Source organism: Shewanella sp. 492 (genome assembly GCF_059338445.1).
This window is the reverse complement of sequence record NZ_CM181702.1, coordinates 1268775-1326445: the sequence shown is the minus strand read 5'-3', so window position 1 is coordinate 1326445 and position 57671 is coordinate 1268775. Positions and strand designations below refer to the sequence as shown.

51 protein-coding genes and 6 pseudogenes (2 of these 57 cut by a window edge) are annotated in these 57671 nt (G+C 40.5%); 15 read left to right on the top strand and 42 right to left on the bottom strand.

Annotated features, from left to right (window positions below):
* The 3 genes in view from rfbD to rfbB (AC5YBX_RS05935) are tightly spaced (at most 8 nt apart) and all read right to left on the bottom strand, a layout consistent with a single transcriptional unit that may run on beyond the window.
* A protein-coding gene (rfbD, locus tag AC5YBX_RS05945) for a dTDP-4-dehydrorhamnose reductase (RefSeq protein ID WP_494524569.1) crosses the window boundary here: on the bottom strand, positions 1–170 show its start. 715 nt of this gene lie to the left of the window's left edge; 170 of the gene's 885 nt are visible here — the first part of the coding sequence; it begins with the start codon at positions 168–170; its stop codon lies beyond the left edge, outside the window.
* Between the two features lie 8 nt (positions 171–178).
* Entirely contained in the window at positions 179–1054 is an 876-nt protein-coding gene (gene rfbA / locus AC5YBX_RS05940) for a glucose-1-phosphate thymidylyltransferase RfbA (RefSeq protein ID WP_494524568.1), read from the bottom strand.
* A complete protein-coding gene (gene rfbB, locus AC5YBX_RS05935; protein ID WP_494524567.1) occupies positions 1051–2127 on the bottom strand; it encodes a dTDP-glucose 4,6-dehydratase in 1077 nt (358 codons plus the stop codon). Before rfbB (AC5YBX_RS05935) ends, rfbA (AC5YBX_RS05940) begins: the two co-directional genes overlap by 4 nt.
* Positions 2128–3067: 940 nt before the next feature.
* Between rfbB (AC5YBX_RS05935) and AC5YBX_RS05930 the strand changes: the two genes are divergently transcribed.
* Both AC5YBX_RS05930 and AC5YBX_RS05925 read left to right on the top strand, forming a co-directional pair.
* Positions 3068–3379 (top strand): helix-turn-helix domain-containing protein, encoded by a 312-nt coding sequence (locus AC5YBX_RS05930; protein WP_494524566.1) that lies wholly within the window; start codon positions 3068–3070, stop codon positions 3377–3379.
* On the top strand, positions 3372–4586 hold the full coding sequence (locus AC5YBX_RS05925) for a type II toxin-antitoxin system HipA family toxin (RefSeq protein ID WP_494524565.1): 1215 nt from the start codon (positions 3372–3374) through the stop codon (positions 4584–4586). The genes AC5YBX_RS05930 and AC5YBX_RS05925 overlap by 8 nt, the downstream gene beginning before the upstream one ends.
* A gap of 154 nt (positions 4587–4740) precedes the next feature.
* Here AC5YBX_RS05925 and AC5YBX_RS05920 read toward each other — a convergent pair.
* Positions 4741–4815, bottom strand: a pseudogene (locus AC5YBX_RS05920) (hypothetical protein); the annotation flags it as partial.
* Positions 4816–5134: 319 nt separating this feature from the next.
* On the opposite strand from AC5YBX_RS05920, the gene AC5YBX_RS05915 reads away from it, so the two are divergent.
* The 4 genes from AC5YBX_RS05915 (at position 5135) to AC5YBX_RS05900 (ending at position 7462) form a co-directional block, all read left to right on the top strand.
* A complete protein-coding gene (locus tag AC5YBX_RS05915) occupies positions 5135–5329 on the top strand; it encodes a transposase (protein WP_494524564.1) in 195 nt (64 codons plus the stop codon).
* Between the two features lie 135 nt (positions 5330–5464).
* Positions 5465–5848 (top strand): IS3 family transposase, encoded by a 384-nt coding sequence (locus AC5YBX_RS05910; RefSeq protein ID WP_494524563.1) that lies wholly within the window; start codon positions 5465–5467, stop codon positions 5846–5848.
* A 167-nt stretch (positions 5849–6015) separates the two neighbouring features.
* Positions 6016–6552 carry a type IV toxin-antitoxin system AbiEi family antitoxin gene (gene abiEi, locus AC5YBX_RS05905; RefSeq protein ID WP_494524562.1) on the top strand — a complete coding sequence of 179 codons (537 nt, stop codon included), beginning with the start codon at positions 6016–6018 and terminating at the stop codon, positions 6550–6552.
* Positions 6542–7462 carry a nucleotidyl transferase AbiEii/AbiGii toxin family protein gene (locus AC5YBX_RS05900; RefSeq protein WP_494524561.1) on the top strand — a complete coding sequence of 307 codons (921 nt, stop codon included), beginning with the start codon at positions 6542–6544 and terminating at the stop codon, positions 7460–7462. Before abiEi ends, AC5YBX_RS05900 begins: the two co-directional genes overlap by 11 nt.
* A 71-nt stretch (positions 7463–7533) precedes the next feature.
* Here AC5YBX_RS05900 and AC5YBX_RS05895 read toward each other — a convergent pair.
* From AC5YBX_RS05895 to AC5YBX_RS05885, 3 genes and pseudogenes are all read right to left on the bottom strand, one after another.
* Positions 7534–7773: pseudogene (locus AC5YBX_RS05895) on the bottom strand (transposase); the annotation flags it as partial.
* Between the two features lie 116 nt (positions 7774–7889).
* Positions 7890–8192: a type II toxin-antitoxin system RelE/ParE family toxin gene (locus tag AC5YBX_RS05890; RefSeq protein ID WP_494524560.1), complete on the bottom strand. Its 303-nt coding sequence runs from the start codon at positions 8190–8192 to the stop codon at positions 7890–7892.
* Positions 8180–8437, bottom strand: coding sequence for a type II toxin-antitoxin system Phd/YefM family antitoxin (locus AC5YBX_RS05885; RefSeq protein WP_494524559.1), 258 nt, complete (start codon positions 8435–8437; stop codon positions 8180–8182). Before AC5YBX_RS05885 ends, AC5YBX_RS05890 begins: the two co-directional genes overlap by 13 nt.
* 780 nt (positions 8438–9217) lie before the next feature.
* Between AC5YBX_RS05885 and AC5YBX_RS05880 the strand changes: the two genes are divergently transcribed.
* From AC5YBX_RS05880 to AC5YBX_RS05865, 4 genes are all read left to right on the top strand, one after another.
* Positions 9218–10828: a hypothetical protein gene (locus AC5YBX_RS05880; RefSeq protein WP_494524558.1), complete on the top strand. Its 1611-nt coding sequence runs from the start codon at positions 9218–9220 to the stop codon at positions 10826–10828.
* The gene (locus AC5YBX_RS05875) at positions 10821–13772 is read left to right on the top strand and encodes a hypothetical protein (RefSeq protein ID WP_494524557.1); all 2952 of its coding nucleotides are present in this window, start codon (positions 10821–10823) and stop codon (positions 13770–13772) included. The genes AC5YBX_RS05880 and AC5YBX_RS05875 overlap by 8 nt, the downstream gene beginning before the upstream one ends.
* A gap of 10 nt (positions 13773–13782) precedes the next feature.
* Entirely contained in the window at positions 13783–15267 is a 1485-nt protein-coding gene (locus AC5YBX_RS05870) for a hypothetical protein (protein ID WP_494524556.1), read from the top strand.
* An 833-nt stretch (positions 15268–16100) separates the two neighbouring features.
* Positions 16101–17267 (top strand): Arm DNA-binding domain-containing protein, encoded by a 1167-nt coding sequence (locus AC5YBX_RS05865; RefSeq protein ID WP_494524555.1) that lies wholly within the window; start codon positions 16101–16103, stop codon positions 17265–17267.
* Between the two features lie 684 nt (positions 17268–17951).
* On the opposite strand, the gene AC5YBX_RS05860 is transcribed toward AC5YBX_RS05865, so the two are convergent.
* From AC5YBX_RS05860 to AC5YBX_RS05845, 4 genes are all read right to left on the bottom strand, one after another.
* Positions 17952–18386: a type II toxin-antitoxin system VapC family toxin gene (locus AC5YBX_RS05860; protein ID WP_494524554.1), complete on the bottom strand. Its 435-nt coding sequence runs from the start codon at positions 18384–18386 to the stop codon at positions 17952–17954.
* On the bottom strand, positions 18383–18604 hold the full coding sequence (locus AC5YBX_RS05855) for an AbrB/MazE/SpoVT family DNA-binding domain-containing protein (protein WP_494524553.1): 222 nt from the start codon (positions 18602–18604) through the stop codon (positions 18383–18385). The genes AC5YBX_RS05860 and AC5YBX_RS05855 overlap by 4 nt, the downstream gene beginning before the upstream one ends.
* A 69-nt stretch (positions 18605–18673) precedes the next feature.
* Entirely contained in the window at positions 18674–19333 is a 660-nt protein-coding gene (locus tag AC5YBX_RS05850; protein WP_494524552.1) for a type II toxin-antitoxin system HipA family toxin, read from the bottom strand.
* A complete protein-coding gene (locus AC5YBX_RS05845; protein ID WP_494524551.1) occupies positions 19326–19601 on the bottom strand; it encodes a transcriptional regulator in 276 nt (91 codons plus the stop codon). The genes AC5YBX_RS05850 and AC5YBX_RS05845 overlap by 8 nt, the downstream gene beginning before the upstream one ends.
* A gap of 196 nt (positions 19602–19797) precedes the next feature.
* Between AC5YBX_RS05845 and AC5YBX_RS05840 the strand changes: the two are divergent.
* Positions 19798–19965, top strand: a pseudogene (locus tag AC5YBX_RS05840) (IS5/IS1182 family transposase); the annotation flags it as partial.
* A 129-nt stretch (positions 19966–20094) separates the two neighbouring features.
* Here the strand turns inward: AC5YBX_RS05840 and AC5YBX_RS05835 are convergent.
* The 5 genes from AC5YBX_RS05835 to tnpA form a co-directional block, all read right to left on the bottom strand.
* Positions 20095–21272, bottom strand: a protein-coding gene (locus AC5YBX_RS05835; protein WP_494524550.1) for an IS3 family transposase whose coding sequence is annotated in 2 segments (ribosomal slippage) — positions 20095–21014 and positions 21014–21272 — 1179 coding nt in all. Because the reading frame shifts where the segments join, the coding sequence is not laid out codon by codon here.
* A gap of 186 nt (positions 21273–21458) precedes the next feature.
* The gene (locus AC5YBX_RS05830) at positions 21459–21767 is read right to left on the bottom strand and encodes a hypothetical protein (RefSeq protein WP_494524549.1); all 309 of its coding nucleotides are present in this window, start codon (positions 21765–21767) and stop codon (positions 21459–21461) included.
* An 82-nt stretch (positions 21768–21849) separates the two neighbouring features.
* On the bottom strand, positions 21850–22383 hold the full coding sequence (locus AC5YBX_RS05825) for a GNAT family N-acetyltransferase (protein WP_494524548.1): 534 nt from the start codon (positions 22381–22383) through the stop codon (positions 21850–21852).
* On the bottom strand, positions 22380–22649 hold the full coding sequence (locus AC5YBX_RS05820) for a type II toxin-antitoxin system TacA family antitoxin (RefSeq protein ID WP_494524547.1): 270 nt from the start codon (positions 22647–22649) through the stop codon (positions 22380–22382). Before AC5YBX_RS05820 ends, AC5YBX_RS05825 begins: the two co-directional genes overlap by 4 nt.
* Before the next feature lie 804 nt (positions 22650–23453).
* On the bottom strand, positions 23454–23711 hold the full coding sequence (tnpA, locus tag AC5YBX_RS05815) for an IS66 family insertion sequence element accessory protein TnpA (RefSeq protein ID WP_494524802.1): 258 nt from the start codon (positions 23709–23711) through the stop codon (positions 23454–23456).
* A 446-nt stretch (positions 23712–24157) separates the two neighbouring features.
* Between tnpA and AC5YBX_RS05810 the strand changes: the two genes are divergently transcribed.
* Together AC5YBX_RS05810 and AC5YBX_RS05805 are read left to right on the top strand one after the other, a co-directional pair.
* Complete coding sequence (locus AC5YBX_RS05810; protein WP_494524546.1) at positions 24158–24646, top strand: mobile mystery protein A; 489 nt, start codon at positions 24158–24160, stop codon at positions 24644–24646.
* Complete coding sequence (locus tag AC5YBX_RS05805; RefSeq protein ID WP_494524545.1) at positions 24643–25266, top strand: mobile mystery protein B; 624 nt, start codon at positions 24643–24645, stop codon at positions 25264–25266. The genes AC5YBX_RS05810 and AC5YBX_RS05805 overlap by 4 nt, the downstream gene beginning before the upstream one ends.
* Here the strand turns inward: AC5YBX_RS05805 and AC5YBX_RS05800 are convergent.
* The 24 genes and pseudogenes from AC5YBX_RS05800 to rfaH all read right to left on the bottom strand — a co-directional run.
* Positions 25244–25330 (bottom strand): annotated as a pseudogene (locus AC5YBX_RS05800) (sugar phosphate nucleotidyltransferase); the annotation flags it as partial. The gene AC5YBX_RS05805 and the pseudogene AC5YBX_RS05800 sit on opposite strands and share 23 nt — an antisense overlap.
* 1 nt (position 25331) lies before the next feature.
* On the bottom strand, positions 25332–25943 hold the full coding sequence (locus AC5YBX_RS05795; protein WP_494524801.1) for a plasmid pRiA4b ORF-3 family protein: 612 nt from the start codon (positions 25941–25943) through the stop codon (positions 25332–25334).
* A gap of 123 nt (positions 25944–26066) precedes the next feature.
* Positions 26067–26423: pseudogene (locus AC5YBX_RS05790) on the bottom strand (transposase); the annotation flags it as partial.
* A 62-nt stretch (positions 26424–26485) separates the two neighbouring features.
* Positions 26486–27365: pseudogene (gene galU, locus AC5YBX_RS05785) on the bottom strand (UTP--glucose-1-phosphate uridylyltransferase GalU).
* A 63-nt stretch (positions 27366–27428) separates the two neighbouring features.
* Entirely contained in the window at positions 27429–29375 is a 1947-nt protein-coding gene (locus AC5YBX_RS05780; RefSeq protein ID WP_494524800.1) for a polysaccharide biosynthesis protein, read from the bottom strand.
* 310 nt (positions 29376–29685) lie between these two features.
* Positions 29686–30234 (bottom strand): sugar transferase, encoded by a 549-nt coding sequence (locus AC5YBX_RS05775; protein WP_494524544.1) that lies wholly within the window; start codon positions 30232–30234, stop codon positions 29686–29688.
* Between the two features lie 9 nt (positions 30235–30243).
* On the bottom strand, positions 30244–31200 hold the full coding sequence (locus AC5YBX_RS05770; RefSeq protein ID WP_494524543.1) for a UDP-glucose 4-epimerase family protein: 957 nt from the start codon (positions 31198–31200) through the stop codon (positions 30244–30246).
* A 3-nt stretch (positions 31201–31203) separates the two neighbouring features.
* Positions 31204–32322, bottom strand: a complete 1119-nt coding sequence (locus AC5YBX_RS05765; protein ID WP_494524542.1) for a glycosyltransferase family 4 protein — start codon at positions 32320–32322, stop codon at positions 31204–31206.
* Positions 32319–34232, bottom strand: coding sequence for an asparagine synthase (glutamine-hydrolyzing) (gene asnB / locus AC5YBX_RS05760; RefSeq protein ID WP_494524541.1), 1914 nt, complete (start codon positions 34230–34232; stop codon positions 32319–32321). Before asnB ends, AC5YBX_RS05765 begins: the two co-directional genes overlap by 4 nt.
* A 2-nt stretch (positions 34233–34234) precedes the next feature.
* Positions 34235–35368, bottom strand: coding sequence for a glycosyltransferase (locus AC5YBX_RS05755; protein ID WP_494524540.1), 1134 nt, complete (start codon positions 35366–35368; stop codon positions 34235–34237).
* Positions 35369–35545: 177 nt separating this feature from the next.
* Positions 35546–36832, bottom strand: a complete 1287-nt coding sequence (gene wzy, locus AC5YBX_RS05750; protein WP_494524539.1) for an oligosaccharide repeat unit polymerase — start codon at positions 36830–36832, stop codon at positions 35546–35548.
* Positions 36813–37748, bottom strand: coding sequence for a glycosyltransferase family 2 protein (locus AC5YBX_RS05745; RefSeq protein ID WP_494524538.1), 936 nt, complete (start codon positions 37746–37748; stop codon positions 36813–36815). The genes wzy and AC5YBX_RS05745 overlap by 20 nt, the downstream gene beginning before the upstream one ends.
* A 17-nt stretch (positions 37749–37765) precedes the next feature.
* The gene (locus tag AC5YBX_RS05740) at positions 37766–38299 is read right to left on the bottom strand and encodes a serine O-acetyltransferase (protein ID WP_494524537.1); all 534 of its coding nucleotides are present in this window, start codon (positions 38297–38299) and stop codon (positions 37766–37768) included.
* Positions 38300–38309: 10 nt separating this feature from the next.
* Complete coding sequence (locus AC5YBX_RS05735) at positions 38310–39200, bottom strand: glycosyltransferase family 2 protein (RefSeq protein WP_494524536.1); 891 nt, start codon at positions 39198–39200, stop codon at positions 38310–38312.
* Positions 39200–40708, bottom strand: coding sequence for an oligosaccharide flippase family protein (locus tag AC5YBX_RS05730; RefSeq protein WP_494524535.1), 1509 nt, complete (start codon positions 40706–40708; stop codon positions 39200–39202). The genes AC5YBX_RS05735 and AC5YBX_RS05730 overlap by 1 nt, the downstream gene beginning before the upstream one ends.
* Entirely contained in the window at positions 40701–41273 is a 573-nt protein-coding gene (locus tag AC5YBX_RS05725) for an acyltransferase (protein WP_494524534.1), read from the bottom strand. The genes AC5YBX_RS05730 and AC5YBX_RS05725 overlap by 8 nt, the downstream gene beginning before the upstream one ends.
* Entirely contained in the window at positions 41257–42354 is a 1098-nt protein-coding gene (locus AC5YBX_RS05720) for a DegT/DnrJ/EryC1/StrS family aminotransferase (RefSeq protein WP_494524533.1), read from the bottom strand. The genes AC5YBX_RS05725 and AC5YBX_RS05720 overlap by 17 nt, the downstream gene beginning before the upstream one ends.
* Positions 42351–43220, bottom strand: a complete 870-nt coding sequence (gene rfbA, locus AC5YBX_RS05715) for a glucose-1-phosphate thymidylyltransferase RfbA (RefSeq protein WP_494524532.1) — start codon at positions 43218–43220, stop codon at positions 42351–42353. The genes AC5YBX_RS05720 and rfbA (AC5YBX_RS05715) overlap by 4 nt, the downstream gene beginning before the upstream one ends.
* Before the next feature lie 77 nt (positions 43221–43297).
* Entirely contained in the window at positions 43298–44368 is a 1071-nt protein-coding gene (gene rfbB / locus AC5YBX_RS05710; protein WP_494524531.1) for a dTDP-glucose 4,6-dehydratase, read from the bottom strand.
* A gap of 2 nt (positions 44369–44370) precedes the next feature.
* The gene (locus tag AC5YBX_RS05705; protein WP_494524530.1) at positions 44371–45393 is read right to left on the bottom strand and encodes an NAD-dependent epimerase/dehydratase family protein; all 1023 of its coding nucleotides are present in this window, start codon (positions 45391–45393) and stop codon (positions 44371–44373) included.
* Positions 45394–45500: 107 nt separating this feature from the next.
* Positions 45501–46781, bottom strand: a complete 1281-nt coding sequence (gene tviB, locus AC5YBX_RS05700; RefSeq protein WP_494524529.1) for a Vi polysaccharide biosynthesis UDP-N-acetylglucosamine C-6 dehydrogenase TviB — start codon at positions 46779–46781, stop codon at positions 45501–45503.
* Between the two features lie 282 nt (positions 46782–47063).
* Entirely contained in the window at positions 47064–48026 is a 963-nt protein-coding gene (locus tag AC5YBX_RS05695) for a Wzz/FepE/Etk N-terminal domain-containing protein (protein ID WP_494524528.1), read from the bottom strand.
* 115 nt (positions 48027–48141) lie between these two features.
* A complete protein-coding gene (locus AC5YBX_RS05690) occupies positions 48142–50883 on the bottom strand; it encodes an SLBB domain-containing protein (RefSeq protein WP_494524527.1) in 2742 nt (913 codons plus the stop codon).
* Between the two features lie 928 nt (positions 50884–51811).
* Entirely contained in the window at positions 51812–52330 is a 519-nt protein-coding gene (gene rfaH / locus AC5YBX_RS05685) for a transcription/translation regulatory transformer protein RfaH (RefSeq protein WP_494524526.1), read from the bottom strand.
* A 554-nt stretch (positions 52331–52884) separates the two neighbouring features.
* Between rfaH and AC5YBX_RS05680 the strand changes: the two genes are divergently transcribed.
* Positions 52885–54396 (top strand): peptide MFS transporter, encoded by a 1512-nt coding sequence (locus AC5YBX_RS05680; protein WP_494524525.1) that lies wholly within the window; start codon positions 52885–52887, stop codon positions 54394–54396.
* Positions 54397–54497: 101 nt separating this feature from the next.
* On the opposite strand, the gene AC5YBX_RS05675 is transcribed toward AC5YBX_RS05680, so the two are convergent.
* Together AC5YBX_RS05675 and AC5YBX_RS05670 are read right to left on the bottom strand one after the other, a co-directional pair.
* Positions 54498–55598 (bottom strand): response regulator, encoded by a 1101-nt coding sequence (locus AC5YBX_RS05675; RefSeq protein WP_494524524.1) that lies wholly within the window; start codon positions 55596–55598, stop codon positions 54498–54500.
* 115 nt (positions 55599–55713) lie between these two features.
* Positions 55714–56496: an MlaA family lipoprotein gene (locus AC5YBX_RS05670; protein WP_494524523.1), complete on the bottom strand. Its 783-nt coding sequence runs from the start codon at positions 56494–56496 to the stop codon at positions 55714–55716.
* 226 nt (positions 56497–56722) lie between these two features.
* Between AC5YBX_RS05670 and AC5YBX_RS05665 the strand changes: the two genes are divergently transcribed.
* Positions 56723–57671, top strand: partial view of a hypothetical protein gene (locus AC5YBX_RS05665; protein ID WP_494524522.1) — the 5' portion only. 833 nt of this gene lie beyond the right edge of the window; only the first 949 of its 1782 coding nucleotides appear in the window; the start codon lies at positions 56723–56725; its stop codon lies beyond the right edge, outside the window.

Below are 57671 nucleotides of genomic sequence, written 5' to 3'. Positions count from 1 at the left end.
ATAATAATATCGGGGACATTAGCCAATACAAACGCCTCTACCGCGCTGTTATCAGTAATATTTAAGGTATCTCTGTCGGCGGCAATCACCACCACATCGTCACGTTGAGCAAGCAACCTTGTTAAACTGCGACCGACTTGGCCATTACAGCCTGTAACCAGTATTTTCATCTATAAAACTACCTGTTTTTCTCTGTAACAAGACGAGTAAGATATTGGCCATATTCGTTTTTCATCATAGGCTTAGCAATGTTTAACACCTGCTCACTCGTCAACCAGCCATTACGCCAAGCTATCTCTTCTAAACACGCCACTTTAAGCCCTTGCACATTCTCAATGGTTTGCACAAAGGAAGAGGCTTCATGCAGGCTTTCGTGAGTCCCGGTATCAAGCCAAGCAAATCCACGCCCGAGTAACTCAACATTGAGTGAGCCATCGTTAAGGTACATCTCATTGATAGCGGTAATTTCAAGTTCTCCGCGCTTAGAGGGGATAAGCTGTTTTGCCATATCGATCACGCGATTATCAAAGAAATACAGGCCTGTCACCACATAGTTAGATTTGGGGTTAAGGGGCTTTTCTTCAATCGACACCGCTTTCATCTCATCATCAAACTCAACCACCCCAAAGCGCTCAGGATCTTTCACTTGATAGCCAAATACTGTGGCTCCAACGTCACGTTTTGCCGCACTCTGCAACGTTTTAGAAAAGGACTGTCCATAGAAAACATTGTCACCTAACACTAAACACACCGAGTCATCGCCAATAAAGTCTTCACCTATGATAAACGCTTGCGCCAGTCCATCAGGGCTAGGTTGTACGGCATACTCAAACTGGACGCCAAAGTCAGCCCCATCACCCAATAAGCGCTTAAAGCTATCACAATCTTCTGGTGTCGAGATGATTAATATCTCGCGAATACCGGCCAACATGAGGATTGAAATAGGATAAAACACCATGGGTTTATCATAAATGGGCAGTAATTGTTTAGAGACGCCACGCGTCAGTGGATATAAACGCGTGCCTGAACCACCGGCTAATACTATGCCTTTCATTTAACCGCTCCTGTTAACGACCCCAAACACTCACCCGAATATGAGCCGTCTAGCACTCGCGACCACCATTGTTTATTGGCTAAATACCACTCAACGGTTTTACGCATGCCCGACTCAAACGTCTCTTGCGGTGTCCAGCCAAGCTCGCGTTCGATCTTCAACGCGTCTATAGCATAGCGAACATCATGGCCTGGACGGTCTGCGACCTTAGTAATTAAATCAGCATACAAAGCTACACCTTGAGGCTTATGGGGGACTAACTCTTCAAGTAAACTGCAAATGGTATTAACCACCTCAATATTGGCCTTCTCATTGTGACCGCCAATATTATAGGTTTCACCCACAACCCCCTCTGTAACCACTTTATAGAGTGCACGAGCATGGTCTTCGACATAGAGCCAATCTCGAATTTGCATACCATCACCATAAACCGGTAACGGCTTGCCCTCTAAGGCATTGAGGATCATCAATGGGATGAGTTTTTCAGGAAAATGATAAGGACCATAATTATTAGAACAATTAGTCACAATCGCCGGAAAACCATAGGTTCTTGTCCAAGCACGTACAAGGTGGTCGCTAGAGGCTTTAGACGCTGAATAAGGACTTGAAGGTTGATAAGGCGTGGTTTCGATAAATAAGTCATCAGTGCCCTCTAGATCGCCATAGACTTCGTCGGTCGAGATATGATGAAAACGGAAAACTTGCTTGGCCGTATCTGGTAACTGTTGCCAATATGCTCGTGCTACTTCGAGCAAAGTAAAGGTACCGACAATATTGGTCTGAATAAAAGCAGCAGGCCCTGTGATTGAGCGATCAACATGAGATTCAGCCGCGAGGTGCATAACTGCATCCGGCTTATGTTCGGTAAAAACTCGTTCAAGCTCGGCGCGATCACAAATATCAACGAGTTCAAATGCATAACGCTCATCTTGTTCAATATCACTTAGGGATTCTAAATTACCAGCATAAGTTAAACAGTCGACATTAACTACTGAGTTATCAGTATTTTTTAAAATATGTCGAATAACTGCAGAGCCAATAAAACCTGCCCCCCCAGTAATTAAAAATTTCATTTACGTACTTCCTTACTGCCTATTAAGGCAAAGCTTTACTTAAATCAGTATCAATGATCTAACGAGATTTACATCAATAGAAGTATTATGAATCGAAACATTTGAACAATTCTGACTATTCTCGCATCGATAGACAGTTTTGTGTACGGCTCAATAACAACAAACTCAGTTACCTGCTGAGGAATTCAGCATCTAAACAGTGGTAGACCATAATATTATTAGCTTATAAAAACAAAAGGCCTTGAGCATGTCAGCGCCGATTTAAAATTGCCCCACCTGAGGCAAACTATCCGTTCGTAACTTCAAACAAAACGGCGGATCATGCTCAATCAGGAGCAACAGTGGAAATACACATTTTACATCAACAAGGTCTCAGCATCCGCCTAATTTCGAAGACGTTGGGAGTTTCTAGGAGGCACTATTCGCACGTACCTTCGTGATAAACAAAAAGAGCCTGCATACCCCGAGTGTTCACCACGACCTACTAAGCTACAGCCATATCATGACTATTTACGTTGCCGTACCGACGCGGCAAAACTGAAGTGGTCAACTCTAGGCATGGGTTGAGGCAATGGTATGGGCATGAACAAGATAGATCATCGGTGATTCCGTTAGCATGAGACTAGGTTTTTAGAAAGATCGCTATAGAGGCTCTAGTCTACTCATTGAAACCAGATTTCCCAGAACGCAACACGCAGTTTGACATCTGTCAGCCAGTTCAATTAGTTCATAGATCAAAGCCTGAAGCCAATAATACATAGCGAACTACTCTTCCACGCTTCTTGGCTTGGTCGCATAACACTTAGCATTAACTATCTATTATTACACATCAAAGAGCACCCTTGATATGTAATAGATAATCAAATTTGCCACATCCTGACCGCAGTGATACATTTTAATATATAATATACAACCTTTGATATAGAAAGACGCTTCAAATATGCATTATGTAACAGAGCAAATACTAGAAAGCCTTCGAGAAGCACGTGCACGTAAAGGTTTTAGCCAGAGAGAGCTGAGCGCCCATTCGGGTGTCCCCCAAAGCCATATCTCGAAAATCGAGTCGGGAGGCGTTGATCTAAGGGTTTCCAGTTTGATTGCACTCGCGCGCGCGCTCGACTTAGAGCTATTTGTCGCGCCTAAAAAATCGGTGCCAGCTATAAAGTCGATCATTCGAAGTAGCAAAGGTGATCAGAATAAGGATGAACAGGCATCACCTGCATACTATCTAGATGGGGACACCGATGAGTAGCAATGTATCCACCCTAAACGTATTGCTCTACGGCGAACCTATCGCAACACTCACCAACGTTGGCAATGACAAAACGCTATTTGCCTTTACGGATGCTTATGTGAATGATGAATACCGACCTGTATTAGGGCTTAACTTTAAAGATTCACTCGGTGGTTTGCTCACTAACTTTAAACCCACCCAAACAAAGCTAACACCGTTTTTCTCAAACCTACTACCAGAAGAAACAATGCGTAATTTCCTGGCTGGACGTGCTGGTGTAAACCCTGAGCGGGAATTTTTTCTATTATGGATGCTTGGTCAGGATTTAGCGGGAGCGATCACTGTTGAACCAGCTGATGGTGAAGCTCTGCCGCCTAATATGCATCAAAAATTTGAAGATGAAACTAAATACGAAGCGCCAATGCGCTTTTCATTGGCAGGCATGCAATTAAAATTTTCAGCCGTACAACACAGCAATGGCGGGTTGACGATACCAGCAACAGGCAAAGGGGGTACATGGATTGTCAAATTACCATCATCCCGTTTTGAAAGCGTGCCGGAAAATGAATATTCGATGATGGAATTGGCACGAATGTTAGGAATGGATGTGCCTGAGATCCAACTGCTACCCATTAACCAAATAGCCAACATCCCAGAAGGGATCGGAAAGTTTGGCGATAGCGCCTTCGCGATCAAGCGTTTTGACCGTTCTGACGGGCAGGCAATACATATTGAGGACTTTGCGCAAGTATTTGGCGTATATCCTCAAGATAAACACAAAAGAGCCAGTATGCGAAATATCGCACAAGTTATCAGCATAGAAGGCCAGGATAAAGACATTGCCGAATTTACCCGCAGGTTGGTATTCAATACGCTAATTGGTAATGCTGATATGCATTTGAAGAACTGGTCCTTGATTTATAAAGACAAGCGCACCGCATCAATTGCACCTGCTTATGACTTTGTCTCGACCGTTCCTTACATTTCTGATGATAGCGCCTCATTAAAAGTGAGTCGTAGCAAAAAGTTCAGTGAATTTACTCTGGATGAATTATCACACTTAGCAGCCAAAGCCATGTTACCAGAGAAATTGGTGTTAGATACGGCCAAGCAAACAGTGGCAGGCTTCCATGAAATATGGGCCAAAGAAAAAGCCCACTTGCCGCTTAACAAATCTATAATTGACTCAATTGAGAATCACTTGCGAAACATACCACTGCGTTGACAGCATCCACCTGAAGTTATCTGTAGTACATAGCTATAACGTATTATCCTTAAGCGCTAGGACTGACAGAAGCACAGTAGAGATACCTGCCTAGCGCAGGAGTTTCTATTATTCTTGAGCTGTAAGATCCTTAAATCTGGTACCTTACTCGCGCTCATTTTTCCCCTCCATTATCATCGTACTGCTCGATCAGTTCATCCATCAGTGCCAGCGCCTGCTTGTGCTCCGATGCAGAAGGCTCAAACTGTGCTGCCTATTAGGCCTGTTTAAGGTAAACCTTGATTTGACTTTTGAATCAATGCTTTACACGCACCCGCCCCACCACCCTGAGACTGAAAACGGTCAAATCTTCAGACTTTGAGACAGTATTTGCCGAGATAAAATCGTAAATAAATGCGCGTTTTAAGGGGGCGGGGAATTCTCAGCTTTACGGGGGTGTCAGATCAGCACGCTCTAGAGTACAACTCGCTGATACCGAGAAATATCCAGAAGCCCAGGCTCATACGACTAACCCAGTTAAGACATAATTGATTTAACTGGAGGTTCAAATGAATACACGTAAATCCTATTCAAAAGAATTCAAGCTTGATGCCATTACACTTGTAAGAGAGCAAAATTATAGTATTGCTGAAGCCGCTAGAAATTTAGAGGTGACTCCTCAACTACTCGGCCGCTGGATAAAAGAAGCAGAAAATGATGATGGTCATGCATTTAGAGGCAATGGCAAGCTGACACCTGAGTAAGTAATTAAAAATAGTGTTGCGTTGACAGGTTGAATCTACAACGGTCTTCTTTGCCAAAGAAACGAAGTAAAATACGCGTTTATTGCCCAAAATAAGAAGATCTGGCCGGTGATATTAATGTGTCACGTGTTGGGTGTGAAAAACAATAATTACTACAGCTATCAAAAGCGAAAGTCTCTGGCACCTGTTGATACAGAGCATCAAGAGATGTTGCAGTGGGTGAAGAATATTGCCGAGTTTAGCGATAACACCTATGGACAAAGGCGCGTTCAAAAGGCATTGAATTCACTTGATTACCCTGTTGGGCGTAGGAAAACAGCGCAACTGATGAAAGAAGCAAACGTTTGGGTGCGCTATAAAAAGAAGTACAAAGCAACAACCAACAGCGACCACAAGAAGCCTATATATGAAAATGAGCTTGAACAGGATTTCGATGTTGAATGCGCCAATCAAGCGTGGGTTCAAGATATTACGTACGTATGGACTGCTGAACCCAGTTTTTCACACTCTGGGTGTTAAAATTTATCACACCGTAAACTAACCAAAACCTTTTAATCGCTCACCTAGAACCCAAATCAACAAATTTGACACTTTTTAATGTCATTTTTGCAAACTTGAATCGTGATGAAATCAAGTCTACAATTATGACACGTTTAAGTGTCATCCTTGACAACTAGAGGTGTATTGTGAAAAAGGCTGAGGCAATTAAAAAGCTCTTAGAATATGACAAGCGCGGTCGCTGCGTTTTTACTAATTCAGATCTGGCCAAAATCTTTCATCAAGATAATGAACGAGCATTGCGTGCAGGAATTAAACGTTTGCAAGACGATGGCTTACTCACCCGAATCATTAATGGTGTCTACTTATACAATTTAGCGCAGTCGAAAGGCAGCGATACGTTGGAGCAAATTGCTAAAACTATTCGACGTGGGGAATATAACTACATTAGCTTGGAATCTGCACTTTCTGATTTTGGTGTTATTTCGCAAATTCCAGTAGATCGCTTAACTGTTATGACAACGGGACGTTCTGGTGAATTCAAAACGCCTTTGGGTACAATTGAATTTACACATACGAAACGAGATCCAATCGACATTATAGAGAATACCACTTTAGTCGGCAGACCACTTAGATTAGCAACAAAACAAACTGCATACAGAGACTTAAAACGAGTTGGCCGGAATACACATTTAGTAAACAAGGAAGGGCTATATGAAAATTGATCAAGAAAATTTCGCGCTATTGGTGAATAAAGCAATGCAGGTTGAAAATGTATCTCATATGCGTTCAGTGATAGAGAAAGAGCTCTTACACTACGATATTTTATTTGCGCTAGAGAAAGGTGGACTTCTAGACAAACTAACTTTTCAAGGTGGCACGTCGTTACGACTTTGTTATGGAGGCAACCGTTTCAGCGAAGATCTGGATTTTGCTGGCGGGAAGGATTTCTGCTCAGCAATGTTGGCAGACATGAAACATTGTATAGAAAAGTACATTGGCGAACGATATGGGCTTGAAGTGACAGTAAAAGAACCTAAGGATCTAAAGCAAGACCCAGTATATTCTGAATTGAGCATTGATAAGTGGCAAATAGCGGTAGTGACTTCTCCTGAGAGAAAGGATCTGCCAAAACAAAAAATCAAAGTAGAAGTGGCAAACATTCCAGCCTATACAAGAGAGCCCCAACCTCTTCTAATAAACTATGATTTTTTGCCTGATGGATACAGTGATACACTAATTTTGACAGAAAGCTTGGATGAAGTCATGGCGGATAAAATCATTTCCTTGCCTGCCACTACAAGGTATGTCCGCCACCGAGATATATGGGATTTAGCTTGGTTACAGCAACAAGGCGCGACACTCAATATGGACTTAGTTAAAAACAAGGTGTCAGATTATAAACTTGAGCACTTCAACAAAATGTTGGAAAACTTTCTAGACCGACTTCCTGGTATTGTATCTAGTGAAGCGTTCATTGCAGAAATGAAACGTTTCTTACCAACAGATGTATTTGATAGAACCCTAGCTCAGGATAAGTTTCAAGTTTACCTGCAAAATACTTTGGCGAAACTATTTAAAACTGTGAGTAACGAATTACTAGGCAACGTTACTAATAATGAATTTAGAATGTAAAAAATTGGGTCCACAAAGCAGTGACTTTGTAGACCCAAACGAGGGTGTAACAGATTCTGTGTAACTGCAATTTAGTTAATATGCTTCACAATTCTGTCTTCGAACTCAATAATAAATCGGCTCATCGCAGTACGCCAGTTTCGAATGGGCATAGTCCATTTTTTACTGGCCTCTCTTATGGCAAGGTAAATCATTTTCTTGGCCGAGTCATCATTAGGAAACACCTTACGTTTTTTCAGCGCTCTCCTAAGCACGCTATTTAATGATTCAATGGCATTGATAGTGTTGATAGCCTTACGAATGTCCTGAGGGGGTAATCCCCAAATAATTTTCTTCTATGACGCAGATAAGCGTTAGTTAATGAGTCTCTTCTCACAGACATGAAACTGAAAGTCATCAACTATGTTGTGATTGAGGTTATCAAAGGTTATTGCTTGCTTAAAAGGAACTTACGCAAATCTCGCTCAGCACGCATAACAAACAGAACAAATACTTTGTCACAGTCTTGTTTATAGAAAACACGACATGGATTAACGACAACTTCACGATAACTTAAATGTTTTAATTCGGGCGGAATACGGCCCGATCCAGGGAAAGCTTCAAGACGTTCAACTTTAGAGAAAACCGTTTGGACCAATTGCTTTGCTGCTACAACATTTTCAAGCGCGATGTATTCAGCAATATCGTTGAGGTCAGATAGCGCGGGCTCAGTCCAGATTATTTCAACCATTTTGACATTTTGTCCTTGGCTTCATCGTGACTCATCACTTTACCATCAGCTAGTGCGCGCTCACCTCGTGCAATCCCCTCCAGAATCACCAAACGATTTTGCATAAACTCGTAATCATCAACATCAACCAGATATGCAGATGGCTTACCGTGTTCAGTAATTAACACTGGTTCTTTCGTGTCGTGGAGATCGGCAAGGATCTTAGTCGCTTGGCGTTTGAGTGATGTAACTAGTTCTACTTTCATTAGAGATGCTCCAAAGGAATACTCAAAGTGATACTATTGTATCACTTTGAGTATAGCAAGCTTCAAGACGGCTTACGTCTTAGTATTTATGCGCTGCGCTGTTTGCAGGGCATAAATCGCTTGTTGGACTTGGCCGATGCCACATCAAAGTCAGAAGCATCGCCTGATAGGGCGGTGAGTAGTCACTAAAGAGCAATGCTTTAATCGTTTGACTTCAGTCCTCAACTTTAAGGTGCTGTACAAAATATCGCCGAACAAAATCGTCATTTGTTCGGCAAGCAAAAACACTGAACTCTTATATATCAATGGCTTAGTAAAATTTATTTTTGCCGAACAGTGTTCGCGAACACTGTTCGGTTGTTTTGTTCGGAGTAGCCAAAACTTAGGGGATATTTATATATAAAACCACCCACATATCTAATTTTATGACTTCATTTTTCACTCCCCTTGGTAAGTAATCTTGAGCCCAATTGTTTTCTAACTTCAAAACAGTTCATAACTCGAAAATAATTTCTACATTACTCCCGAATTCTCTCCCCCGAAAAACTCTGCGACACGAAAACTCAGATTAATGTGATATCGCCCACAAATTTAGAGCAAAAACCGACTTTTTGACCACAAAAAATACCATTTAAAATCAACACTTTAGTCAGTGCTTTTCGGTTCAGTGTCGTAAAACGACACTGAACCGAACATGAATCTTAAATTTTTGATGTAACGTCATAACAGAGATCGCCAGCAAGAAATCTCATATAAAAAATGACATAAAGGACATTAATAGTGAGTAAACAACACGCGACAGCGAAACGAAATCGTCAAAAAAATTCAGGCAGTGTGATGCCGGATCGTCTTAGTTCTATTACTGCTTTCGTTAAACTATGTTATCAAGCGAAAAAGCTCGGTGATTACGTCAATTCAGGCAAGTTATTAGTCGTATTTTTGTATCTTTGGTTGACACGACAATTAGAAGATATTTTAGAGCAAGCTGATGAGCAGCATGTCACTGCTGAAAAAATCCCGGACTGTATAAAAGTCACAAGCAGTAGCGAATGCAAAGCACATCGATTCAAAAATCAGAAATTCGAAGACGGCAAGTCTTGGACTTATTATGCTCGTAAAACCACCACTCGCAATGGCGAAACACTATTTGAGTGGCAACCGATCCCCAATAGTTTAATTCACATTTTCAAACCGTTCGTTAGCAGTCAAAGCTATAACGTGTCATGGCTAACAACGATTGAAAAACAACAATTACTTGATCTTTTACAAGTAAAATGGCGAAAACCAGCTGAGATCGAACACTTTCCCGCTGCAAAAAAGCATGTATTTTTAACGTACATGACTCACTGCATTCGTGTTGATAATCAGTTGTCTAGTGTAACGAAATCACTATTGTTACCTGTTGATAAACTTCATCATCGGCACGCTGCAGTTTATCAACGACAAATCAGTGAGGGAGTTCGAGCAGAGCTATTTCACGCACAAGATCGCTATCTTAGTCGATTATTCACTTATTCCAATGCACTTGGGTTGAGCAAGCTGCTAACAATCAGATTCTCATCGAGATCAAAAGCCAGAAAAACTAAACTTTCTGCTATTTCATTACTCAATGAAAACGCCAGAATTAACATACCTTCTGACATTACACGTTCAAAAGTGGGCATGAGTTTTCACAATGAATGGGTCGGCGAAGATCTAGAAAAATACGCAGATAACTCTGTGAAATTCGGTAGTCGCCGTCTGATTCCAGAAAGTAAAGTTGTTGCGATTTTTCATCAACTCCATCACGAAATAATATCATCGAAGCCAAATCACAAAGCCTGCCCTACTGCTTTCATCGATTATCACAATCTCTGCGCTAATCATCTAGCACTACTATGCATACTGCTCACGGGCATGCGCCCGACGCATGCAGTCTCAATCAAAAAACTGTCACATTATGACTATCGTCGAGCAACTGTGTCGGATAAGGGCTTTCAGCGTGAAATTACGATTTGCAATTATTTGAGGCAACAAATACTGCACTATGAAAAGCTGCAACAGAAAATCAACTGCAAATTGACATTAACCAATGAGCTGCCTTGGATATGGCATCTATATAGTGGAGATGGCCAAGCTATAACGATATCTGCAAAGTCACTTCGTCAATTTTTACATCAACGAGCACCCGGCATAGTTCCTTATGTGCTCCGTCATCAGTTTGCACAAAGTGCAGTGACTAGCGTCATTCCAAAACTGACAACACATCAAATTGACCGCCTGATGGGGCACGCTGAGTACGGTGAACATCTCGGGAGTGATCACTGTTTTTCATCTAGTAGAGAACAACAAAACTTATTTCTTAACGCTCTACCGACACGTTACGGCTTAACGGAGTTGAAATATGTCTAATATATTCAACAGATTAAAACCAAATGAGATTTATGAATATCATCAACGTCATAGCTCATCTAATGCTGATTTGAATTCAATTGCTTGGGTAATTAAAAATTGGCCAGAAGCTACAAGTGATACCTTTGTTTCGACTGGTTCTAATCAAAAGCCTACTAACTCATCAACCAATGAGCATAAAAGCCGTGAGTTCACCATTCAAGATTTACAAGCGATCAATAAAGTGATCCGCAGCGTTCCATCGGGCAAACAACGTCATTATAAAAAAGCACTGGAAGCGGTCATTATTTATCTCAAAGAAGTACTGAAGTGGCAAATTCCAGAAGCTGAAAAGCTGCCCTGGCCTGATCCAGATCTAAAATGGTACGAGCACATCACTGCTCAAGCAAGTAATGCATTTAAATTGCAAACAGCATATGAAAACTACAAAGCCCAGTTTTTAAAACAACGCTTCGCAGTATCAGCTGAATTTGTTGCATTAGCGATTGCGCTTGAAATTGCGCCGCTAAGCATTGCGCATATCGTCAACATCATTAACGATGAACAAAGTATTCAACATGTTGAAAATAAGACGTATCTTGAAATTAAACATCTGACTAAGCAGTCAACTCTTGATGAAGAAAAACAATCGAGTCGTTATCATCTGTCGTTATTTGTTTACCAACTACTCTCTGAATATCAATCATACTCACATAGACAACAAACTGAAAAGCGGCTACTAAAATCACTAACTAATTTATTAACTTCATTTGAAATATCAAGCAATTCATGTCGCCATTACCAACATCTTTTTCAAGCAATCTGGCACTATCGCGATAATGTAGTTCCTACTCTACTCAAAGATATTAGTTATCCAGAAAGACATGTCGCAACGCCACACATCACTGTTGACGATAAAACCAAGCAACAACAACTGAGTCTGATCTATAACATTGATTATGACAAAAAGGCATTCACAGCAAGTACAAAATCTGTAGAAAATAACAAATGGCCCCATCGTAAGCTATTAAAAAGACCCGATAACATTCATTCGTTATATGAAGAAACACGTTGGCCGCTAGATAATATCTTGCCGACAATGCTCTATCGATACACGCTAGAGCGCATTGTGTACGGCGGAGTAAGAAAATCTAATCTAGCAGACAGCACAATCGAGAAGTATTGCAATATTCATTCGAAATTTGCTGAGAAACTTAGCTATGACCAAGCAATCGACCAAGAGCAGCTTCAACAATGGGCTCATAACACTTACGACAGTTTAGCGACTGAAACAGAGCAACTCGTCATGCTCTATTTTTTTCGCTTCATGCGTCAACAATCAATCACAGATCATTTAGATTTAAGCGAGTTTGAGTCACCTCTTTGCCCGCCGAGCGTCGATCCGTTTTGCATTTCGATTGAACAATTACACGAAATTGTCTTAGCACTACTCACACAAAAAAACGGACATTCATTACAACGCTTATTCTGTGCTGCAACCGTTATTATCAGCTATTTCGCGATGCTGCGCCGAGGTGAATTACTGCGTCTGCGTTTAAAAGATGTATTTGTCGATCCGAGCAATAAACAACTGTTTCGTATACATATTACAAATACTATCGAGGGTGCAACGAAGAGTAAACGTTCACGTGTCGTTTATATTGTGCTGCCAGAGGAATTTGCAGTTATCGTCAGAATAATTATTAAAAACAAAGTGCTTTGTAACGCTAATGAGCATTTGATTGGTTTCACTGATGAGCCATACCATTCACGTCAATTACATTATTTATTGCCAGTGACTAAATGCATTAAAGCAATATGTAGACAACAAGCGCGGTTTCATCACCTGCGTCATAGCGGTGCGCACTTATTTATGCTGCAAGCTCTACACCTTGCCTACAAACTGCAGCCGGAACAGACTACAAATAGTGTTCACATGCAGCGTCTACTCAGCGAAGAAGCACTTTCACTTAGATTTGATTATTGGCTCGAAGGGCAGCGATTTTCAACATGTAATGATGGGATTTTGTTCGATGAAGTTATTCGTCAGTTAGGGCATGAAAATTACGCAACTACCCGTTGGTCCTACTTACATGATATTGACTGGCTCTACCCTTTTTATCGAATTGGTTTTGGAGAGCTACAACAGCGAAATCTCTCGCACAGAGAACTGCGTTATTTACTCGGGTTAACAAATGACTCTAATGATCTCTCACGTCAGCTTGCTTTAATCTGTGAGGTTTACAAAGCAAAAAATACTGAACAGAAACGTCACGAGACGATATTACTCACTGAAGCAACAATACGTCAGCATTTGTTTAAATCGGAAAAAATTAGCACAACTCAAAACTGCAGCATCAACGCTAACACTATATCAATTACACAAGATGCTATTAAATATCATCAAAAATGGCTTGGTCAGCCTCAAAAATTTTCAAATGATTTTTTATATTATCTGTTTCTCGAAATGCGTAAAGCAAAAGAGGTGAATTGGCCGCTTCTAAGTCAAATTTGGCACCATTCTGGCAAGCATCAATATTCAGAGATAAACAAAACGCAAATCACTGCTCTGCGCAATTTACCCAAGATTCAACTGAGCAACGACACGCAAACCACACTGACATTCACGCTAGCGTGTAATGTCAAAAACGCCCAACATTTTTCTGCCGTATTTCGCCAGCCGCAGTGGAACTGGTTGAAACCGAGTTTTGCATTAACAGTGAACCGCAAAACCAAAGTCGACATTTTATTAAGCAGACTTAAGCAGCATTTTGCTAAATCAACTGAATCAATCTCAGTGCACAAACAACCACTCGGCCAGAGTGCATTGACGATCACTCTCACACCAAAGCTATGCGAAACAAAACTCAATCCTCACAAGCAACAAATTGGGTCAACTAGCTTGCAGTTTATCGTTCAACAAACACAGCTTTATCTAACACACTTCCAAAAAAGTAAAAAGTAGGAGTACCATTATGGCAAAACTAACCATACCTGAAGATAAAAACTCACTTTTTATCAAAATCATAGAGGCACTAGACAAGCGTCACACTGATGCTTGTATTAGCGTATTTATCGATAATGATAACAATCTAATGACACTTATCGGTGGCTCGCCAGGCGAATATGCGCAAATCGATATTGAACTAGAAAAAGGTCACGGCCTAAAAAACGCTGAATTCTCAATCCCATATGATTTTTTTATGTGTATGGAAGAACAAAAAAAAGAGTTTCATGCATTATCAAACCTGCACATTTTTCAACTCAATTATGAAGGCGGAAAATACATAAACATCGAGTATTATTTACTACTCAAAGAAGACAAAAAAATCGATGAATCGATACATTTTCCGATGTCACGATTTGATTTAGATCCTCCGCATAAAAATCATATTAAATATCGTAAAGCAAATAGACAGCGTGCTTATCATGAGATTGAAAAACGCTCAATTGTCGATATTATCAACTCAGCAAATACACTTATACCTTATGATTTTGTCGAGTTTCGAAAAGACGAAAAAGAAATACGCTATCAAAAAAACGGTGAAGTCACAACAAAGTTATTACAAGATAACATTAACTTACCTTGTACTTTACCGTTAACTGAATCTGCGGCAAAAGCACTCACAAGTCTTTATAATTCCTCAGGTTCAGGCAAAGTCGAGTTTAGCTTAGAAGGTGATCTGCTCACATTTAAAACGAGTCAACATACTCAAAGTTTAAATCTTACCGGCCTTGATCAATTTCATAAGAAAGCACCGCTCAACGAATCATTATTACTTGAGCTTTCATCAAATATGTTTGATCTCAAGCAACTAAATCGAATGGTATTAAAAGAGACTAGCGTGAGAACACTTAATACCGCTATGTTATTATTTACTGAAAATAGACTATTCGCATGTATTCTGCCTAGTGGCCGTGAGTTTATTAGAGAAGTCGGCATCAATCATTTAAAGAATAATGGCGCACTGTTGTTTTCATACTCTCCAAGAGCACTCAATAGTATTCATCTAAAGATTAATGAAAATGGTGGAGAGATGCGCATCACTTTAACTAAAAATCAAAACGGTGAACTGAAACTCAATTTTTATAGTAAACCAGAAGATCGTCTTCCCTTTGACAGTCTTAACTTAATCTCAGAACAATCACAGTTAGCTGATTATCTAAAACTGAAGAAAGAGTATCTGAAAAATTACGATACCCGTTACATAATTCAGCCATCGGGCCAAGGAGAGCTCGACTTGGATGCTGATAAGACTAACACTGCGACTCAGAGCAAAAATGACGCGAGTGAAACATCTATACCAGCATTGCAATACGAAGCAGAAATCGCAGATGGATCCGGTGCTATTAATGAATTGCCTTTAGAACAAGACAAGCGCAACAAACTGTCTGTTGATAAAATAGAAGACTCTGATGACTTGGACAACGTCGATGAATACGGGTTTGCTGATGATTAAGCAATAGCCCCTCAACACCTTGAACGTACTAGCCCAGTTTTGTTACTTTAAACCCCCTGATGCCCCTAAATGTGACCAGTTTAGGGGCTTACCAGATCTGTACTACTCACCATTCTCTTTTTCCATGTTTTCAGAGATGCTGGCTATCGCTTCTCTGGCTGAATAGATTGCTTCTTTAGGATTAACTGGTGAGCTACCTTAAATTAGCTATATGGCTAACGTAGATGCTTTGGCCTAATCATGTTAGCTATATAGATAACTTATTGGTGCTGTATGGGAAGTAGAGTGCAGATTGGTACACCGGTTAGTTTACGCCGCAAAGCGCTAGGTTATACCCAGCAGCGCCTCGCTGAAGTTAGGTGGCTTTATTTCCTTACATTGAATCAGCTGCGGGCTCATGCTCCAGTGCATAAAGCGACACTTCATCGCTTCTGTCATGCTCTACAAAGACAACCCTGAAGTCATCGAAGGGCGTCCACTTCACCTTATTTTCAAGCGCTGATCTTTCGAACCGTTTCGGTTTTAGAAAAATCATTATTAAGTGATTAACTCAAACTAAAACCACTGGACAAATAAACAGTATTGGTTATATTGATAGATGTGTTTTTAACCAATAGTTTGCAATATGAGGACTATTGGGAAATGACATGATTAGGTGCAGTTGCGCGATTTCAAAGTGCAGTTAACCTAGTAGATAAGCAGTTGGGGCAGAGTGGCGGCAACCACCCTACCCCGTATCGGCTGCGACCGACTATTAAACCAAACCTCAGCCGATGGCTAAATTCTAGCGAATTCCATCGGGTAGGGATAGATCTATTTGATGGAGGCCATTTATGGCGCATATTCGCATTCGTCCCAACGGACGTATTCAGTTCGACCTACACCTCTATGGCTGCCGCTTTCGTGAAGGCACCAAGTTGATGGCAACCCCTAAAAATCTCACCCAAGCAAAGGCAACACTGAAGCAGATGAACGCTGAGATCGACTTAGGCTGCTTTCAATACCGCGACTATTTCCCCAAAAGTAAAAAAGTCGCCAAATTTGAACAACTACAACGTGAGAAACATCCGGATCGTGAATATCCATTTTTCAATGATTTTGCCCATCAATGGTTTGAACGCAAAAAAGGCACATGGAAAAATAGCTATAAAAACACCATGCGAAACGTATTAGATAAATATCTGATCCCACAATTTGGCAATACATTGATCAATGAGATCACCCTATCGCACATCGACTTTTATCGTCAGGAGTTGATGGACATGATGAAAGATGACAATACCCGTCAACTCTCTAATCGACGTATTAATAACCTCCTCTGGCCCGTTATCTCAATGATTAGCCTTGCAGCAGAAGAGTTTAAATTTGAATATCCATTGCGACGCTATCGCTCACTCAAAGAGGAAAAGGCCGAATCTCATCCCATGACAATAAAAGAGGTCAGACTTTTTCTCGAGCACACGCCTCAAGAGTGGAAAGATTACTTCATCATTCGCTTTTGGACAGGCGTACGCAGCTGCGAACTGCATGGATTAGAATGGCAACATATTGATTTTGAACACCGCTTAATTCGCATACGGCAAAATTGGGTTAATGGTGAAGTGTGTGATGTCAAAACGGCTAAATCTCGTCGTGACTTAAAAATGTGTGACACAGTCTTTGATGCATTTAAACGCATTCATCATTTAGCATCATCAGACTCAGGTTTTGTGTTTACGGGCAGATCGGGCGAGCCTTTGGATACCCATTTTATCGCCAAAAAATTATGGTATCCCACACTCATAAAAGCGGGGCTAAAACGTCGACGCGCTTATGAAACTCGCCACACTGCGGCTGTACTTCATATCGCAGCCCTAGAGAATCCACTGTATATATCGCAAATGCTCGGTCACAGTGATACACGATTACTATTTGATGTCTATGCCCCCTATGTGGCGAATGCATCTCGAAGTGATGGTAGCGCTTTTGATAAGCTCATGCGCAGCGAAAGCATGCTGTAAACTATTCTGAGCGGTAAGTGAGTATTTACACGTTGGGCGTGATCATCGGAGCTGTCGATGATCACACAGCTGGCATCGATTAACAGATGTGGTCACCGAAATATCAATCAGCGACGCCACTTTGGCGGTACTTTTCAAGGTCGTTAGCCTTTATTCTTCCAAATGCCGAAGTAACCTACTGCAACGATTAATAGCGTGGCGACGGTAAATACTGCTAACGAACACAATATGAATGTTTCAGGTGACATAATGCCGCTCCCCATGTTAATCCCACTATCCATTATAACAAAAGCAGCCTACTTTCGGAATCGCTTGACATCCTCCCCCCCTAAAGGAGGTGGATTCCTACAGCTAGACGGTCATGCCCGACCGCGAGAATGTTCTTGGCTGCATTGACGTCTCGGCCATTATCTGAACACCCTTGATCTTTGAGTGAGTGTATGACTTCATATGTATGGGATGTTACGTTGTAGACTAATCTATACAGAAGCATCATGAAGCTTCCCATAGACTGTTGATTATTTGATCAGCTTGCTATCCTTTAATAATCAAAGAAACATCATCACGGTACCTGGCGTTAAGCTGCTCAATCTTCATTCTGGCGATGATTAGCGTGACCCAGGCTGTACCATCTGCTGTCAGACACTGATCGCTTCTACTGGCAACAACTGCTCTGGCGGCTGGTCACGGTTGCTCAGTACCGTCTATTTCTAACGCCGCTTTATCGAACGTATAAATAGCTGAAATCTCACTTTTCTTTATCTGACCGTAACGCTTTGCTTTATTTACAATTAGCGTATCAGGAAAGTCAGCCTGTTTAATCTTGCCACCCGATTTAATGGGCTTGGCGTTGGTGAAGTCTTTTAAAGCTCCCCACACAGCTTGGGCGTCTTCAAACGTCAAATTAGGCTCTGCAAATAGCGCGTGAATCACATCAATAATTTGCGCTTTACCTAGGTTATAACGCTTGCCTTTAAGCGTCCAGATTGTTTCTGTTAGTACAACGTCAGTTACAAGTACAGCTTGAGTACCTAAAATCAACTTGGACGCTTTATTAGCTTGCTTTTCATCGTCTTGCAACAAATAGCGAAGCAATACACTAGTATCAATTGCAATCATTTATCTAAAGCACTCTCTAACGATTCCTGATCACTAACGAGCACATCTGTAGCAATACCTTTTAACAAGCCTTTCGCTGCACCAGACTGTTTTTTCACGATCGAAATAACCCCCTGTCTATCAACAAAACTTTCAACGTCATCACCTGCATTAATGTGTGCGATTACACACTGATCAATGGGTAATGTTATTTGTCTTTTTGAGCTTACTTTAGCCATAAACACCTCCTTACCAAAACACCTAAAGTAAAGAATACCACGCCTTTACTTTAGTGCAATGCGTAAAGATTAATAATTGGTATTCATCTGCATATAGGCGTATTCCACCAAGCTTTCTGAATGTTTTAAATCGAATTTTTCAGAGGTTAATTTCACAATCAGTTTTTCACCAATCGCATTATCGAGTGTCGAAAACTGTCCATCGCTGGTTTTAGTGACATTGAGTTTAGGGCGATCACCGCCAGAACCTGCCACATTCATAAGCTGCTCAATCAATCTCGATTCTGTGCCCTCAAACTCTTTAACCGCCTCTTGCCCTAACGTTATTAGCTCAACATCCCTAGAATCAGACTCCAGTAGATCTATCTCAGGTTCATATGACAATGCGCCAAGGCATCTATCACCAATATAAGCCAACCTTTGTAATGCGGTGATAATTTGTGGATTGTGACCATTTTGCCTGAAAACGCGATCCATAAGGTGTAAGCCCCACCCATCAGGAAGGCTGTCCCCGAACACACCATGAATACCGTAATGGGGTTGCTTCGGGGCTTTTTGCAATGTTAGATCGACTTTAATATTAAAGGGGGCGATTGAAGTTGAATGTTGAGCTAAATAATGCTCGTCAAACTGAAAGTAGGTGCCAGTTCTATTTTCAGCCAGTGTGCCAACAAGCGCTTTAGATCCATCAGAGAATGTTCTATTTACTCTTAGCGGCGTCTCAAGCATTTTTTAGCACCTCTTCAATGCTAGTGGGCTGGACACTAGATGGTTTTGTCAAAGCACGGACTTTGTTCAAATCGCCAATAGCTTCATAGAGCATCAAAAACTGCCTCAGTGAAATATTACCTGTGCTTTCAAACTTTCTAATCGTTCCATAGGGTACGCCTGAGCGAGTTGATAACGCTTCAACCGATAACCTCTTTAGTTTTCGAGATTGACTTATAAAGTCGCGTAACTCCATTTGAACATCAAAAGCGGTATAGAGATTAAGCATAAAAACCTGCTACAATAGTGGCAAAATAGCTTTATATTAAACAATAATTGCTATTATAGTAGCACAAATCGTGTTTCCACACTATTACCTCAAGTAAGTGAAGAGTTAAAGGTAGTACAGCTCGAGTTCAAGCAAAAATCGAAGAGCAAGACATCGATCATGATGAATAATGGTGGTGATCCTGCTCTTAGGCCCCCCTTGCAAGAACAGGACAATTATCAACATCGAATACTTAAAAGCCAGCATCCGAACAAAGGTAGAACACCGATTTCGCATTATCAAATGTCAGTTCGGCTTCATCGAAGCACACTACAAGGGACTGATGAAAAATGACTCACTGTTAGCCTGCTATTTGCATAAATGAGTCATCGTGACTTTACGGGATGACTACAGAGTGACGCTCATAGCATGGCATCTTTCTGTAACAAGCAGCACAAAAAGCCCCCCGAGGCTTCACCTCTTCTGTTACGGCCTGTAAGGCAATATGTAGTGGTCAACCTTTTTTGGCCACGGTTTTATACGCAAGCCAGAATCTTCTCTCTGACTCATTTGGTGTCAGGCCACCATTATATTGATGCGGCCTGATCTGGCTGTAATATCCAACGATATAGTTAGTGATTGATGCTTTAGCTTCACTAAAGCAAGTGTAACCCGATGATGGCACCCATTCGGTTTTTAAGCTTCTAAAGAACCGTTCCATAGGTGCGTTATCCCAACAATTACCTCGTCGACTTAAGCTCTGCTTTATTTGGTAGCGCCAAAGTAGTTGACGGTATTGTCGGCTCGTATAGTGACAACCTTGATCACTATGAAACATGAGTCCTTTAGGCTTCCCTCTCGATTCAAATGCCATCGATAACGCTTTTCTTGTTAAGTTCGTGTCGGGTGAAAACGACATCGCCCAACCTATCGCCTTTCGAGCAAACAAGTCGATAACCACAGCCAAATAGGCCCATCGATTGCCATTCCAAATATAGGTGACATCTCCACACCACACTTGATTTGGCTCAGTCACTTGGAACTGACGAGCCAGGTAGTTTGGTATTTCAATATGTTCTCGGTCAGCTTTTTTATAGGCATGCTTAGGAAGTTGGCAACTTACTAAGCCAAGTTGCTTCATGAACTTACCCGCTCGATAACGACTTAAAGTTGTACCTTTAGCTGTTACTATCTCAGCAATGCTTCTAGCGCCCGCAGAGCCGTTACTCGCTCTATGAGCTTCCCGAACCAGACTTTGTAGTTTTACCTTCTCTGGTGAGACAGCCTTTGGACGACTGCGCCAATACTTATAGCTACTGCGGTGAAGCCCGAACACTTCACAAACTCGTTTTACCGTATGGCTCTGCTTGAGCTTCTCGACTAACGAGAACTGTTCAGGGAGTCCGACATCAAGAGAGCTGTAGCCTTTTTTAGGATGGTATTGTGCTCCTCAAGACGATCGATTTTTTTCTTTAGCTCACGAATTTCAATCTGCTCTGGTGTCATAGGAGTGGCTTTAGGAGAGAAGCCCATACGCTCTTGCTTTAGCTGTCGAACCCACTTTTCCATGCCTGACTTGCTCACGCCCATGGCTTTCGCTGCCTCAGTTACAGAATAGTTTTGGTCAACTACTAGTTGTGCTGCCTCAAGTCGAAACTCAGGGCTATATGTAGGTCTAGATTTCTTTGTCATTGTGTCACCTGTTTAAATACAGAAGTGATGATATCACCTCTAATCAGGTGGCCAAATTTAGTGTGCCACTACAATACTGAAGCCATCGAAGGGCCTTCGCTTCGGCTTGTATAAATCAAAACCTACTGCTAGAAAGAACTGAGAAAATCAGAAAAATAATGCAGGGGAAAACCCAAAGCGCCGACTCTATGCTTCAATGTGTTGGCGGGTTAACTTTTTTCCCTTCGGCAGCATTAAGCAGCTTTCTAACATGGCTCTTAGCCACGCATCAAACTGAAACAGGGTTTGTTTGGCTTGGTGACTTGGTTGTGCGTTCAGTACCATGGCGACTGCTTTTACCCAAGCCAGAGGAATATCATACAGCGCCGCAAAATCCGGTACCTCTTCACAGAGGTGCTGAAAATCGAATTGAATTAAAGGTATCGCGTCCAACACGTCATTAAAATCGCACTCTTTCAGCCACATAAAGTACACAAGATGCCAATTACCTTGCAAACTAAACACCAATGCTGAATTAAACCAAAACTGCCAAGCGTTGCAAATCCCGCCTTAAAGCGTTTGTTGTTATATTTGTAACTCATTGACTAAAAAGTTGTTCTACCGTTTTCATTGGTAAAAACATACGAATACGCCTATTTTGTTCACACAATACTTCAAAACCAAACTTTGTATAAAACGCTTGTGCCGAATCAGTGAGACAATCAACAACAATAGCGTAAGCTCTCATATGGTTATTAACTTCCCATAGGTATTTCAAAGCGCGAATTAAGCTGATTTTTCCTAAACCTGAACCATGAAACTCTTTATGTACTGCTAGCTGCGCTAAAAGAAAAACAGGAATTGGATATCTCGGGAGCTTCTTTGCTAACTGCTCTGGTAAGGTTTCGCGACTAATTAAACTTGGCGCAACGCTATAAAATGCACATATGGCATGCTTCTGATTAAGCAAAGGTTGAGCGCTAGGTAAAACCATTGTCCGACTAATCCCTGCTTGCATATGTTTAGCTGCTTGAGTTTTTATAAACAGATTAAGCTCTTGCTCACCGCAATCAAATGAATTGCGATCATGCTTTGATTTACTGAGTTCTACAAACTCTTTACTCCAACTCACTTAATACCACTCTCATCTGTATATTTAGATGCTTCAAGTAAAGCTTGGTTTGGTGCTTTAGCTTTGTCACACGCAACCATAAATTCATCAAAAACACTGTCTTTAACAACAATACTTTCATGTTCTTCGATTACATGAGTTGCATCTTCATCCATAAGTCTAACAACGTATTCCGTTAGACTTTTTAGACCGAGTAAAGCCGATGCTTTTTCTGCTTTTGCTTTGATTTCTTCATCAAGGCGAATGTCTATACGTGCTGTTGCCATAATACCTCCTGCGTACGGACTAATTCCGTAATAAAACCGATTATAGTCGACTTGTTAAGCACATTCAATTTGTACGGACAGCTTACGGATTGAGAAAGAATAAACAAAGCTTTTTATGGGCAACAAACGGCATTCACTAAGCAATTAGGTTAAAAGCTCATGGGGAATCGCGCTCGCCGAACCCGCTACCACCTCTCGTCGCGTTACCATCGCGTGAGTTCATCTGATACCAGTCAGAGGCTAATTGAGTTGTATAAGAATAATCGCTTTACCCTAGAAGAGTTCAAACCGGCTGCAAATGAGGCGTTACAGTTTACCGCTACAGAGGATAGTTTGCGCGGAAATATTGAACACGTTACCACTCGACTTGAATCTGCTTAATTTTTTTGCACTGACTATCTATGAAAAATTTACAATTGGAGTTTGAATCTCTAGTTAAATCCCCTAACAAGCCAACGGCAGGTAAAAGCCTGAAGTCTGTTGCGCTTTGGTACGGTAATTTTGTCCCGGATGTAGCTAGCTTTGTCGGTGCTGACGCTTCACAAGCAGGCTATTGATAAGCGGCTTTTTTTAAATGGTTTAGATGAAATCGCGGGTGAGTTCACCCATGTATCAAAGAAAATAAGCTCGGGCTTGAGATGATTGACTTACAGGTTGAGAGATACAAGCCTTTGCTGACGCGCTCGATATGCACCGAGCAAAGGAGGTAACAACGTCCACTTTATCCAAAGAGGTCGTTGAGTTCACGTCACTGATTGAGAAGCGCATCGTTTTGATAAACGGTAAGCTGTTAACTGATTAGTGTTAGCACATAACTGGGCTGACATCTGCAGGCACACTCAATGTAGAAGAGGCCTGTTTCAGCACGAATGTCTGAGTGACATCTTCAACTCGTGACTCAAAAGTGGTGACTTCGCGCTTAACGTGAACAAATTTATTACTGGTTCCCTGAAGCCTAATGTCACTGCGTCTAGCGTAAAAAGTTTGGATATAAATTTGATACTGGCGGCAAAACGCAACCGCAGATAACCCGCTTTGTTCCTGACGCTCAAAAAGAGCCAGCCAGGTGTAGGATAGGAAAAAAGTTTCATACTAATTGCTACTATCAAGTCAGAATCAAGCTACAACTGAGTATTAAAGTATCATACTCGTTGTAACTCACTTTTTGGACAAAAATCATTCAGAGCAGAAGCCTAGATTGTGTTTATCCCAAAACAACTCCCCATTGTCACCAGAACCTAAATCAACCTAAGCCGTTCTCTTTCCTCTATAACGGTTGCCAAAGACGTTTGCAGTTCCAAGATAAATTTGACAGGACTATTGTCCAGTTTACAGCTACTTACAAACAATGTATGTATCTAATTATCGATACACCTACATTTTTATGTATTACAAATCGGATGCATTATCGTGCCTCGCGTATCATAAATTAGATACACTAATGTGTATTATGTATAAATAATAAGATACAATTTGATTAGGGTGTATTTAATTAGAGAGACGTAACTATGAAAAAATCCGGTGTCCATGCGGTGGCACTCAAACAAGTCAAAGCGAAAGTCAGCGCTTTACTGGGTTTATCTGTGCCTAAACCACCGAAAAATGGTTGGGTGCGCAGTATTCGTGAATCCTTGGGGATGTCGGGCGCGCAATTAGGTGAACGCCTTAATCTCTCTCGTAATCAAGTCTCCATAATGGAGCGTAAAGAAGCCGATGAAACCATCACGCTCAGGCAACTTAAACAGCTGGCGAGCGGACTCGATGCCGAACTGGTTTATGCGATTGTTCCGCGTCAATCGATTGATGACATGATAGAAGCGCGGGCAATGGAGCTGGCCAAGCAACGTTTGGCCATGAGCCACCAATCGATGTTTTTGGAAGCGCAGCAACTAACCCCAGAACAACAACATCAAGCGCTGGTTCAGTTAGCCAATGAAATTAAAACGGGCAGTACCCGAGATTTGTGGAAAGTCAGTTTGCAGGAGAAATACCAATGAGTCTGTTTGTTGAACCAGAGGGCTCAACAGAGCTGAATGCCGTTGATGTCGCCGGGCTGAAGTTTGGTCACATCACAACTCGCGAAGAGCTTAATGAGCTAGAAAATGCCAACATACTTCAAGGGCTGAGTTGGTTAGCCACCAAACCTAAAGCCAGCATGGATGATATTCTTTCTCTAGCTTTTGTGGAAGAACTACATCAACGTTTGTTTGGTGATGTGTGGGAATGGGCCGGCAGCTACCGTCACCGAGAGTTGAACATTGGTGTCGATCCTCTGAATATCCGGCCAAATTTACACAACTTACTGGAAGACATCAAATGCTGGATTGAGTTTGAACACTATGACAGCTTAGAGCTCTCGGCACGGATACAGCACAGGCTAGTAAAAATACACCCTTTTCCCAACGGCAACGGACGTCACTCACGCGTAATGACGGACTACATACGCATGGTACTACTCAAACAAAAGCCTTTGATTTGGTCCAATACAGATTTGGATAAACAAAGTCAGGAGCGGGGCGAGTACATAGCAAGCTTACGCCACGCTGATAAAGGCGATTATGCGCCTTTAATTCAATATCTACAGGCGAAAGGGAATACACAGGCAGCAACTGTTTAGACACACCGCGGGTGATGGGATATAAGCGCGTGCCAGTGCCGCCGGCTAACACAATACCTTTCATTTTATCCTTCTTGATTAAATGCAATCAGCCAACGCTGATAAGGATCCGTAAACTTGACCCTTTTTGCACTAAATACATCACTCTTGTACGGCCAATAATTCTTGGCGTGTTTTTTTAGCCAATGGACGGTATCACTGTACTCCTCATGGTGTTCATCGGCCAATATTGCCACTAATTGCTGATGGCCCGTATGACCGCCACAATCTTCGGGCGGACAAGCCATTTCACCTGCAACGCATTGAGGGTACTCTAAATCCGAAGGAGCCAAAAACATGCCCACAAAGGTGATTTCATGATGCCAGCCATCACCGAAGTCGTATACGTAATCTATGGTGTTTCCCAAAGCGGTAAAGTATTTTTTGATGGAAAACTCCCAACCGGCAACAGTGCTCTCATCATACTCTGACTCAGGAAGTCCAATTCTCATTCCCTTTGTTGGACCAGACTTACGTGGAGAGAATTCATGTAAATGATAGTCAAGCCACCCCATCGCATCTTGAATGGCAATGTGCAGCTCCCAAAAATTGTAATGATCTGGAACGTCAATCTCGCGCCAAATTTCCGGCTCACTCCCCGTCAATGAAACTCTAAACCGAAAAATCTTTTGATACATAGTTGTCACTGCTGCTCCTGAATTACAAACTCAACTTAATTATGCGAAAACGGCAAAAACGTTCGGGTCACTGTGATTTTGCAAAAATTCGGAGGCCGTTCAAAATTCGGTGTCAGGCTAAGTTTAAATCTCTAGCACGCTGTCTAAACGTCCTTCAAAATAAATCGCTAATTGAGATAAACAAAGGCTCCAACTGTGAATGGGCATTGTCCATTTATTCGATGCGTTCAATATGCCAGTATAAAGTAGCTTCAACAAGCTATTTTCATTAGGAAAAGCGCCTTTGGTTTTGGTTAATTTCCTAAATTGACGATGCACTGCTTCCACCGCATTGGTGGTGTAAATCACTTTTCTGATGTGCTCAGGATACTTAAAGTAGTGCGATAAATTTTGCCACTTTCGGCGCCATGAGTTGATAACTAATGGGTAAGCATCCCCCCATTTAACCTCCAGCTCATCTAATGCTAACTCCGCAGCTTCGGTAATCCCCCCGAAAAAAACCTACTCATAATGAGTTGTTTTTTTTGATTAAGAAGAGCTATCTAGAGTAATTCACTCACAAGCGCTTTAAATTCGGTGCCGAGTTTTTTATCACGTAGTCCATACGACACAAATGCCTTCATATAACCCAATTTATCACCACAATCATGTGATTCACCGGTCATATGGAATGCTTCAACGGTATCTTGCTCAATGAGCATATCAATAGCATCTGTTAGCTGTATTTCATCGCCAGCACCCGCAGGGGTTCTAGCGAGTAGTTCCCAAATTTTTTCTGACAGTACATAACGACCTACAACAGCAAGATTAGACGGAGCCTCATCAACTGCAGGCTTTTCTACCATAGCCTTAATCGTAGCGGACTCACCCGCAGCGATAGCCGAACCGTTGCAATCGGCGATGCCATACTTATTCACTTCGTTTTCAGGCACTGGCGCAACCATAATTTGGCTGGCTAATGTGGCTTTATAACGCGCTATCATCGCAGCCAGGTTTTCAGTTTTTTGGTCAGCACTATACTCATCCAAAATCACATCAGGGAGAACCACTGCAAACGGGTTGTTACCAATACAAGGTTTAGCACATAACACCGCATGACCAAGGCCTTTAGCCTCACCTTGACGCACATGCATAATGGTCACATCTTTAGGGCAAATAGATTGTACTTCATCAAGTAATTGACGTTTAACACGCTTCTCTAGCGTTGATTCTAGTTCGTAAGAAGTATCAAAATGGTTTTCGATAGCATTTTTACTGGCATGAGTAACCAGCACAACCTCTTTAACACCTGCTGCCACACATTCATTGACGATATATTGAATAAGCGGCTTATCAACAAGCGGCAACATCTCTTTAGGAATGGCATTAGTAGCAGGCAGGCATACGAGTGCCAAGGCCAGCAACGGGGATAACAACTTTCATAGAAAATAAATCTCATAAAAGAAAGCTCCACCCGAAGGAAGAGCTAATTAAGGAAGAAAAGAATTATGAAACGAAAGGAATCACTTTATTGTCTGGTATAGAGCTAGTTTGATTATTGCTATTACGTTGCTGCCAAACTAAGTCGCAGATACCATCGGTAGGATTAAAACCAGTAGGAGTACTGAGCAAAATATCTCGAATCACTTCATGCTGAAACTCATGGCATGCGTTATCCAATCGATTGAGAATAATTTCGAGTTCACTCCATGATAAATAAGATTCATTAGCCGTCATGATGCGTTCGTGCTCAGTGCCTGTTACATCATCACCGATAAGCAACTCTTCGTATAACTTCTCACCAGGGCGTAACCCACTAAATTCGATAGCGATATCGCCATCAGGATGTTGTTCATCCTTAATTTCATAACCGCTCAAGCGAATCATTTTAGTAGCAAGGTCAACAATTTTAACTGATTTGCCCATATCAAGTACAAACACATCACCGCCTTTACCCATGGCCCCTGCTTGAATAACCAACTGAGAAGCCTCTGGTATCGTCATAAAGAAACGAGTGATCTCGGGATGAGTAACAGTGACAGGGCCACCATTCGCAATCTGCTTACGAAATAGTGGCACAACAGATCCAGATGAACCTAGTACATTGCCAAAGCGCACCATACAAAAGCGAGTTTGCTCAGTCTCTTTAGATAATGCCTGAAGTGCTAACTCTGCCATCCGCTTAGTCGTACCCATCACATTGGTTGGACGGACCGCCTTATCGGTTGAAATGAGAACAAAGGTTTCAACCTTAGCGGCAACAGCAGCTCGAGCGGTATAGAGCGTACCAAAGACGTTGTTGCGCACACCTTCAACAACGTTATGCTCGACGAGAGGCACATGCTTATAAGCTGCAGCGTGATAAACGGTCTGCACGCCGAAAGCTTCCATCACGGCTTGCACGCGATTTTCGCGTTGAACAGAGCCCATGATAGGGTAAATCTCAACATCTAAACCAAGCTCTTTTGCGGTAAGACTCAGTTCACGCTCTATTGAATATAAACCAAACTCAGACAATTCAAATAAAACCAGCTTTTTAGGTGATTGCTTTAATATTTGACGACAAAGCTCTGAGCCTATAGAGCCGCCAGCACCTGTCACCATAACCACTTTGTCAAGAATGTTAGCCGCTAACAGATCATCTCGAGGTGTTACTGAATCTCGCCCCAGTAAATCATCAATTTCAACTTCTTTTATATCGCTATATAGCTTGTTACCACTGACTAAGTCTGCCATTGCAGGCACAGTCAGCACTTGCATCGCCAGAGGTTCTAATTGGGTTAAAATAGTCTGACGACGAGAACGAGGTGCACTTGGCATCGCAAGTAATATTTTAGTTGCGGACTTTTGTTTAACTAACTTACGTATGATTGAAGGGGAATGAACATGAACCCCTTGGATCACGCTACCATGCAAATGCTCATCATCATCAACAAACGCAAAAGGATAATATTCGTGACTTTGAACAAGAGAAGACAGCAACTGCCGACCACTCACTCCGGCGCCGTAAATAATAACAGGCTCACCGACACGCTTCATACCGACACCAACCATCGAGCGTACCAAAGCACGAGCACCACCGATAAAAACTAATGCAAATGAGGCATATATGATAGGTACGGTTCGAGGTAATTGAGCGTGAGTAAAATAGGCTGCAATGACTAACCATAAAGTAGAAATAAGCACCCCACCTAATATGGCGGTCATTGCCTGCAGCCCCATATAGCGAAGCACTGCTCTATATAGTCCTAAGCGCATAAAGACAAAAATACTAACGGGCACCACTAATGCGATTAATAACCAATAAGTACTATCACCAAAAACAGCTAACTCATCCACTCTAACGAATAACGCAGCCCAGAAAGCGACAACTAAAAATAAAGAATCAATAGCAACACTGACTACCCGTTTTTCCGTACGCTTTAACCGGAAAACACATTGCAAAAACTCCATTTTTCGCTCCAAATCAATAAAATTCATAGTGTATTACAACTTAAAATACGGACTAGAATACCGAAAACAGCCTAGGATACTATTTTAGCACAAGTCGCTTTAATCGATTAACCTTAAACACAACGCGAATAGCTACACGCAAGCCAAGCAAAAAAGTCATTATACGTAGTCAATACTCACTCACTTTGCGATCAATCATCAAAATAGCAATGAGACAACTTTTTCACTGTATTTGTTAAATTGAGACACACTGAACACACACTACCATAATCAGATTAAACACTTAGCAAGTGAGTACTAATAGATAGCACTATTTTACCGCATCACCACTACCACTACCTGTCACTGTCATCAATATATACTTGAAATAGTTTTTGATATTTAAGGTGTCGATCATCTGCTTATCAATCTCAGCTAATAACTTAGGTGTCGACATATCGATGTTTTGTACTTGGGCTAAGCCCGTTATGCCAGGTAATACATCATATACACCTAGTGCATCTCGCTCTCTAATTAACTCTTCTTGATTAAACAAGTTAGGCCGTGGTCCAACTAAACTCATTTCTCCTTTAACCACATTAATCAACTGTGGCAACTCATCAATTTTTGTCTTACGTAGGAAAGCACCAAGCTTAGTAATTGAAGCATTGCTAGCAAGATGGCTAGCAACTGACTTAGTTTCGACAGACATTGTGCGAAACTTAATGAGTTTAAACGGCTTTTGCTTTCTACCCACTCGCGTCTGCACAAAAATTGGTGAGCCAGTATCGAACATTCCAACAATAGTGACGATTAGTAACACAGGCCAAAGTAACAGCAGGCCAAAAAAGGCTGCGAAAAAGTCAATAAAACGAATCATATAAATACTCTATTTATTTTTATTAAGGAGAAAAGCTTCTGCAGTTTCTTTGAAACCGTCTTCTAGCGTTTGTGGAGGAACCCAGCCTAATGTATCTTTAGTATGTGATATATCGACCTGTAAAGATCCTATAAGCCTATCAACTACATCGGACTTACCAGTTAACTTACCAACTAAGCGATAGCACCATAAAGGTACCGGCAGTAATCTGCTCGATTTTCCAAATGAATGAGCCATATGCTTTACCATCGAGGCAGTAGATACATCATGATCATCAGAAACCAGAAATACTTGATTAACAGCCTTTGGGTGGTCGATACAGGTTACAATAAGGTCGACAAGGTTTGTTACAGAAACCAAACTACGTTTGTTATCAGCAATACAACCAAATGGTAACGGTAAACCTTTAGAGGTTAGTTTTAATAACGAGGCGAAATTAGCCTTAACCCCAGGACCATAAACCAATGTTGGTCGTATAATAACGACTTCTAGCCCCGTTGCTTTAGCTAGTTCCAACAACTGCTCTTCCGCTTCTGATTTAGACTGCCCGTAGAAGTCCTCTGGATTTCTATCATCATTTGAACAAAAAGGTTGACCGTTCAAAGTTGATTCGCCGTTAACTTTTATTGTGCTAATGAAGATAAAACGCTTAACACCTCCTTCAACAGCTTGGCGCGCAAGATTAATGGTTCCAGCGGTATTTACTTCACGATAACTGCTTAATGGATCATCAGACTTATCGTTCATGATGTGAACTCGAGCGGCGCAATGAACTATTACAGACACACCCTCTAAACAATCGCCGAATTTCTCATGAGTATCCAATTGTTTACAATAAACATTACCATGTACAGATGTTGCGTCTTGTCGACCAATCAAAACGAGAGAGCCTTTAGGGAAATGTGGTAGTAAGGCATTTCCAACAAAACCTGTATAACCTGTAATTAAAAGTTTTTGCTCAAGCACACTTCACCTCAAAAGTTCTTCATAAATTGATAAATGTACATTTATGACACTTTTTATATCGAACTCTTCCTCTGCAAGTTTCCTACCTGCAGCACCAAGCTGTTTACGAAGTTGGTCATTTTCACAGAGAGTTGAAACTGCTGCAGCCAAGGATTTTGCATCTTTTGCAGGAACCAGTATCCCCGTAACACCTGGAGTGATTGCATCCCTGCATCCTGGGACATCAGTAGTAATCACAGCACGGCCGCAAGCTGCAGCTTCAATGAGAGATTTTGGCAATCCCTCTCGATAACTTGGTAATACTGCTACATTTGCCTGACAGTAAATCTCTGCAGGATTGTGACTAAATCCCCAATATTCAACAACTCCTTCGTTAATCCAAATATTTAGAAGTGAACTGGAAACAGATTTAGGGTTTTCATCAGTACTACCAACCAATACAAAGCGGCATTTAACACCTTGATGTTTTAGTATTCTAGCAGCCTCAACAAACTCGACTACACCTTTATCAATCAACAGCCTCGCCATTAACATGACTACAGGAACACCTTCTGGCTCTGGCCAAAATGGGAATGACCCGAGGTCTACCCCAGAGCCTCTGATCATGACAACCTGTCCAGACGATATCGCATTAATATCTATCAATTGCCGCATGTCGTCTGGGTTTTGAAAGATGACTTTTGCATGATTACCTTTTAGTGCAAATCGATAAAGCAGAGATATTCCCGCCCTCATGAAAGTTGCTTTCAATCCAGTCGCAATAAAGATATATCCTAAACCTGATATTGATGCTACACGATTACGGACACCAAGTATTCTGCAAGCAATTCCACCATAGAGTACAGGCTTAATCGTTACTAAGTGCACTACATTAGGCTTGACTGACCTCAAGACTTTAAAAAAATTGATGACAGAAACAATCTCAGACATTAACTTCGTGCCGGAACGCGACAGGTCAAGCGGATGCAGATTAAAACCCAACTGTTGCAAAAAATCGTATCTATCGGTAAACGAGCAGGCAATGTGCACGTCATAACCTGCTTTTTGTGCAGCAAGCGCTATAGGCAGGCGATGGGAAATAAAAAACCAATCAACATTAACTATGAACAATAACTTCTTCATGGTTTATTTTTCTCATACCAAGCTTGAAACATCAAAATATTCCATAACAAATAAGACCAATTTCTTGTCCCACTTTGATGTTCAGCCCAAAGTTTCCCAACAACCTCTGGATAAAAGAAACCTTGAACTTTAATTTTTTCTTCATCTAACAACTCACTAGCCCACTCCTTAAGACCTGCCCTTAACCATTTAGCCAAGGGGATGCCGAAACCTTTTTTAGGTCTTTCAATAAGCTCTCGAGGCACATATTTAAATAGCACTTCTTTTAATGGCCATTTGGCCTGCTTATCAAAATATTTAATACTCAAAGGAACTTTAGCCGCAAACTCAACCAGAGTATGGTCTAATAATGGAACGCGAGTTTCTAATGAAACCCCCATTGCAGCCCTGTCAACTTTACAGAGAATATCGTCGGGCAAGTAAGAGTGATGATCAATTAAAGTCATTATTTCATTATTATCTAGCTCAACTCCTGCTAAACGATCTTTCATGTATTTGGGGTCAGAACCACCAATAACAATAGTTTCTGGATTTCTTGTATGCGCCATCAAATAATTAGCATAAAAACTTTCAAAGTCTCTACAACCTAAAGCATCGGCACCTTTATGAATCCGATCACCTATATTTTTCCCAATCGGTAATTTATCCCACATGGTGTTCGGAATAGCTTTAATCGTTGATGCAATAAGAGGACGCACAAAAAAAGGGAATAGACTTATTTTATTCCACATATCCAAGGTATTTTGATAACGACTGTATCCTGCAAACAACTCGTCGCCACCATCACCTGATAAACTAACGGTTACATGCTCTTTTGCCATTTTAGAGACTAAAAAAGTAGGGATTTGACTAGAGTCAGCAAAAGGCTCTGAATATAAATTTGCAAGTTCTGGGATCACAGCTAAAGCATCAGCTTCAGTTACATAATATTCAGTATGTTCTGTACCTAAATATTCAGCCACAGCTTTAGCGTGTTGTGCTTCGTTATAGCCATCTTCATAAAAACCAATAGAAAAGGTTTTAACTGGCTTGGAAGAACGTGATTGCATTAAAGCAACGATAGTTGATGAATCAACACCTCCAGACAAGAATGCTCCTAGTGGTACATCAGCCATCATTTGCCTTTCGACCGCATCACCTAACTGTAAAGCAAGGGCATCCACGATTTCTTCTTTGGTACCCTTGAATGGCAAATTAGCTCCAATTTGAACAACATCATTTACAGACCAATAAACTATTTTTTTAGGTATGTAAGAATCCTTATGGTAAACAAGCATGGTGCCAGGCATTAATTTTTCAATACCAGAATAGATAGAATAAGGTGCTGGAATATAACCTTGACGAATTAGTAAACTTAATGCAGTTCTATTTATATCAGCTGAAAAAGTTGGAAAATGCTTTAAAGAGGATAACTCAGATCCAAATAGCAAAACATCGTTTTGCCAGCCATAATACAGCGGTTTTTCACCTAAGCGATCACGAAGCAGGGTTAAAGACTTTTCTTTAGAATCCCAAATACTCATGGCAAACATACCAATTGTTTTAACAATTGTTGCTTTAATCCCCCACACGTCAAACCCTTTTAATAGCGTTTCTGTATCTGAATGGCCCTGCCAAAAGCAATTTACTTCTTGCTCGAGCTGCTTTCTAAGTTCTAAGTGATTATAAATTTCACCATTAAAAGCGATTACATACCGCTCAGTTGATGAAATCATAGGCTGATGACCAGCAGGAGACAAATCAACAATGGCTAAACGTCGATGGGAAAAACCAACCGTTTCGGATTCTGAAACCCAAACACCATCATCATCAGGTCCACGGTGACGAATCTCATCGGCCATCGCCGTCAATATTTCTGTTGAATTCTTAATTGGGTATTGGGGGGAAAAAAAACCTGCAAATCCACACATAATTAATAATCTTCTATAATTTGTTTATACAGCTTGTAATATTCTTGCCATGCATATTCGATTGAGAATTGAGAAACAATGAATTGCCGTGCACGTTCTGAAATATCAACTTTTTCCGCTGTGCTTTTATCGAGAAAAATGGATAATTTTTCAGTTAATTTTTTGATATCTGCAGCGGGTACAACCATATCATCATTATCAACTATAATTGCAGCATCACCAACATTAGTGACCAAAGCTGGCACACCCGAAGCCATTGCTTCAGCAACTACATTAGGAAAACCTTCACTTAATGATGGCAGACATAAAAGATCAAACCCAGGCATCACCTTTGAAATATCGGCTCTTTCCGCTAACAAAATTAAATTTCCTTTAATAATCGATGAAGCAAGCAATGCTTGTAATGGTAGTGCAGTTTCAATTTCACGACCTACTAAGACTAGTTTAATCGACCTGTGTTTACCCTCAATTAATAAGCGTTCAAATGCTTGTAATAAATACAGGTGCCCCTTAATGGGTGCGTATCGCCCGACCATTCCAATTACAAAATCATTCTCAGTAACCGATATTTCATTACGGAATTTAACTCTCGCCATATCATCAGGCCGAAATATCTCGATATCAATACCATTGCGAATAACCAACATATTTCGACTGTTATAGCCAACCGCAATATGTGACATCTTAGCTGCCTCTGCACAACAAACTACTCTTCCTGGCAAGTTTGACAAACTTGCAGAAAACAATGCAATGAACCCTGTTGCTCCCTTAGGTAGTTCAGTGCGTCGAATATTCCACACTAATTTTTTAGATAACCCAAGAGATATTGCAATCAATAGTCCAACAAAATTTGCATGATACATCCAACATTGGATTACCGTATCTTCATTGACTAATTTTTTTAAGAGACGACGTAATTTAAATAGCCCTAATAATGAAGAAAATATGCTATTAAAACCCATACTGTACACTGGAACAGCATTTTTTTTTAATCGCTGCATTAGAGCAGTTTCATCATTTTTTAAGGAAATAACTACATGCTCTACACCTAATTCTTTTGAATAGTTAATGAGCCGTTCAAGTTGAGATTCTGCACCACCTTGGGCAAGATTAGGAAAAACATGTATTATCTTCATTATCACCTATAAAACTCAGTGGATAGTTTGCATTTATTTAAAACCAAAACATCAATTACATTTAGCCTAACACTTCATATGCAAAATATTAAAAACCTAAAAAATTCATTCAATCTGACACTCTACAAAATTAACTCAATATTATAAATATTAACTCAATATTTACTATTTATAAATTTAGATGTAGACATTTTTATAAAGCTTTATACGAGGAATCTTGCATAAAAACCATTTCATTAAAGTAAATATTATTAAGGACAAAACAAACCCAATAAACGCCGAAAACCAAGCTGGCATCATATACAGTAACCAAGCAAGCCAGAGCATTGATTTAGAGTAAAAATCAAGAGCATTGAGTTTTGCAATGAATATGGACAAAATCAACAAAAATACAGAGTAAAGCGTATAGAACGCACTATGGATGGGTAATATAACAAACCACGATACAAAACCTGCACTGGCATTCCAATCACCGACTTCAAACGATGAGTTAGAAAATGTATCCATAGTGGTCAATGCCACTCCGATAGGAATGTAACGACCACCTAAAAAAAGCTTTTCGTATATAATCCCCGGAATTCCCTCTCTCCAAAAAGGCGAAAAACCTTCCGCATAAAACATATTATTCAAATATGTTGAATAATGGAATGTTTCCAGGAGCATTGACACCGTTTGCAGGCGGCCAATAATTTGTTCAATTCCAAGATAAAAAATATCAAAATATTTATCTAAACTAAAATCACTAAAAAATGAAAGAATAAGGATTGTTGATCCCATATCTTCTGTTGAGTTTCTAAAGATACCCTTTAATGCAAATAAAAAAGGATATAAAACTACAATCATGGAGATAAGTAAAAAAACAGGGAAAAGATTTACTTTACGATTTTTTAAAAAATAACGTAATAGTTCCATAAATATGATGACAATAAAAATCCCCGTCCATCCACGACTCAAGTTTGATATTATCCAAACAGCTAAGTTCGCTTTAAAAAACTTATTATCCCGATAAAACCCGTAGTAAATAAAAAAAAGCATATCGGGTGAATAAAAAACCCATACGAGAGAAAATATAGAGTCTGACTTTTGAGTACTTCCCGCAACATTTACACCATTTAGAATGTTGAATAGAAAAAAAGAGAGCTGAGAAAGTAATATTACCGCACCAAGCCTATCACTGCATATTTGAGGATTACCATTGAAATTTAATGTAGGGAACTTTAAATTACAAAAAAACTTGAAACCAAAAAAAAGGATTATGATGTAAGAACTTGATACCAGAAAAAATGATAAAAACAAGTAATTTAAACTAAATATATCATTTCCACTTGCATCTCCTATTAACTGTCCCTTGTTTATCATGATAAAAGTAGCGACTACGTTGATCATGACAAATCCAGAAAGCCAAACTAAACGGTATTTTTCAGAAAACTCATACTCTTTAGCGCTAGTTTCTGGATATGACATTTGAAAATTTCCTGCGTGACGAAATACTTTTTACAAAACCTAAAGGGATACCAATAATAAAAAAAACAAGTGACCGACACTTATTGGGAAAATAGCGAGTCACTTTCTCATTGGCATTAAAAATATGTCGACAAATACTTGCCGTCATGCGAATTGAATACAAAGGATTTTTAAATAAATAAGAGTCGTAGCAATCGAGAGTAATGAGCAGTGCTTCAGCTTTAGCTGCTGGATAACGAATAGGTGATACCGAAGAGTTAGAATATGAAGACTCTAGTTGCGTATCATATACTCTAACGACATCATTAATAAATACATAGTCAAATTCTTTAGAAATTAGAGCCCATGCAAAACCGTTCGTATAGCCGGGCTTCATGAATTTAAAATGTTTTTTTAACAATTCGACTTTAGTAAACTGAAGGAGTTCAAATTTAAATTTCAAATCAAATCGGATATAGGACTCATTGACAAATTTTTCTTTAAACGGAAATTCAGGACCAATTAAATTCCCTTGAGTATCGATACATCGTCCGCATACACCAGCAAAGCGCTCATTGTTAGCATATTTATTAATATACCGCTGAATGCTATTAAGTATATCATCAGTTAATTGGTCATCATGATCTAAGATACAAGCATAAAGGCCTTCCGCGAGTAAGCATGCTTCGTAAGTCCCTCTTGAGCTAAAATAATTTTTAGGCAAAAACTTGTATTTAACATTAAAAGGGGCTTCTCTTTGAAGTTCTTTAATGAGGTTTTTAGTTTGGCCATTATCAGTAGAAAAATCATCAATCAAAATCCACTCAAAATCGGTGTTATTTTGTCTAAGTAAACTTTCATAAGTACGTCTTAATGTTGCAGTACTATTGTAACACGATGTGATGATAGTGAAACATGGCGGTTTAGAATAAGCCAACAGATACCTCCACAGCCTTAAATATTATTTTTTGAATTAATTGGATAGGCAGGAACACCAGCTACAGTTAAACCAGACTCAACATTTTTTATAACAACACTATTAGCACCAACGGTAACCTTTGAGCCAATACTTATGCCACCTAACAATTTAGCTCCAGTACCAATAACAACAAAATCTCCAACAGAGGGCTGACCTGCATTGGGAATATTAGTTTCTTTTGCACCAAGAGTTACACCGTTAAATATTTTAACATTACGCCCAACATTTACCCTTGAACCTATTACAATATCATGACCATGCATGATAATAAACCCGCCAGATATTTTTGCCAAACAACTTATGTCACTAGCATAAATAACCCGAATAATATATTCAATCAAAACGCCAACAAATCCACCTATAAAAGGAATTTTTTTACGGAAAAAACCTCCTAACCTAATAAGAAACACCATGTGAAATGCATGATTAACTAAAATACATTTTAGCTTGGTACTAAATTTCCCATCCCATGCGTAAGCATTTAAATCTTCAACAATCAATTTTATCATAATTTTATTTTCAACTTGAACGAAGTACTTTGTATATTTTCCAATTATTTATTAGATTAAAAACTGCATACGGATGAAATGTCGTTAGCCAAAGCTTAAGAGACTTAAAAAACGTAGGCCTTGTATTCTTAATATCAAGAAGTAGCAGTAATAATGCAGCTGTATTTATTTCTTTTCTGCACGTTGGATACTTTATATAAAAAAAACCTAAAGTATCACTTAAGAGTTTTCTAGTTCCATGTCCAGAACTAGCGATACCAATCCCAGCTCTATAGGCTCCTAGTACCTCAGGGAGAATATAGCCTTTTTTGTCACCAAGATGTTCTATATTTGCATAAAAGTCCAACATACCAAATGGTGGTTCAGAAAGTTCACAACTTGGTAAGCGATACATTTTTGAACTATGAGCCCCAATGGTTATGAATTGCAACAAATCACGCTTAGTGAAGCCATTAGGGAATATAATTCTATCCATATCTGCAAGCTCCACTTTTTGATCGTGAACATTAAGAAGAATCATTTTATGCCAAACAACACTAAATTCTAAATTCCCATCTAAAAAGTCTACTTGCTTTTGTAGCTTATTTGGTAACCAATAATCATCGCCATCACAATGACAAACATATTGTCCAATGGCTTCTTTATGCGTGTCAGAGAAGTTTTTGAATGCTCCTACATTTTTTGTTCTTTTAATAAATCGTATATTGTCGTACTTTGATGCAAATTCAGAAATGATCAATGGGGTATCATCTTGGGAGCAATCATCACTAACAATGATTTCAAAATTAAAATCTGTCAGTTGATCTACAATGCTTTGCAAACACTGGGCAATATATTTTTCTTGATTATAGGTAACTACACACACGCTTACCTTAGGCACTTTTCCAGCTCCACAAGTCATTAATTAGTACCTTTAAATTTATTTTTGAACATTGTCTTTGCTTTCTCAGAAAACATAATACTTGATGTCATAGTTGCTATACCAACAAGCATCACCAAGGAGATATTTGCAACCCTACTATCCCCTAGCCAATTAACGTCTAGTAATAAAAACAAACTCGCAACAATACAAGCTGGGAGAATTATCTTTAACGCATTATTAAAAATCCACTCTAGGTGTAAACCAGGTTCTAATTTATGATGTACATAGGCAACCCATACAAATAAAAATAGAATATTCATAGTTAACCAAACGTAACCAGCCCCAACGCCGCCAAAGTGAGTTGCAGCAAAAATAACGCTGGGAATAAGTACTACCACTAACCCAGCATTACCCAAAAGATGATAGCGTAAATCTCCTTTTGCATATTGCAAATAATAAGAAAAAGCGGCAATGCACAAAAATAAATTCCCTGCGGCATATAATTTTAAAATAGGAGCAGCCTGCTCCGCTAAGTGTAAATCACCAGTCCATGCTATTAATAAAGGCTTTGCCGTTACAACAAGGGTTATCGCTGCAGAACCAGCAATAATAGCAACTAATTGTGTAGCTTGCTTATAAACCTTAATCATCTCATCATGTTTATTTTCTGCATATAGCCTTGCCATTCTAGGCATAACTGCACTACTAATGGGGCCACCAATCACCATAATTCCGTTCGCAACTAATATCGCGAGGGTAAAATATCCGTAATTTTTTAATGATAAAACACCAGATAATACCAGCTTATCTGTTTGTGTCACAACTATCCATACTGATGCAGTGAAGGCAATTGTTAATGAAAATTTTAATACGGGCTTTACGGGTTGATATGACCAACCGATCGCTTCACTTAAATTTATTTTTTGTGGCAGCAATCTGTGTGATTTTATCGCCAAGCAAATATTCTCTATTAATGCAATAATAAATTGATGGATAAAAAATACTACGGGAGTAAAGCCGAAATACCACATACTGACAAACACACCAGCAAAGCGCAAGGTGGCAACAATAGCATTGAACCCACTTAACCAAACTAATTTCTCAGAACCTGTAACCACACCTCGATATAACCCCGTCATCCAGCGCAAAGCAACGCTTACAGCCATTATTTGCACAGCAACAACAACGTCATCTACAGGTAAATTGTCTAAGTTTAACCATTTAGTTGCTATGATTCTGGAGGATAAAAAAAGTGCTCCACCACCAATAGTTGCTACGATAACGAAGATGACCGTTAGTGCACGATATAATTGCCTAAAAGCTAGAGCTGATACTGCACCACCGCGATAACGAGCAGTTTCCCTACCTACGGTAGGCGTTAAGCCTAAATCTAACACGCCAAACCATGCTTGTAACATCGCAAAAAAGCCCACTAACCCATAAGCTTCACTGCCCATATACTTAATGTACATTGGTAGCAGTGCAATACCTATAATCGTGACATATATTTGGCTGGCATAATTTGCAATGATGTTCTGTCTAAGCACTCTGATATTGCTCTTTAAATTTGACTTCAAGTTTCAATAAGTCTTTTTTACGTTCTTTAATTTTTTTTATTGGGTTACCTGCATATATAAACCACGGTTCACAATCACCTTTTACAACACTCAGAGCCCCAATCGCAACACCATCATTCAAGTTTGCGCTAGGCAATACAATACTGCCACAACCAATAATCACATGTTTTCCGATCATTACTGGAAGGTGTTCCACTTTTTTGAATTGTTCTGGAATACATGGATTGGTCATAGAGCTACCAGAATAATCATCACTTGAACTATATATAGATACTCTAGAGGATAAATTTGCAAAATCACAAATAGTGATACTGGCTTGGCCTATTATGCTTGTAAACACGGCAATATGAATGTGGCTTCCGATATAAATTCCATCAGCACCTGCAGAGATAACAACAAAATCATCGATACGAACATTATCCCCAATACTTATGTTTTTTGCATTATAAATACTTGCTTTTGTAGATATCCTAACGTTATTACCAACATTCCTGAACCCTAGGGATTTAATTTCTTGTTCAGATAGAATAGTCATACATTCCCTTTTTAAGTCCAGATATCACCTTATTAACATCATTTTCGTTCATATCAAAGTATAATGGAAGACACAAAGTGCGTTCAGCATACGACTCTGATATAGGACAAGAATTATCAGACATTAATTTATAGTGTTTAATTGTATTAATCGAAGGTGAAAAGTAGCGCCTTGCGATAATACCCTGCTCAGCAAGACTGTTTAAAACTGCGGTACATTGTCCTTTATCTGAAAATGTAACAGGCATATAAGCGCCGTTAATTGATGAATTTAAATGCCATGTTGGCAGGGTAATGAGACTTTTTAATTGACTGCAATACTGTTCGAAGAGAGCTTTTCTATGCGATAAAATATGGTCAATATCATCAAGAACTGCGAGTCCCATAGCGGCATGAGCTTCGCTCATCTTTGTATTAATCCCACTATCTGCAATTTTCATTGCTTTTGTGTCAATTCCAAAATTAGTCATAAGAACTGCACGCTCATAATCGTCACTATTTTTAAATATAACAGCGCCGCCCTCGACAGAATGAAAAACTTTGGTAGCATGAAAACTAAGGGTAGATGCATCCCCATAATTCAAAACACTATTACCATTCACTTTAATACCGAATGCATGCGCTGCATCATAAATAACTTTTACGTTATGTTTTTTAGCCAAAATGTCAAAAGTTTCGACATCGCAAGGGTTACCATAAACATGTACGGGAACGATTGCGGTTGTTTGTGAATCAATAGCCTGCTCAGCCTGAACAGGACAAAGATTATAACTAAATGCATTTATATCTGAAAATTTTGGCACTATGCCTTCCCATGCCAAACTACTGCTTGTAGCAATAAACGTAAAAGGTGTAGTAACTGCATTTCCTTTTAAGTTATATATTTTGTAAGCAAGCTGCATTGCTAACGTACCATTAGCGACTAACAAAAGATTCTTAACACCAAGGTATTCTTCTAAACGAATTTTTAATTCTTGAACTAGCGGGCCATTATTTGTAAGCCATGCATTGTTATACATACGCTCTATGTATTTAGTGTATTTGTCTAGAGTAGGAAGATAAGGTTTATTTACAGGAATCATTTTGATTTCACCAATTCAGCTAAGTACTGACCATAGCTATTTTTTGACATTTCATTTGCAACTTTAACGATCTGTTCGTTACTCAGCCAATTATTTCGCCAAGCTATTTCTTCTAAGCAGGCAATTTTATAACCCTGTCTTTTTTCGATCGTTTCAACAAATGAAGCGGCTTCTAATAGACTTTCATAGGTACCTGTATCTAACCAAGCAAAGCCACGCCCGAGTAACTCTACATTTAATTCACCCGTTTCAAGATAGACTTGATTGATGCTGGTGATTTCTAACTCCCCTCGTGCTGAAGGTTTAACATTTTTGGCAATATCAACAACACGATTATCGTAAAAATATAACCCCGTAACAGCAAAATTTGATTTGGGCTTTAAGGGCTTTTCTTCAATCGTAATGGCTTTTTGATCTTTATCAAATTCAACCACGCCGAAGCGTTCAGGATCTTTGACTTGATAACCAAACACTGATGCTCCTGTTCGCCTCGCGGCCGCTTTTTTTAGTATCGGTGAAAAACCTTGGCCCCAAAAGATATTATCCCCAAGCGCTAAACACACATTGTCATTGCCAATAAACTCTTCACCAATAATAAAGGCTTGCGCTAAGCCATCTGGCGTTGCTTGAACTGCATATCGCAGACTGATACCAAACTCACTACCGTCACCAAGAAGATGTTGAAATGCAGATTGATCTTCGGGTGTTGTGATAATCAAAATATCACGGATCCCCGCCAGCATAAGCACTGAAATGGGATAGTAAATCATTGGCTTATCGTAGACTGGCAATAATTGCTTCGATACGCCTTTAGTAATGGGATACAAACGCGTACCAGAGCCACCTGCGAGAATAATTCCTTTCATTAAAAAATAAGCTCCTAGATAAATAGGCCCTAGATTTAAAGAAAAATCAGGGCGTTAAAACAAAATAGTAAAAGGGATTAAATGCCTAAACGATCACACTGATAAGTACCATCTTGAACATGCTGGCACCATTCTTGGTTTGTTAAGTACCACTCAACTGTTTTACGTAGGCCAGTTTCAAAGGTTTCTTGTGGTTGCCAATCAAGCTCGGCACTCATTTTACTTGCATCAATGGCATAACGGCGGTCATGACCAGGTCTATCGGTTACATAGGTAATTTGCTCAGCATAAGGCGTTGCTTTAGGTACTAATGAGTCCAAGATGCTACAAATGGTTTGCACCACTTCTAAGTTCTGTTTTTCGTTATAACCGCCTATATTATAAGTTTCGCCAATAACACCTTCTGTTACTACTTTGTAAAGTGCTCTAGCGTGATCTTCAACATATAACCAATCGCGAATTTGATCTCCTTTACCATAGATAGGCAAATCTTTACCTTCTAATGCATTGAGAATCATTAATGGGATCAACTTTTCAGGGAAATGGTATGGACCATAGTTGTTCGAGCAATTTGTGACTATAGTAGGTAAGCCATAGGTTCGAAGCCATGCTCGCACTAAATGGTCACTTGAGGCTTTAGATGCCGAATATGGGCTACTAGGTGCATAGGGCGTTGTTTCGGTGAAAAAGGTTAACTCATCTGGAGTTTGAACTTCATCTGGGTGAGGTAAATCGCCATAAACTTCATCAGTAGAAATATGATGAAAACGAAATATTCTCTTTTTATCAGCAAATAGCTCGTTCCAATATGAACGTGTTGCTTCAAGGAGCGTATATGTACCAACGATATTGGTTTGAATGAAATCTGAAGGACCAGTAATGGAACGATCTACGTGAGATTCTGCCGCTAAGTGCATTACCGCATCAGGTTGGTACTTATTAAAAACTCTATCTAGCTCTACTCGATCACATATATCCACTTGTTCGAAAGTGTATCTTTCATTTTGTTCAACACTAAGTAGTGATTCAAGATTGCCAGCATAAGTTAACTTATCAACATTAATCACACTATCTTGAGTATTGGCTATGATATGGCGCACGACTGCGGACCCAATAAAACCTGCACCACCAGTTACTAATATCTTCATAATTACGCCAAAAATTCCTTATACCACGGCATCGCCTCGGCAATACCTTCATTAATACGGTGAGTAAATTGATAACCTAATTTTTCAATAGCCTTGCTAACATTAGCCTGCGAATGCCTAACATCACCAACACGAAAATCTCGGTAAACAGGATCCCCTTCTACAGCTATAGCATTATTATTTAATGCACTATTAATAGAATAATAAAGATCATTCAAAGTCGTTCTATCACCAACAGCTACGTTGTACACTTCATCTTTAGCTTTTGCTTCAGCGGTGGCCGCTAGCAAATTCATTTGCACAACATTTTCTATATAACAGAAATCTCTACTTGTCTCTCCGTCGCCATTTATGAAAACATCATCGCCATTTATCATTGCAACTGTCCATTTAGGGATAACAGCTGCATATGCACCATTTGGATCCTGCCTTCGGCCAAATACGTTAAAATAACGAAGCCCAATGGTTTTAAAACCGTAAGTTCGCGCGTATACACCGGCATAAAGTTCATTTACGTATTTAGTTACCGCATAAGGAGAAAGTGGGTTACCAATATTTTCTTCTACTTTTGGCAATGCTGGGTGGTCACCGTATGTCGAGCTGCTCGCTGCATAGGTAAAGCTGCTGACCCCTTCTTCTTTTGCGGCATCCAGCATATTTAAAAAGCCGGTGATGTTCGCAGCATTTGTCGTTAGTGGATCGGCGATAGAACGAGGTACAGAACCCAGTGCGGCTTGGTGAAGTACGTAATCAACACTTTTTACGGCTTGTTGGCATGTTTTAGGCTCACGGATGTCTCCTTCAATAAAGGTAAAACGATCCCATTGAGCTTTACTTACTAAGCCTTTTACTTCATCTAAGTTATGTTGATAGCCTGTTGCAAAGTTATCTAGCCCCACAACGGTTTGATCAAGTTTAAGTAACTTTTCGAGTAGGTTTGAGCCAATAAAGCCGGCAACGCCAGTTATTAACCATTTTTTCGGCGATTCAACTAGCTCTTGTTGAATTTGTTCGTATTTGGTCATTGTCTTTCCTAGGAAATAAGGAGTAATTATTGCAGATAGAAGTGTTTATCAAAGAAATAGTCGTAGGGACTAAGGAGACCAAGAATAGGTCTCCTTTGAAAAATAATTTACAGACGCATATCAACGCTTTCTTTGTCTAGAATATATTTTAGGTCATAAAGTACATGCTCAGATTTACCTAAGGCACGAATTCTATCTACACCCATTTCTTTAAACTCATTGTGTGATACTGCCATAATAATGGCATCGTAATTAGCTTTCTTTTCTATATCACAAAGTGTTAAGCCATACTCATGAGCAGCTTCATCACTCGAACACCAAGGATCCATAACATCAACATTAATGTTGTACTCTTTAAGTTCAGAGATAATATCAACAACTTTTGTATTACGAAGGTCCGGGCAATTTTCTTTAAATGTAAGACCCATCACAAGTACATTTGCACCTTCAACATGAATACGTTTTTTAAGCATTTTTTTGATAAGCTGTGAAACTACATATTGCCCCATCCCATCATTTAAACGACGACCAGCTAAAATCATTTCAGGATGGTAGCCAACTGCTTGTGCTTTGTGCGTGAGGTAGTAGGGATCAACACCAATACAGTGCCCACCTACTAGGCCTGGACGGAATGGTAAGAAGTTCCATTTAGTACCCGCAGCTTCAAGCACTTCTAATGTATCAATTCCTAGCTTGTTGAAAATGATTGATAATTCGTTAATCAAAGCAATATTAACATCACGCTGGGTGTTTTCGATTACTTTTGCAGCTTCGGCCACTTTAATTGATGAGGCTTTATGTGTACCTGCAGTGATGATGGTTTTGTATAGTTGGTCGACAAATTCCGCAACTTCTGGCGTTGAACCACTTGTTACTTTAAGGATGTTGGTAACTCGGTGCTCTTTATCACCTGGGTTGATGCGCTCTGGTGAATAACCTGCAAAAAAGTCTTGATTGAATTTCAATCCAGAGACCTGCTCAACGACAGGAATACATGTTTCTTCTGTCGCCCCTGGATAAACAGTAGATTCATAAACAATAATATCCCCCTCATTGATCACTGTGCCTAAAGCTTGAGAAGCTTTAATTAATGGCGTCAAATCAGGTTGCTTATGTTCATCGATTGGTGTTGGTACTGTAACGATGTAAACATTACATTCTTTGAGGTCACCCAAAGCCGCTGTATAACGAAGATGTGATGCTTCTGAAAGTTCCTCATCACTGCATTCAAGCGTGCTGTCATGACCTGATGATAACTCAGAAATACGCGCCTGATTAATATCAAAACCAATGGTCGGCGACTTTTTACCAAATTCAACCGCTAGAGGAAGACCAACATAACCTAAACCAATAATACCGATTTTCGCATTTTCCAGTGATACAATCATTTCTAGTACCTTTAATTAAATATCAAAACCTATAGTCATTTTCACAGTCTATATGGATAAATAAAACACCACATTCCGAACTAGAAAACTAAAATTACTTAACTTTTGCTCTCAGCCTTTCAAACTCACCTGAGACACTTTTTATCCATTTTGAGACAGGTCAATCTTCGCTATCCCTTGTAGAGCCTAGGTTTACTGCTTTTTCTTAAAACAGTCCCAATAGGCTCATATTTAGAACAGAATCTAGAGTACTAGAGCGCTTCGCTGCTAGAAACAATAACTCTACTCTTCTTTGCGCACGAAATGCCTAATCAAAACGAACATAACACTGAGCATGCCGCCCAACATTGTTCCTAAAACACAAATTAACGCACGCTTGGGCTTAGCTTTCTCTTCCGGGATGATGGCGGGGTCAATTGTTTTAAACACGTATTCATCACGCACTTCGGCGAACATGATGGTTTTTGCTTGCTCTTCAATCAATTTATAAAGAATTGAGCGAATATCGGCGACATTCGTTTGTGCGATCTGCTTGGTTAAAAACTCACTGCTGCGTAAAGCTTCCCCTACATCACGGTCTTTCATGACCTTGTTGATATCTTCCACAAGCCAAGTCACCCATTGCTGTGCAACCGCTGGCGAAACATGTTCTACCGATACTGTCACCATGCCTGTATCTTTAGCTGCATTAACACTAACGATTTTGCTGAACTCTTTAAACGCTTCCTGCATTGACGGTTCAGGCTTGAATGGCGCTTTGACTTCACGCACCCATTTTTTCGCTGAAGCATCATAGATATCGCGATTGTAACTGACAGTGTTGTCACCCATATTCCACTTTTCAGCGGCTATCAAGTCAGGTAGAAGATTATGTTTTTGAATAAACTCACTAGCAAATTGACGTGATTTCATCACCTCAATCGCCATCTGAACTTTATCAACACCACCACTACCACCGAGATTAATTCCGGCAATACTAGCAAGGCCACCAAATTGAGATGCTAAGCCGCCTAAGCCCCCACTTTGCTCTTCACTCGCAGGGGCCAATAAGGCTTCTGATTTATAGATATTTGGTTGCAAAACAGCAAAAATGACAGAGGCGACAGCAAAAATTGCTGTAATCGCTATAATTAGCCACTTTCCTTGCCAGATCACGGCAAAGAGTTCTCGAAGATCGATTTCATCATCTGCAGGCATTGCTGCAAACGACTGTTCCTTATCGTAAGGCTTTATTTGTGTGTTCATTATCTTCTTAATTTTCTGATTAGTGTTGCTCAAATAAAACAACTAACAAATTGCTTTGCTTAATGGGATACGATTAATGAGCCTCAAACATTGAGACTCATTAATTATTTCTAGCTTATATGCCTGATATTGCGGAAATGGCGACAGCAGTGTTGTAAATAATACCCGTGATCTGACTCCACAGGGTTAGATTATCTTTGTACTCGGTATCAAGTGGAACGATGATGGTATCACCAGGACTCAATTGTTCTGCACTGCTAAACCACATTGAGCGGCTTGGCATCATCACAGACCCATCGGCTTTAATCACATAAGTACGACCATCATCGGCGCGCTCTCTTGGGCCGCCAGACATAGCTAAATACTGATCTAACGTTAAGCCTTCTTTAAACCTGTGAGTTGCTGCGTGCTGCACTTCACCCATAACAGAGATGGTTTGTTTAGTCGATGGCACATATAAGATATCTTGATCTTCTAATTGAATGTCGGCCTGCGTTATACCCACTGATATTGCAGAAAGGTCGACAACCAAACGACCTACCGCTTTAATATTTTCAAGATCAGCTAGCATCATCTGAGCGTCGCTATAGTTCACGACATTACCGTCTTTAGAGACACCACGGGTCGCAATATCACGACGTAATTGATCTGCAAGCTTTTTAATTTCAAGTTGCTCTTGCTGACGCACTGACTCACGCACAAACACTGCAGAGTTTAAATAAGCATATTGAGTGAAACCACCTGCACGCGTGACAACATCGGCTAATGTTTCACCGCGGCGGATGTTGTACACACCAGGGAACTTAACTTCACCACGAATCTCAACCGACTTGTTTTCTTGCCACTCAGGTGTTGTCAATACAGTTAAAATATCACGAGACTGTAAGGCTCTATTATCCACTTCACTGCCGCCTAAAGCAGCGTCTAAATTAATCGTATGATGACGCACCTCTGATGAGCCATTAATGGTAACTGTGCTGGTAATTTCAGAGCGGACAGTATAAGCGCCTTCCGTTAAGCCACCTGCCGCATTTATAAGATCACTGACTTTTCCACCTTGTGATAATGGATAAATACCAGGGTGACGTACCTTTCCGTTAATCGCTACAACTTGGGCGCCGTTATCCAAACCACCTTGAGCTGCCAACTTAGTGATAACCGGATATAACAGCTCACTACGATTCATCACTGTGCTTAATTGAATAAGCTCATCATCATCAAACAGGTTAGCCAACATTTTGTTGACTTCACCTTTGATTAAAAGCTCTGCATCATCAGGTGCTTCCTTAGCAACAACCACACCACCGATTTCACTACGATAAGATAATTGCGCCTTTTCAAGTTGAGCAAAACCTGCTTTGAACAGATCATTACCAAGTAAGCTATCGTCATTAAGTGACGTGACCTTTAATACTCGCTCTTTTACTAATTTATTGAGGTCGTAGCGATTTTGAATTTCATCACTGTAATTAAACAGCATCACTTTATCGCGTGACTGCAATACCAAATCCTGGCCAACGGCCTTATCGGCGATCGCCTTACTGGGTGAAAATTGCAACACTTTAATATCGCCATACCGATTCACTTCACGTATGACAATGGCGTAATTTAAATCTGCAGAAATGGATAAATCGCCCCAAATGGAAGGCAATACGTCACTGATGGCGATGCCTTCATACCATTGGTATTTACCCGGACGCACGGCTGCGCCGACTACGGTAATAGTATCTTCAAACTGACTTGATGCATTTTTTACACGAATATAATCGCCGGCTTTCGCTTTAATGCTTTTACCCGCTTGGGTGGTTAGGTCAACGTTGACCATTGCTCGTAAGCCTGTGGCATTAAAGCGCTCAACACTGCTACTTTTAGGATAAGCACCAGGCTTTAATCCTGCTGCCATGGCAACCACATCGGCAATGGTTTCGTTTTGTTTTAGCTCGTAAATGGCAGGACGTCTGACTTCACCGTCTATACTGACTAAACCGCCTACGGCAGGAATGAATACCACATCACCCGAACGTAAATTTACATCGCCTGAAGCATCACCGCGCATCAAGAGATCGTATAAATCCATTTTGCCAACCAACTTACCGTTGCGCTTGACTTGAATGTTACGTAGTGACCCAATCTCGTTTACACCACCAGCAACAAACAAAGCTTGGGTAACGGTAGATAAACTCGATACAGTGTATGAACCTGGTTTGTATGCATCACCGGCAATAAAGATGCGAATTGAACGCAGTTCGCCCATGGTGATATTAGACTCAATCCCGATCATCTGCTTAGCGATACGTTGATGTAATGATTCACGTAACTGGGCAAAATTTAACCCTACCACAGAGATTGGTCCAAGTTCCGGAAACTGGATATTGCCATCACGGTTAATGGTCAGATCGTATTCTTTATTCTCTTTACCAAACAGTTGCACCTTAACAGTGTCGCCAGGGCCGACTAAATATTCGCTCGGTACTGGCACATCAGAGACTGGCGCAAAGGTTGTTGGCTCACCTTCAAATAAATCGTAACCAAAACGTGTTAATTCTGGTTTAGTCTCTTCTTCATCACGTTGTTTTTTATCGTCATCAGCAAACTCTTGCTCTGACCATTCTTGCCCTTTGGCTCCACGAGGATCGACAAGTTGTGGATTTTCAAATTTTGCTTGCGAAGCATTGCCACCCGATAGCATTGAAGGGTCGATGCCATACTGTTTAGCTATTCGCTCCTGCTCAGCTTTAGGTAACGTTTTAAATTGCTCTATCATCTCAGGGGATGGTGTGATCGCATGAACTTGAGTAGCCATCAACATTAGGGCTGCAACTGCCGTTATTATGACTTTTTTGGTTTGTTGTAACACCGATAATCTCCATTGATAAACAAAGCATCGAGAAGTAGTTCTCGAGCAGTGGAAAAGAAGTTAAATGATAAATTGAGGTCAAACGTTAAAACGACTGTGCAGCCTGTGTATTCACAATGGCTTTAAGGCGTTAAACCCGTTTTGTAAATAATTTAGAATAACGCTTACCATAATGGCGGTAGCTTAAAGCACAACTAAGACATAACTTCATCATTGAGCTTTAAATCAAAATTAGATGACGCTATTAAAATGGTTCGATAGCAGACACACAAAGCGAAGGTAAGTTATTGATATATGACAATTAACTATTCAAGAAAAAATCTGTAGACACGCTACCGCCCATAGGTTGCGGCCCCCAAATTGCCCTTCGTTATACGAATTCTTCATGTTTTATATTTTTTGTTAAACCACTTTAGTATGAGAAAACAAGCGCATAGGTCTTCCATACTAAAACTGTCTATCGTTACTCTGTTCTGCACAGCAGTGCATTATCTGTGTCTTTATAGGGTTAGATTTCGATTTTACCCTGAGTAAAGCAGCGGCATATTATACTGGAATCGGCCCTCAAGTACTGCTTATTAATACGCCATTTGTAGGGTCAAATAGTCAAAATGGCAACTTGGTAGTAAAAAAACACTATTATTTAGTAAGATATTACTGGTCGGGCCCCTTGTTCGATAACAAATTGATTATGAACTTTATACTTCAGTCTCACCAATAAAATAAAAAGTCTTTAAAAACAAACAAGTAAAGATTAAAACACATTCATGTCTAAATCGTGCACATTTATCACTCGACCCAGCTTTACTTAGCAAATCAAAGAGCCAACAATGGCAGATCTCTTACATCAAAACGAGGCTTTTTCGTCATTTAAAGCGCTAATACACTCGCTATATACAAGTACATCCACCATTTATAGCCATGTAATTCAAACTTCACCAATCGGTTTTATACTGCTTTTAGGCACAGAAACTCGTTTCAGTTGTCCCATGATCTCAAACAGTATATGGCAGCGTTTATCACCGCTTTGTTCAGTAAAAATACCTTCAAGATCGATAAATGGACCTTCTATAAATTTTACTTTATCCCCTTCTGCTAATTCTTGTTGCTCGACGTTACCACAATTAAGCAAATTGATGAGTTTGTGCTCTCGCATCTTTATCCCATGGATAATGCTATCGTCAATCGGTGTCATCAATTCTTTACAACCAACGATACGAGAGACTCCTCGAGTGGAATGAATACGACTAACACTGGTAACTGCAGGGTCAAAATGGATAAACAGATAACAGGGGAATAACGGAACGCGCTTTACGGTCGTTTTTCCAGCTTTGGTTATTTGCTGTGGCAGTGTAGGAAGGTAGGTCTCAATCTGCTGTAGTTTTAAATTATCTTGCGCCCTAGCTTCGCCGCGGGGTTTGCAATACAACAAATACCAAGCTTTCATAGTTTTTTCTCAAGTGCCTAACTTTAAAATAAAAAAATAGGGACCACTTAATTAGCCCATCTACTACTCAAACGTAATAAGGCAGTCATTGGCGCTGAGATTCACTCGTAGTAAAGACAACGGGATAATGTGGATAACATCCTATTCAAGCGGCAAAGCATAACAAATAGTTTCATTATTTGAAAACGTGATTTTATAACTCAAAAGTCAATAATTCGGTAAGCCAAACATGGCAACAGATAACCAACAAATGTCGCAATAGTAAGTGGTGTAGTAAATGTTCAATAACTATACGTTTAAGTTGATCAAATTGACTTTTAGGCAACTAAAAGGGTATATAAGGTGGGTTTAAAACAATTTAATACGTTAAATATTAAAAAATAACAAAAGTCTGCAACAGATAGACAACTAAAAACTTGAATAATTTCTTTAGCTTAAAACAGATTATCCCAAGTAAGCTCCTGTTGTTAAGACATTGATAATATTGAAACAATAAATTTTTCTACATAGATATTGTATATGTAGGCAATCACAAGCGAAGGTGGAAGACTTACATGAGCGCAGCAAAACCACAAGGTACGATGCTCGGGCATCCTAAAGGGCTGTTTCTGTTATTTACAACAGAATTATGGGAACGGTTTAGTTATTACGCAATGCGTGCGATTTTGGTGTTATATCTTGTCGACGCAGTTCAATCTCAAGGTGGACACGGATTGGGTTGGACCCAAGCCGATGCCCTCTCACTATATGGCACCTTCACAGGTCTAGTATACTTAACACCACTGCTCGGTGGTTGGTTAGCCGATAATATTCTAGGTCAGCGTAAAGCTATCTATATAGGCGGTGCATTAATGGCGATAGGCCAATTTGTACTTGCCGCGCCACATAGCTGGATCCCAGGGCTAGAGACCACGGTTTTTTATATTGGTCTTGGTACGCTGATTTTAGGTAATGGTCTGTTTAAGCCGAACATTTCAACCATGGTTGGTGATCTATACGAAGAAGGCGATCACCGTCGTGATGGTGCATTTACTATCTTCTATATGGGGATTAACTTAGGTGCAGCACTTTCTGGATTTATTGTTGCTTGGGCATATACCACCTTTGGCTACACTCAAGTCATTGATGGACAAGAAGTGTTTATCAACAACTGGCAGGCTGGCTTCTTCTGCGCTGGTATCGGTATGGTGATATCACTCATTATCCAATTCTTGTTTGCACAAAAGCTATTAGGCGACATTGGAACAATACCCGCTGCTAAGTTAGAGAAACAAAATGCAGAAGCCAGAGGTGAACTACGTAAAGAACCCTTAACCAAAGTTGAGCGCGATCGTATTAAAGTGATCATGGTTATGGGCTTATTTACCATCATATTCTGGGCTGGTTTCGAGCAGGCCGGTGGCCTAATGAACCTGTTCACCAATGACTTTACCAACCGTATGATAGGCTCATTTGAAGTGCCTACAACGTGGTTCCAATCGCTTAACGCTATCTTTATTGTGGTCTTCGCTCCGGTAGTGGCTTCTATCTGGATCCATCTAGGCAAAAAAGAACCCAACTCACCGGTAAAATTTGCCCTTGGTTTAACCTTATTGGCTATCGGCTTCCTATTTATGATCGGTGCCGTACTTGAGATGGGCGGCGATGCTAACGCTAAATCAAGCATGTGGTGGTTAGTGGGCGCTTATTTCTTCCATACTATGGGTGAACTGTGTTTATCACCGATTGGCTTATCTATGGTGACTAAGCTGGCTCCACTACGTATTGCATCACTCATGATGGGTGCCTGGTTCCTATTTATTGCCGCTGCAAATAAGATCGGTGGTTTAGTGGGGTCGTTAATTGGTCCTGGTGGTTCGGTAGAAGATCAACTGGCTAATGCTATGTCTATCTTTGCTGGTATTGCTATTACGGCAGCCATTTCAGCGGTTATCCTATACTTCATGGCAGATAAACTTGTCGACTGGATGCATGGCGCTGAAGATGGCCCGCAAACTGAAGAAGAAGCACTAGAAGCGGAAATTGCTGTTACTGCAGAACACGAAGCGATTACGATTAAAAGATAAGCTTTAACGAAATAAAAACGCCTTACAAAACATTGTAAGGCGTTTTTTTATGCGCAATGCAAAGGCAATCTGGGTCGCAGATAAGCCGGGATCTCAGGTAATTAAAAGCTCATCTGTACATAACCACCTGGTGCTAGCGTGGTTTCATAAGTTAAGCCGACAAAGTGATTGGCCAACAACATGCTTTTATGTTCATTAACACTCGAGACTATACACAAACGTTCTGCTGGCATTAAATCCCTAAACTGAGTGCTAGGTTGCCCCCACTCAAAAATCCCTAGCTGAAGTGCATCAGGCATCGCCAGAGGTAATAACCCCTCGTGATTACGTATATAGCATCTCAACCCTTTACCTGCTTGAGCAATAGAGGCGCGGTAATGCGTTAACTCCACGACCACATAGATAAGATCGATATAAATATCCAAGCCAGACTTACTGATCCTGTCATTGAGGTAGCTCAGCATATTAAAAGGCTCGATCACCGTTTGGCTGTTGCCATTACGAAATAGTTTCAGCTTTTGATTCACAAAGCTTTTAAGCAGAACACTCGCAAACGCAGCGCGGTTATCTTGCGGATGAAAATGAGCCATATACATAATTTGATATTGCTCACCGACATTAGCGCTATCGATAAAGTAGGCGCTAACATCGTCATTTTTAAATAGGCTATAATCGATAGTCGCTTTAGGGTAATCAATCTCTGAGGGAGGAAAGAGCTGCTGCTGAACACTTTTGGCCGCTTCAGCATTTCGCTCTAACAAGTTAAGGTGTTCTTCTAACTCTTGATAGGACAGTTCTTCTAAGTCATCAAGCTTTACATCTTGTTGATGTGGGTTGATACATTGATGAATGGCATTTTCAATCAAATACAGATCGTTGACTGGCTTCACTAAGTAATCGCTAGCACCGATCCGCAGGGCTTCGACAACATCGGCCATCACCTGATTACCCGAGATAACGATAGATAAAGTGTTTGGCTTTCGTTTCACCATCTGTTTTAGCATCTCTAAACCGCCTAAAATCGGCATACTTAAATCCGCTAATACAATATCAAAATCAGTCTGGCTAAAGCGCTCTAACCCCTGTCGACCATCATCGGCCTCAACCACAGTGGCTCCTCGGTTCGAGAGAAAGGCGGCGACCACACTGCGAAATACCGGATCGTCTTCAACCAACAAAATCACGAGATCTTCTAACGCCATTCAGCTCCCCATACTTTGCACAGCGGCAAAGCTAACTAACCTAGTACATCTTAGTACGTGATAACAAGTAAAACTACTAACCTATTAATAAATAATAAGTAAAAGGTGAGTTGATTTAATCTAATTCTTGCATGTATTCATCGAGCAACTCATCATCGTCGGTCGAGACAGGTACATCACCGTCATATACTTTATAGTCTACATGTTGGAAATAGGCTTCTTTCACAAAAGCATAAGGATCTAATGCATTATCGACTAGACGCTCTTGATCGATAGCTGAAGCGCGTCGATGCAGGTTTTTTAATCCCCACTTGGCCAATGACTGCCACATGGTCAGTTCTGACAAAGGAAAATAGAGTCCATCGACCCAATCAGACGCTAATTCACGCGTTACATAAGGGCCTAAAAAAGGCGCCATAAAATAGGGACCGTTTGGCACGCCGTAATAGCCTAACACCTCACTAAACTCATCTTGCTTACGTGGTAAGCCCATCATATCAGCCACATCAACAATACCCAGTAAGCCTAAGGTGGTGTTAATCGTAAAGCGACCACCCGCATTTGCCGCCCAGCCCCACTTACCTTGTAAGGCATTATTCACTAGAGAGCTTGGCTCTTCGAAATTCTGTACAAAGTTATTCACCCCAGTTTTAACTGGGCGAGGCAAGTAATCATTATAACCGTGGGCAACCGGTCGATATAAATATTTGTCTAAATAAAGGTAGTTAAAATCCCACATGGTGCGGTTAAAGCTCTCGAAAGGATCTCTGTCATCATTATAAATAATAGCGACATCTATGGTGCTTTCCTTAGCATTATTCTCATCTTCTTGTGTCGTTTGGGCTGCCAAAGGCGCCCCAAGCAATAGCAAGCTTAACGCACTCCATTTATACTTCATATAACTCGGATTCCTATACAGCATTAACCATATCTAAAGTCATCTGTACTTGTGACGATATAGATAATACTAGACTACACAGTTTGATTTGCCTTTCAGACCGCCTAGGATACTCAGCAAAATCACTAGGTCAAATTGAAATTTGTAAAATGTCTTTAATCACTTAACCGTTTGGGGCTGCCTCTTGAATCAAAACAGTATTATAAGGCCTGTAAACACGGACGTTGTGGCGACCTCAACCACACTCAGTACCAGTAAAGCTGAGGTCCTTATCCCGGTCGAGTTCAAGCGCACTGCAGAAGGTGACGCTATAAGCCTCAATAAGCACAACTACCGTATAGAATACTCTCGTCGTATCGATCGCCAAGTAATGAGTACGGCAGACCAACAAAAAGTCGTGGTCACACAACTTTATAGCGCCAATCCAGCATCAAGCAATCTTAGTGCTAAATTGCAATTATTGGGTAATATCTATAACGAACAAATTCCAGCGCCATTGCAGGCTTATATTAAGGGTAACCAAGTCAACCTCATACAACTGGCTCAGTTGGCATCAAGGGCACAAGGCTATCCCCTTGGCGAGGCAAAGGTCGTGGCGGGTATGGTCAGTCTGGCTGGCGCATTAGCTTTCACCACGAGCAATAATACCTTACCCTCGGGCACCTATGGCGCAGCTATCATAGTGGAAAATGGCCAACTACACTTAAGCCTCACCGCGAAGCTCGGTCAAATTGCAGTCACCTTATCCCCAATGACATTAATGCAAGCACCTAAACAGGAGTCACCAAGCCAGCAACTGGCCACCCTCCCCTCGCTAACTAGCACTTACAGTCAATTGAGTCAGCACTTAGCCAAACAAGCCGTGCCTCAGTCACAACTAGCGACCTTACAAAACGCCACCGCGGTACAGCTCTCCAGCAATGCATTTTTTGCAGCCAATCCACTACCACTTCTAGGGGAAAAGATCCCGTTTTTTGGCCCCATGACGGCCCGAGACGATGCCATAATTAAGGCGACTAACCTCTATCAATTACTGGCTAACATTAAGATACCCTTCATCGAGGGCAACCGCGGAACTACGGCACAGGGCACAGTTCATCCATTGATGCTTAACTCACAGTGGCTTACCTCAACAATGGGCAGTACCAGCCAACCCACAGGCCAGACTTTAGGCC

Excerpts from the sequence above, each read along its gene's own strand:
- AC5YBX_RS05775 (WP_494524544.1), bottom strand. The coding sequence starts at position 30,234 with ATGATTCGTTTTATTGACTTTTTCGCAGCCTTTTTTGGCCTGCTGTTA.
- AC5YBX_RS05805 (WP_494524545.1), top strand. The coding sequence starts at position 24,643 with ATGAGTCTGTTTGTTGAACCAGAGGGCTCAACAGAGCTGAATGCCGTT.
- AC5YBX_RS05925 (WP_494524565.1), top strand. The coding sequence starts at position 3,372 with ATGAGTAGCAATGTATCCACCCTAAACGTATTGCTCTACGGCGAACCT.
- AC5YBX_RS05810 (WP_494524546.1), top strand. The coding sequence starts at position 24,158 with ATGAAAAAATCCGGTGTCCATGCGGTGGCACTCAAACAAGTCAAAGCG.
- AC5YBX_RS05870 (WP_494524556.1), top strand. The coding sequence starts at position 13,783 with ATGGCAAAACTAACCATACCTGAAGATAAAAACTCACTTTTTATCAAA.
- AC5YBX_RS05765 (WP_494524542.1), bottom strand. The coding sequence starts at position 32,322 with ATGAAGAAGTTATTGTTCATAGTTAATGTTGATTGGTTTTTTATTTCC.
- AC5YBX_RS05875 (WP_494524557.1), top strand. The coding sequence starts at position 10,821 with ATGTCTAATATATTCAACAGATTAAAACCAAATGAGATTTATGAATAT.
- AC5YBX_RS05735 (WP_494524536.1), bottom strand. The coding sequence starts at position 39,200 with ATGACTTGTGGAGCTGGAAAAGTGCCTAAGGTAAGCGTGTGTGTAGTT.
- AC5YBX_RS05900 (WP_494524561.1), top strand. The coding sequence starts at position 6,542 with ATGAAAATTGATCAAGAAAATTTCGCGCTATTGGTGAATAAAGCAATG.
- AC5YBX_RS05850 (WP_494524552.1), bottom strand. The coding sequence starts at position 19,333 with ATGCTTGAGACGCCGCTAAGAGTAAATAGAACATTCTCTGATGGATCT.
- AC5YBX_RS05795 (WP_494524801.1), bottom strand. The coding sequence starts at position 25,943 with ATGTATCAAAAGATTTTTCGGTTTAGAGTTTCATTGACGGGGAGTGAG.
- AC5YBX_RS05930 (WP_494524566.1), top strand. The coding sequence starts at position 3,068 with ATGCATTATGTAACAGAGCAAATACTAGAAAGCCTTCGAGAAGCACGT.
- AC5YBX_RS05740 (WP_494524537.1), bottom strand. The coding sequence starts at position 38,299 with ATGATAAAATTGATTGTTGAAGATTTAAATGCTTACGCATGGGATGGG.
- AC5YBX_RS05705 (WP_494524530.1), bottom strand. The coding sequence starts at position 45,393 with ATGACCAAATACGAACAAATTCAACAAGAGCTAGTTGAATCGCCGAAA.
- AC5YBX_RS05865 (WP_494524555.1), top strand. The coding sequence starts at position 16,101 with ATGGCGCATATTCGCATTCGTCCCAACGGACGTATTCAGTTCGACCTA.
- AC5YBX_RS05915 (WP_494524564.1), top strand. The coding sequence starts at position 5,135 with ATGAATACACGTAAATCCTATTCAAAAGAATTCAAGCTTGATGCCATT.
- AC5YBX_RS05890 (WP_494524560.1), bottom strand. The coding sequence starts at position 8,192 with ATGGTTGAAATAATCTGGACTGAGCCCGCGCTATCTGACCTCAACGAT.
- AC5YBX_RS05725 (WP_494524534.1), bottom strand. The coding sequence starts at position 41,273 with ATGACTATTCTATCTGAACAAGAAATTAAATCCCTAGGGTTCAGGAAT.
- AC5YBX_RS05755 (WP_494524540.1), bottom strand. The coding sequence starts at position 35,368 with ATGAAGATAATACATGTTTTTCCTAATCTTGCCCAAGGTGGTGCAGAA.
- rfbA (WP_494524568.1), bottom strand. The coding sequence starts at position 1,054 with ATGAAAGGCATAGTATTAGCCGGTGGTTCAGGCACGCGTTTATATCCA.
- wzy (WP_494524539.1), bottom strand. The coding sequence starts at position 36,832 with ATGTCATATCCAGAAACTAGCGCTAAAGAGTATGAGTTTTCTGAAAAA.
- AC5YBX_RS05820 (WP_494524547.1), bottom strand. The coding sequence starts at position 22,649 with ATGGCAACAGCACGTATAGACATTCGCCTTGATGAAGAAATCAAAGCA.
- AC5YBX_RS05670 (WP_494524523.1), bottom strand. The coding sequence starts at position 56,496 with ATGAAGTATAAATGGAGTGCGTTAAGCTTGCTATTGCTTGGGGCGCCT.
- rfbB (WP_494524567.1), bottom strand. The coding sequence starts at position 2,127 with ATGAAATTTTTAATTACTGGGGGGGCAGGTTTTATTGGCTCTGCAGTT.
- AC5YBX_RS05780 (WP_494524800.1), bottom strand. The coding sequence starts at position 29,375 with ATGGAGTTTTTGCAATGTGTTTTCCGGTTAAAGCGTACGGAAAAACGG.
- AC5YBX_RS05855 (WP_494524553.1), bottom strand. The coding sequence starts at position 18,604 with ATGGCTAAAGTAAGCTCAAAAAGACAAATAACATTACCCATTGATCAG.
- asnB (WP_494524541.1), bottom strand. The coding sequence starts at position 34,232 with ATGTGTGGATTTGCAGGTTTTTTTTCCCCCCAATACCCAATTAAGAAT.
- AC5YBX_RS05675 (WP_494524524.1), bottom strand. The coding sequence starts at position 55,598 with ATGGCGTTAGAAGATCTCGTGATTTTGTTGGTTGAAGACGATCCGGTA.
- AC5YBX_RS05860 (WP_494524554.1), bottom strand. The coding sequence starts at position 18,386 with ATGATTGCAATTGATACTAGTGTATTGCTTCGCTATTTGTTGCAAGAC.
- AC5YBX_RS05695 (WP_494524528.1), bottom strand. The coding sequence starts at position 48,026 with ATGAACACACAAATAAAGCCTTACGATAAGGAACAGTCGTTTGCAGCA.
- AC5YBX_RS05845 (WP_494524551.1), bottom strand. The coding sequence starts at position 19,601 with ATGCTTAATCTCTATACCGCTTTTGATGTTCAAATGGAGTTACGCGAC.
- rfbB (WP_494524531.1), bottom strand. The coding sequence starts at position 44,368 with ATGAAGATATTAGTAACTGGTGGTGCAGGTTTTATTGGGTCCGCAGTC.
- rfbA (WP_494524532.1), bottom strand. The coding sequence starts at position 43,220 with ATGAAAGGAATTATTCTCGCAGGTGGCTCTGGTACGCGTTTGTATCCC.
- tviB (WP_494524529.1), bottom strand. The coding sequence starts at position 46,781 with ATGATTGTATCACTGGAAAATGCGAAAATCGGTATTATTGGTTTAGGT.
- AC5YBX_RS05680 (WP_494524525.1), top strand. The coding sequence starts at position 52,885 with ATGAGCGCAGCAAAACCACAAGGTACGATGCTCGGGCATCCTAAAGGG.
- AC5YBX_RS05885 (WP_494524559.1), bottom strand. The coding sequence starts at position 8,437 with ATGAAAGTAGAACTAGTTACATCACTCAAACGCCAAGCGACTAAGATC.
- AC5YBX_RS05720 (WP_494524533.1), bottom strand. The coding sequence starts at position 42,354 with ATGATTCCTGTAAATAAACCTTATCTTCCTACTCTAGACAAATACACT.
- rfaH (WP_494524526.1), bottom strand. The coding sequence starts at position 52,330 with ATGAAAGCTTGGTATTTGTTGTATTGCAAACCCCGCGGCGAAGCTAGG.